Below are 54,233 nucleotides of genomic sequence, written 5' to 3' on the forward strand. Positions count from 1 at the left end.
TTCGCCCAGAACGCTTCTGAAGCAAGGCACGGAAAGCCATGACACTCAACGGATGGATACAGATCCTGGTTTATTGCGGGATCGTCGTTTTGCTGGTGAAGCCGCTCGGCGGCTACATGTACCGCGTCTTCAATGGCGATCGCACCTTTCTCTCGCCCATACTCGGGCCCGTTGAGCGCGGCCTCTACCGCATTTCGGGAACCAGCGAGCGCGAGGAGCAGCACTGGACGACCTACGCGGCAGGAATCATCTTCTTCAGCCTTGCCAGCTTCCTGGTGCTGTACTTTCTGCAACGCCTGCAGGGCGTCCTGCCTTACAATCCGGCCGGGATGGCATCGGTCGAACCCAATCTCGCCTTCAACACTGCCGTCAGCTTCGTCACCAACACCAACTGGCAGAATTACGGCGGCGAAAGCACGTTGTCCTACCTCGTGCAGATGGCCGGCCTGACCGTGCAGAACTTCATGTCGGCCGCCGTCGGCATTTCCATTGCGGTGGCGCTGATCCGCGGCTTCGCCCGCGCCTCGGCCAAATCGATCGGCAATCTCTGGGTCGATATGACCCGCTGCACGCTCTACATCCTGCTGCCGCTCAGCATCGTGCTCACCCTTGTCTATGTCTGGCTCGGCATGCCGCAGACGCTCGGGCCTTATGTCGACGCCACCACGCTGGAGGGCGCCAAGCAGACGCTCGCCCTTGGGCCGGTCGCCTCGCAGGTCGCCATCAAGATGCTCGGCACCAATGGCGGCGGCTTCTTCAACGCCAATGCCGCGCATCCTTTCGAAAACCCCGACGCCATCTCCAACATGATCCAGATGGTGACGATCTTCGCGCTGGGTGCTGCACTCACCAACCTCTTCGGCCGCATGGTCGGCAACCAGCGCCAAGGCTGGGCGATCTTGGCCACGATGGGTGTGCTGTTCATCGCCGGCGTCGTTATCTGCTACTGGGCGGAAGCCGCGGGCAATCCGCTGGTCCATGCGCTGGGCGTCGACGGCGCCAACATGGAAGGCAAGGAGAGCCGCTTCGGCATTGCCGCTTCGGCACTATTCGCCGTCATCACCACGGCTGCGAGCTGCGGTGCGGTGAACGCCATGCATGACTCGTTCACAGCACTTGGCGGCCTGATCCCGATGCTCAACATGCAGCTCGGCGAAGTCATCGTCGGCGGCGTCGGCGCCGGCTTCTACGGCATCGTCATGTTCATCGTCATCACCGTGTTCGTCGCCGGCCTGATGGTTGGCCGCACGCCCGAATATCTCGGCAAGAAGATCGAGGCCAAGGAGGTCAAGATGGCAATGCTCGCCATCCTCGCTCTGCCGTTGGTCATGCTGGTCTTCACGGCAATAGCGGTCGTACTGCCAAGCGCCGTCGCCTCGATGGCCAATGGCGGTCCGCATGGCTTCTCCGAGGTTCTTTATGCCTACACTTCGGCGGCGGCCAACAACGGCTCGGCCTTTGGCGGCCTTTCCGGCAACACGCCCTGGTACAACATCACGCTCGGCATCTCCATGTGGGTGGGTCGCTTCTTCGTCATCATTCCAGCGCTTGCCATTGCCGGCTCGCTAGCGACGAAGAAGACGGTTCCGGCTTCCGCCGGCACCTTCCCGACCGACGGCCCGCTGTTCGTCGGCCTGCTCGTCGGCGTCATCCTGATCGTCGTCGGCCTGACCTTCTTCCCGGCACTGGCGATCGGACCGATCGTCGAGCACCTGGCTGCCATCAACGGCCAGACATTCTGAGGCTTGTCATGTCCTGGTTCTACCCAAAACGCATGAAGGCCCGGCCGCGAGCCGGCCCACGAGCCGGCAATGAGGGGGAGGAAACGCCCCCTCCCTTCCCCAGCGTATCTACCTTCCTCGGCCTCGCGGCAGTCATGATCGTGATCTGGCTGCTGGCCTATGGTCCGCCGCCCCTCTTTTCGGCATCCGATCGGTCGGTGCCGGCCAACAGTTCAGATACTGGAGCCACCAAATGAGCCGGTCCAAATCCGCGAGCATCATAGATGCCCGCATCCTGTGGCCGGCCATCGGCGGCGCCTTCAGGAAACTCGACCCCCGCACGCTGGTCAGGAACCCGGTGATGTTCGTCGTCGCCATCGTCTCGCTTCTTACCACGGTCCTGTTCGTCAAGGATCTCGCCACCGGCGGCGGCGATTTCGGCTTTACGCTGCAGATCATCATCTGGCTGTGGTTCACCGTGCTGTTCGCCAACTTGGCCGAGGCCGTCGCCGAAGGCCGCGGCAAGGCGCACGCCGATTCGCTGCGCAAGGCGCGCACCGAAACCCAGGCCAAGCTGCTTGCCGGCGAAGACCGCTCCAGGTTCAAGCTGGTGCCCGGCACCAGCCTGAAGGTTGGCGACATCGTGCTGGTCGAAGCCGGCGACATTATCCCGTCCGACGGTGAAGTGATCGAAGGCGTGGCCTCGGTCAACGAGGCGGCAATCACCGGCGAGTCCGCACCCGTCATTCGCGAATCCGGCGGCGACCGTTCGGCGGTCACCGGCGGCACGCAGGTTCTGTCCGACTGGATTCGCGTGCGCATATCAGCCGCCTCCGGCCACACCTTCCTCGACCGCATGATCTCGCTGGTCGAGGGTGCCTCGCGCCAGAAGACGCCCAACGAGATCGCGCTCAACATCCTGCTCGTCGGCATGACGCTGATCTTCGTGCTGGCCACCGCCACGATCCCGAGCTTTGCCTCCTATTCCGGCGGCTATATCCCGGTGACGGTGCTGGTCGCGCTGTTCGTCACCTTGATCCCGACCACCATCGGCGCCCTGCTGTCGGCCATCGGCATTGCCGGCATGGACCGCCTGGTGCGCTTCAACGTGCTGGCCATGTCCGGCCGTGCCGTCGAAGCGGCGGGCGACGTCGATACGCTTTTGCTCGACAAGACCGGCACCATCACGCTCGGCAACCGCCAGGCCACCGAATTCCGCCCGGTCAAGGGCGTCACCGAACAGGAACTGGCCGATGCCGCGCAGCTCGCCTCGCTCGCCGACGAGACGCCTGAGGGACGCTCGATCGTCGTGCTGGCCAAGGAGAAATACGCCATCCGCGCCCGTGACATGGCAACCTTGCATGCCAGCTTCGTGCCCTTCACCGCGCAGACCCGGATGAGCGGCGTCGACATCGATGGCTCGTCGGTGCGCAAGGGCGCCGTCGATTCGGTTCTCGCCTATGTCAGCCAGTCGACATCGGCCACTCACGGCGCGCGCCCCGGCAGCGACACCGTCAAGGATCTCCAGGCGATCGCCGACGAGATCGCCAAGTCGGGCGGCACGCCGCTGGCCGTCGAGCGTGACGGCCGCCTGCTCGGCGTCGTCCACCTCAAGGACATCGTCAAGGGTGGTATCCGCGAGCGCTTTGCCGAACTGCGCAAAATGGGCATCCGCACCGTGATGATCACCGGCGACAATCCGATGACTGCGGCGGCGATCGCAGCCGAAGCCGGCGTCGACGATTTCCTCGCCCAGGCCACGCCCGAGGACAAGCTGAAGCTGATCCGCGACGAACAGGCCAAGGGCAAGCTGGTCGCCATGTGCGGTGACGGCACCAACGACGCGCCGGCCTTGGCGCAGGCCGATGTCGGCGTCGCCATGAACACCGGCACGGTTGCCGCCCGCGAGGCCGGCAACATGATCGACCTCGATAGTGACCCGACCAAGCTGATCGAGATCGTCGAGATCGGCAAGGCGCTGCTGATGACGCGCGGCTCGCTGACGACCTTCTCGATCGCCAACGACGTCGCCAAATACTTCGCCATCATCCCGGCCATGTTTGCCGTCTTCTACGTTGCGCCGGGACATACAATCGGCCCCCTGCAAGCGCTCAACATCATGCATCTGGCGACGCCGCAGAGCGCCATCCTGTCGGCCATCATCTTCAACGCGCTGATCATCATCGCTCTGATCCCGCTGTCGCTTAAAGGCGTCAAATACCGCGCCATCGGCGCCGGCGCGCTGCTCAGCCGCAACCTGCTGGTCTACGGCCTCGGCGGCATCATCGTTCCCTTCGCCGGCATCAAGGCGATCGACATGATCGTCACCGGCCTCGGCCTCGCTTAAGGAAATACGTCCATGCTCACTCAGATAAGACCCGCTGTTATCATGATCGTCTTTTTCACCGTTTTGACCGGCCTGATCTATCCCCTGGGCATGACCGGCATCGCCCAGGCGCTGTTTCCGCACCAGGCCAATGGCAGCTTGATCGAGAAAAACGGCACGGTCATCGGCTCCGAACTGATCGGCCAGGGCTTTGCCGACGACAAGTATTTCCATGGCCGCCCCTCGGCTGCCGGCGACGGATACAACGCCGCAGCGTCCAGCGGCTCCAATCTCGGTCCAACCAACCCCAAGCTGATCGACCGCATCAAGGGCGATGTTGCAAAGCTGAAGGCGGAGAACCCGAACCAGCCGGTGCCGATGGATCTGGTGACGACGTCCGGCAGCGGCCTCGACCCCGCTATCAGCCCGGACGCCGCCTATTTCCAGGTCGCTCGGGTGGCCAAGGCCAGGGGCTTCGACGAAGCCAAGGTCAAGGCGCTTGTCGACAGCCATGTCGAAGGCCGCGAACTCGGCTTCCTCGGCGAGCCGGTCGTCAATGTGCTGGCGCTCAACCTGGCACTGGACGATACCAAGCAGTGAGAGACAATCTCTGAAGCCAGGGCCGGGGATCGACACGATCCTCGGCGCCGTTCATGATCGAGCCTGATGCCGGACGCCAGAAGCAACGATACCAGACCCTCTCCGGACGCGCTGCTCGAGCATGCGGAACGGGAAGAGCGCGGCCGCCTGCGGATATTTCTGGGTGCTGCACCCGGTGTCGGCAAGACCTACGAAATGCTGATGGCCGGCCGCGCCATGCTTGCCGACGGCATCGACGTGGTCATCGGCATCGTCGAAACCCACGGCCGCAAGGAAACCCTGGCGCTGGTCGAAGGCTACGAGGTCATCCCGCGCCAGAAGGTCGACTACAAGGACCGCGTGCTGAATGAGATGGACATCGATGCCATTCTCGCCCGCCGCCCCGCGCTGGTGCTCGTCGATGAGCTCGCCCACACCAACGCACCCGGCAGCCGCCACCCCAAGCGCTATCTCGACGTCCAGGAAATCCTTGCGCGCGGCATCGACGTCTACACCACGCTCAATATCCAGCATGTCGAGAGCCTGAATGACGTCGTGGCGCAGATCACCCGCGTCAGGGTGCGCGAAACGGTCCCGGACTCCATCATCGACCAGGCCGACGACATCGAGATCATCGACCTCACGCCCGACGACCTGATCAAGCGGCTGAAAGAGGGAAAGGTCTATTTCCCCAACACTGCCCAGCGCGCAGTCGAAAACTATTTCTCGCCGGGCAATCTGACCGCGCTTCGGGAATTGGCGCTGCGCCGCACCGCCCAGCGCGTCGACGAGCAGTTGCTCAACCACATGCAGTCGCACGCCATTCCCGGCCCCTGGGCGGCGGGCGAAAGGGTGCTCGTCTGCGTCGATGCGCGTCCGGGCGGAGCGTCTCGTGTCCGCTATGCGCGCCGGCTGGCCGACCGGCTGCGCGCACCGTGGACGGCGCTGCATGTCGACACGCCGCGTTCGGCCGCCATGTCGGAGGAAGACAAGGACCAGCTGGCCACGCTCTTGCGCCTGGCCGAGCAGCTCGGCGCCGAGGTGACGACCATTCCGGGCCAGAACGTCGCCCAGGACATCGTCCGCCACGCCACGGCCAACAACTTCACCCATATCGTCGTCGGCAGGCCGACCCGCTCGCGCTGGCGCGAACTGATCGAGGGTTCGCTTACCTACGATCTGATCCGCAATGCCGGCGATATCAGCGTCCATGTCATTTCAGGAACGGAGCGCGACAACGAGGCCACGTCGAGGGTCAAGGCGGCGGCCGAGCAGACGCCATTTCAACTCTGGCCTTATCTTTTCTCGACCGTCTATGTCGCCGGCGCGCTTGCCGTCAGCGCCGTCCTCGATCAGTTCCTCGACGTTCGCAACCTTGCCAGCGTGCTTCTGCTGGCGGTGCTGACATCGGCAGTGACCTTTGGCCTGTGGCCGGCGCTGTACGCCTGTTTCCTCAGCGCCATTGCCTTCAACTTCTTCTTTCTCGAGCCGCGCTACACGATGACGATCCGCGATCCGGAGAGCATCGTTGCCTTCGCCGTCTTCCTCGTCGTTGCCGTCATCGCCAGCAATCTGACGGCGCGTGTGCAGCGTCAGGCAGCCGCCGCCCGTTCACGCGCCCGGGCCACCGAGGACATCTACCTCTTTTCAAAGAAGCTCGCCGGCGCCGGCACGCTCGACGACGTTTTGTGGGCCACAGCCTTCCAGATCGCCTCGATGCTGAAGCTGCGCGTGGTGCTGCTTTTGCCGGAAGAAGGCACGATCACCGTCAAGGCCGGTTATCCCCCCGATGACACGCTGGCCGAGGCCGACATAGCGGCTGCACGCTGGGCTTGGGAACACAACCGGGCTGCCGGCCGTGGCGCCGATACCCTGCCCGGGGCAAAACGCCTCTACCTCCCCTTGCGCACCGCACGCGCGGCCGTCGGCGTCGTCGGCCTCGACAATGACAAGCAAGGCCCGCTGCTGACGCCCGAGCAACAGCGCCTGCTCGACGCGCTGGCCGATCAGGCGGCGGTTGCCATCGAGCGCATCCAGTTGGTCGCCGATGTCGATCGCGCCAGGCTGGCGGCCGAGGCCGACCGCTTGCGCTCGGCACTGCTGACGTCGATCTCGCATGATCTGAAGACGCCGCTGGCGGCCATCATGGGCGCGGCCGGCACGCTCAGGGAATTTGCGCCGGCACTGCCCGAGAACGATCGGGCCGAGCTGCTGACCACCGTGCTCGACGAGTCCGAACGGCTGAACCGCTTCATCGCCAATCTGCTCGACATGACCAAGATTGAATCCGGCGCCATGGAGCCGAATTTTGCTCTCCACTATGTCGGCGATGTCGTCGGCTCGGCCTTGCAACGGGCGCGCAAGATCACTGCCGGGCACAAGACCGAGGTTGATGTTCCGGCCGACCTGCCGATGCTGAAGCTTGATCCCGTGCTGTTCGAACAGATGCTGTTCAATCTGCTCGACAATGCCGCGAAATACGCGCCACAGGGATCGACAATCCGGCTGCAGGGCTGGGCCGACAATGGCTCCGTCGCGCTGCAGATCATGGATGAGGGACCGGGCATTCCGCCCGCCGACCTGGAGCGCGTCTTCGACAGCTTTTACCGGGTGCGCAAGCGCGATCAGGTCCAGGCCGGCACCGGGCTCGGCCTGTCGATCTGCCGGGGCTTCATCGAGGCGATGGGCGGCACGATCATGGCGGCGAACCGCAGCGATCGCCAAGGCGCGGTCTTCACCATCCGCATGCCGAAGCCGGCACGATCGCCCGGCCTGGACGAACGGAACGCGGACGGGCAAAACTCTGGTGATCCGGCATGACAAATTCCAACGTCAGCATACTGGTCGTCGACGACGAGCCGCCGATCCGCAAACTGCTGCGCGTCGGCCTCGGCAGCCAGGGTTATGCGGTCAGCGAAGCGCCCAACGCCAACGCTGCGATCGAACTCGTCGATGCACAAAAGCCGGATCTGATCCTGCTCGACCTCGGCCTGCCCGGCATGGGTGGCCTCGATCTCCTGCGCAAATGGCGCGACGACGGCCTCGACGTGCCCGTGGTCATCCTGTCCAGCCGCACCGATGAAGCCGGCATCGTCGCGGCGCTCGAACTCGGCGCTGACGACTACATCACCAAGCCGTTCGGCATGAACGAGCTGGTCGCCCGCATCCGCGTCGCGCTGCGCCACAAATTCCAGCAGCATGGCGAAAAGCCGGTGTTCCACACCGGCGATCTCAGCGTCGACCTGGTCAAGCGCATCGTCAAGGTCGAAGGCAAGGAGATAAAGCTCTCCCCCAAGGAATACGACATATTGCGTATTATGGTGCAGCATGCCGGCAAGGTGCTGACCCACCATTTCCTTCTGAAGCAGGTGTGGGGCGATTCGACCGACGTGCAGTATCTCAGGGTCTATGTCCGCCAGCTCCGGCAGAAGATCGAAAAGTCGCCCGACCAGCCGCGCTACATCACCACCGAAACCGGGGTGGGGTACCGGCTACGCGAGGTTGAGTGACCGCGCGCTCGCTGCTCAGTCGACCGACAATTCCGCCGTCCGTGCCAGTGCGCCGCCGAAGCCGTTGAGCGGGATGGTGAAACTCACCGCTTGACCGGTGTCGGCCGCGAAGGCGTCGATCTTCAGCGTGGTGGCTGCCTTGAGCAGCGGCGTCACGCTGGCATCGAACGCCACCGGCACCAGGCAGCCGACGGCCTGGCAGGTGTTGAACGGCAAGCTGCCTTCCAGCTTCTGGTCGTCGATGGTCAGGCTGACTCCTTTGGCGAGCGCCAGGCCGAACGGCAGCGCCAGCGTTCCGGCGGCATCCTCGCCGCTCTTGCTCGACAGCTCGATCGCCAGCAGGCGCTGGTTGGACTGCTTGTTGAACTGCTGATGCGACAGGCTGCAAACCTTGGCCGTGCCGGTTACCTGGCAATTGACCGTCCAGTCGCCATGTGTCTCGGACAGCGCCGAGGCGCCGCCAGGCAATGTCGGGCCGGCAGCAGGGGCGGGCGCTGCGGCGGCAGGCGCCGCCTTGTCGGTCTTGGTTTGCGCCGCGACTGCCACCGGGCCAAGAATACAGATGCTGCCCAGTAGCGCCGCGAAATATACTTGCCTGCTTTTCATCAATATGCTCCCGATTGTGCCTCGAGTCAGCCGCGATTGAGGCCGAGATCCGCGCCCGATAGAGCGGTCAATCGATCTTTTCTGTCAAGTGCGGTCGGGCCGCTTCCTCAGGGATTTCGCCAACCCGTGGCAGATCGGCCCATGGCAGACCGGCCCATGGCAGATCGAGACGAACGCCCTATATAGAGAGGAGGTTATATCTGTACGGGAATGAACTGATGTCGACGCTTCGCCTATCGACAGTTCTCATGTCGGCAATGCTGGCGGCGGCAACGCTCGCCGGCATCATGCAATCTGCTGCGGCTCAGTCCGTCAATCCCAGCGCCAACCGGCTGATCCAGCAGAACCAGCTGCAGCAATTGCGCAACAGCCTGCAGCGGCAGCAGTTCCAGCAACAGCAGCAGCAATATCGCGAGCAGGACCGTCGGATCGTGCCGCAGCCGCGCCCCGAAGTGCCCGTCGTCCGGCAAGCTTGTCCGATTCAGATCGTCAACAACCAGATTGTGCGTGTTTGCCGTTGATATCGGTCGCTTGCGATTTACTTAGTCGACTTATTTACTAAAAATGCCTCATTGCCTCGCGGGCATATCAGGGGTTTGCAGGCGGCGTGCGGCGGTGCGCCCGCCGACCGGATTTTCAGCACATGGCGACGACCAAGAAAAAGGCGGTACGCAAGGCAAGGCGAGGCGAACGCATTCGCCAGGTCGCCGCCATTCCCTTTCGCCTGGACGTTTCAGGCAATTTCGAAGTGATGCTGGTGACGTCGCGAGCGACGAAGCGGTTCATCGTGCCCAAGGGCTGGCCGATGAAAGGAAAGAGCGGGCGCAAGGCCGCCACCATCGAGGCGCGCGAAGAAGCCGGCGTGCTCGGCAAGACCCGCAAGGCGCCGGCCGGCAGCTATTCCTACTGGAAACGGCTGGAGCACAATTTCGTGCGCGTCGACGTCGTCGTCTATCTGTTGGAGGTGTCCGAGGAACTGGCCAACTGGCAGGAGGCCAAGAGCCGCCAGCGGGCATGGCTCAAGCCGCAGGACGCGGCGTTGCTCATCGATGAGCCGGATCTCTCGACGCTGATGGCCAACCTGGCGCCGCCTCAGCCGGCAGTGCCGGACCCGGCCTGACCAACCTCACTTGCCCTCGTCCCCTTCAGCGGGACCCTCATCCCCCTCAGCGGGAAATGGCCGCAGCGGCGTGCCCGTATAGGCCCACAGCCATTCGCGCGGCAGCGGCCCTTTGTTGCGCTCGCTTTGCTGCGACTGTTCCCATGCATGCGCCAGGATGCCCACCGAGCGCGAGAGCACGAACAGGCCGCGCGTCAACGGCGGCGGAAAGCCGAGCTCGCCATAGATGACGGCGGTGGCGCCGTCGATGTTGAGCGGTATTTTCTTGCCCTTGCGCCGTGCCACCTCTGCTTCGACGGCCTCGGCGATGTCGGCGAAGCGTCCGCTGACGACGCCGCGCGCGGCAAAATCGCGCGTCACTTCGATCAGGCGCGGCGCGCGCGGATCGACCGGGTGGAAGCGATGGCCAAATCCCGGCACATAGCCTTTCTCCTCGGCGAAGAAACGGTCGAGCCGTGCGGCTACGGCTTGGTCCAGCGCAACACCCTGGTCAAGTGCCACGGCAATGTCGCCATAGAAGGACAGCGCCTGTTCGCCGGCGCCGCCATGCACGTCACCCAGCACGTTGACGGCGGACGCCATGGCGCTGTTGATGCCGACGCCGCAGGTGATGGCCATGCGGGCAATGGCGATCGACGGCGCCTGCGGCCCGTGGTCGACGGCCGCCCCCAGCGCAATGCCGAGCAGCGCCGCCTGCTCCTCGCTCGGCAATTCGCCGCGCAGCATCAGCCAGATCGTGGCCGGAAAGCTGACGCGGCCGATCAGCTCCTGGATTTCATAGCCGCGCAGCCGGATGATGCCGGGGCTCATCTCGATGATGCCGGTCTGCCACCATTCCTCGCCGCGTTCGCGGCCGGTTTTTCTCTCGCTCACGCGCTTCTCCTGGCGCGCGGCGGCAGGGTGGAAAAAACCTCGTCCATATGCTCACCCAGCACCGGTGGCGGCAGGACCGGCAAGGGTGCCGCGCCATCGACCATGAAGCCGCCGCGCACCACGGTCAGCGGCTGCGCCATGCCGGGCAGACCCTGGAAACGCGTGGTCATGTCGCGCTCGACCACCTGGCGCTCGCCAAGCACCTGCGGGATCGTCAGCACCCGGCCCGCCGGAACGCCGGCGCGGTTGAACTTTTCTTCCCAGGCAGCCGCCGAGGCGCTCGCAAGCGCTGTCTCGATCAGCCCTTTCAAGGAGGCGCGGTTCTGCTTGCGCGTCTCGCGCTCGGCAAAGCGCGGATCGTCGGCCAGTTCCGGCTGGCCGATCAGCCCGCAAAGCATGACGAACTGCTCCTGCTTGTTGGCGGCGATGTTGAGCAGGCCGTCGCCGGTGCGAAACGCGCCGGAGGGCGCAGCCGTCATGTTCTCATTGCCCATCGGCTGCGGCTCGACGCCGGCGGTCAGATAGTTGGACACCGGCCAGCCCAGCGCCGACAGCGTGCATTCGAGCATCGAGACATCGAGAAACGCGCCCTCGCCCGAGGTCTTCTGCTTGACCAGCGCCGCGGCGATTGCGAAGGCCCCGACCAGCCCGCCCAGCGTGTCGGCGACGGGATAGCCGACCCGCAAGGGTGCTGTCTCCGGCGTGCCGGTGATGCTCATGATACCGGACAGCCCCTGGATGATCTGGTCGTAGGCCGGATTGTCGCGCATCGGCCCGCTCTGGCCGAAACCGGATATGGCGCAATAGACGAGACCGGGGCGGACCGCTTTCAGCACCTCATAGCCGAGACCCAGCCGCCCCATCACGCCCGGTCGAAAATTCTCGACCAGCGCGTCGGCCGAGGCGACGAGATCGAGGAAGCGTTCGCGGTCGGCTTCGCTTTTGAGATCCAGCACCACCGATCGCTTGCCGGCATTCTGCGCCAGGAACGACGCGCCCATGCCGGCTTTGTTGAGCGCCGGCGAGGCGCCGAGCTGGCGCGCCAGATCGCCGCCTTGCGGCGTCTCGACCTTGATGACATCGGCGCCGAGCAGCGCCAGCTGATAGGCACAATAAGGGCCCGCCAGCACATTGGTCAGATCGAGGATGCGGATGCCGGCAAGCAGATCGGTCATGATGCTCCAGGTTGCTCAGGCATCGCCCGGCACATGCTCCGGTCCGCGACGGCGCCGGTGCTCGATGAAGGCCCAGATATGCGGCCCGGCTAGGCCGATGAAGGCGAGGATCAGCAGCACCAGCGACAGCTTGTGGGTGTAGAACACCGACCAGTCGCCGTTCGAGATCGTCATCGCCCGGCGGAACTGCGTTTCGGCGAGCGGCCCCAGGATCATGCCGATGATGACCGGCGCTGTCGGGAAATCGAAGCGCCGCATCAGGAAGCCGGCGGCCCCCAGGAGATAGAGGATGACGAGGTCGATCGGCGATTGCGAGATGCCGTAGGTGCCGACGGTGGCGAACACCAGGATGCCGGCATAGAGCTGCGGCGCCGGGATTTTCAACAGCCGTACCCACAGCCCGATCAGCGGCAGGTTGAGGACGACCAGGATGACGTTGGCGATGAACAGGCTGGCGATCAGGCCCCAGACCAGATCGGCCTGCGTCGTCAACAGCAGCGGTCCCGGATTGATGCCGTAGCTCTGGAAGGCCGACAGCATGATTGCGGCGGTCGCCGAGGTCGGCAGGCCAAGGGTGAGCATCGGCACCAGCACGCCGGCGGCAGACGCATTGTTGGCGGCTTCCGGTCCGGCAACGCCCTCGATGGCGCCGACCGTGCCGAACTCCTCCTTGTGCTTCGACAGCTTCTTTTCGATGGCATAGGACAGGAAGGTCGGGATCTCGGCGCCGCCGGCAGGCATGGCGCCGATCGGGAAGCCGATAAAAGCGCCGCGCAGCCATGGCTTCCACGATCGTCCCCATTCGGCCGCTGTCATGTAGAGCGATCCCTTGAGCGGCACGATCTCGTCCTTGCCGGCATAGCGGCGCGAGGCCATGTAGAGCGTCTCGCCGACGGCAAACAGGCCGACCGCGGCAATGATGACATCGACGCCATCGAGCAGTTCGTTCATGCCGAAGGTGAAGCGCGGCTGTCCCGTCTGCAGGTCGACGCCGATCATGCCGATGACGAAGCCGATGAACAGGCTGGTGAGGCCGCGCACGGAGGACGAGCCGAGCACCGCCGAAACCGTGATGAAGGCGAGCACCATCAGCGAGAAATATTCGGCCGGACCAAAGGCCAGCGCGAACTTCACCACCACCGGCGCCAGGAAGGCGACGCCCATCGTGCCGATGGTGCCGGCGACGAAGGAGCCGATCGCCGAGGTCGCCAGTGCCGCGCCGCCGCGACCCGAGCGGGCCATCCTGTTGCCTTCCAGCGCGGTGACGATGGTGGCGCTTTCGCCCGGCGTGTTGAGCAGGATCGAGGTCGTCGAGCCGCCATACATGGCGCCGTAATAGATGCCGGCAAACAGGATGAAGGACGCCTCCGGCGCCACCTGGTAGGTGATCGGCAGCAGCAGCGCGATGGTCAGCGCCGGCCCGAGGCCGGGCAGCACGCCGATGGCCGTGCCGAGCGTGGTGCCGACCAGGCACCACAGCAGGTTCATCGGCGAGAAAGCGACGGAAAATCCGTGGGCGAGATGGCCGAGCGTCTCCATGGCGTCAGCCCCTCGCAGTGGCGATGATCGCGTCGATCACCGTGTTCAGCTGGTTTTCGATGAAGCCGGCGCCAATGTTGACGCCGAGCGCCCTGGCAAAGCCGAAATAGGCGGCAAGCGCCAGGATCAGGCCGGTCAGCGCATCGCGCAGCGTGTGCTTGCTGCCGAAGCCATAACAGACGAGCACGAACATGATGACCGAGGCGGCGGTGAAGCCGAGCGGCTGGATCAGCACCAGATTGGCGACCAGGCCGGCAACGACGATGCCCATGGCCTTCCAGTCGGTCGGCGTTTCCTTTTCCTCCTGCGGCTGCCAGCCGCCGCGCAGCGCGGCGACGATGAGCAGCAGCGAAAGCACGATCATGCCGGTCATGGTGATGTAGGGAAAGACGGTCGGCCCGACCTTGGAATAGAGCGGCGAAACCGGGATCGCCAGGGTCTGCCACGCCACGGCCGCAGCACAGGCGAGAAGCCCGATGCCGATCAACAATTCGGGCATGGCAAGGCGCGGGGGCGCCGGCTGCTGGTCGCTGGTGCTCATCGATGTCCTCCCGAGATGGCCGGCATCCTCCCGCCGGCCGCATCCGCAGTTTCACTCCCAGCGCATGATATGTCCATGCCGCAGGCGAATGTCGGAAGGGGCGGCCGTGGCCGCCCCTGAAGACATCAGGCGAGGCCGAGATCCTTGAGGATCGCGGTGATGCGGGCGGTGTCGTCGACGAGGAATTTCGCATAGTCGTCGCCGGTGAGCAGGATGGGCGTCCAGTTGCGGTTCTTGCATTCGGCTGCCCAGGCATCGCTCTTGGCCATGGTCTCGATCATCGTGACCATCGCCGCCTTGTCGGCGTCGGAGACGCCTGGCGGTGCGAAGACGCCGCGCCAGTTGAACAGTTCGACGTCAATGCCGGCTTCCTTCATCGTCGGTGCGTCGATGCCGTCCTGGCGCTTGTCGGCGGAGATCGCCAACAGCCGAAGCGCGCCCGCCTTGACCTGCTCGGAGAACTCGCCGAAGCCGGAAATGCCGGCCGCCACCTGGTTGCCGAGCAGCGCCGACAGCGCCTCGCCGCCGCCGGCGAAAGGCACATAGGAGAGGTTGGTTGCCGGAACGCCGACCGTCTTGGCGATCAGCCCGAACAGGATGTGGTCGGAGCCGCCGGCCGAGCCGCCGGCCACGGGAACCTTGGTCGGATCCGCTTTGAGCGCCGCAACGAAATCGCCGGCCGTCTTGAACGGCGAATCCGCCGGCACTACCAGCGCCTCGAACTCGCCGGTGAGGCGAGCGATGGGCGTGACTTCGGAGAGGTTGTTGGCCGATTTGTTGGCGATGATGGCGCCGACCATGACCATGCCGGCCACCATCAGCGAATTGCCCTTGCCCTTCCATTGGCTGATGAACTGCGGCAGGCCGACCGTGCCGCCGGCGCCGCCGACATTGGTGATCTGCGAGCCGGAGATCAGTTTTTCACTGCGCAGCACCTGGTCCATGGTGCGCCCCGTCTGGTCCCAGCCACCGCCGGGCGCGGCCGGCACGAAGATCTGGATCTGCGGTGCATCCTGAGCGAAAGCGGGCGTCAAATGCGTTGCGACGAAACCGGCAGCGCCTGCGGCCGCGGTACTCATCAAAAATCTGCGTCTGTTCAGCATGGGATTCCTCCAAATCACGACACCTCCTCCGGTGCCTGCCAGAAACGTAGCCTGAAAACAGACCCGCTCGGCAAAAATTCATGCCGATTTCGGGACGTTCTGTCAACAGGAACGCTGTTCTACTAGACAGAACCATGGATGTGCGGCACAGTCGCTTCGGTCGGCCTTTGTCCGAGCAGGTAAACTGGGATGAAACTGTTCATGAGATGACCGAAGCGCGATCCCAGCCCTTACAGGTAGATGGCGTCGCCGCACTCGACCGTGCGATCGCCATTCTCGATGCGTTCGCGACCGCCGACCGCTCGCTCAGCCTGGCCGAGATCGCGGCGCGCACCGGGCTCTACAAAAGCACCATTTTGAGGCTGGCGAACTCGTTGCTGCGCGGGCAGTTGCTGGAGCGGCTCGACGACGGCCGCTACCGCATCGGACCTGCCACCTTCAGGCTTGGCGCGCTTTACCAGCGGTCGGTCGTGGCGGTCGACATCCTGCTGCCGATCATGCGCGATCTTGCCGAACGCAGTTGGGAAAGCGTCGCCTTCTATGTCCGCTCCGGCGACGCCCGCACCTGTCTCTACCGCGTCGAGTCCAAGCACCCGATCCGCTACACGATCCGGGAAGGCGACCTGCTGCCGTTGCTCGCCGGCTCTGGCGGCCGCGTGCTGGCAGCGTTTTCGGGCCAGCCGGGCGAACCATACGAGACCATCCGCAAGGCCTGCCACTATCTGTCGATCGGCGACCGCGACCCCGAGACGGCGGGCGTCTCGGTGCCGGTGTTCGGACCGGGCCGCGTTCTGCTCGGCGCCTTGACGCTGGCCGGCCCGTCGACACGCGTCGATACGGCGTTCCTGCGCCGCATGACACCGGACCTGCTGGAGGCCGCCGCTCGCGCCACCCGCGCCTTCGGCGAGGATGCCTCGATGCTGGAGCAGGCAAGGCGCCTAGCCGGCGCTGAAACCGTGACCGGTCTCAGTTCGCCTTGACCAGCACCACACGGCGGTTCTTGGCGCGGCCGGTTTCGCTGTCATTGCTGGCGACGGGCGCCATCATGCCGGCGCCGGCGGCGGTCAGCCGGCCGCCATCGATGCCGTATTTCGAGACCAGCGCCGCCTTCACCGACTGCGCCCGCCGCGACGACAGATCGATATTGTAGTCGAACGCGCCCTGGTTGTCGGTATGACCGACGACGATCACCGCCATGCCGGGCTCGTTGGTCAGAAGCGTCGAGATCTCCTTCAAGGTCGGTTCCGATTCCGGCTTGATGTCGGCCTTGTCGGTGTCGAAGAAGATGCCGTAGAGCGAGATGGAGCCGGTGGCCGACAGCGAATCCGCCATCTTGGCCGCTTCGACCACCACCATCTTCTTGTCGCGCGCCTTGGGCTCCAGCACCTGAACGACGGCAATGGTGCGGCCGTTGAGTTCCTTGCAGTAGAGGTCGTCGATCAGCGAATAGGCCTGAACCGTGACATAGGCGTCGCCGCCGTCCTGCGGCAGCTTGGCGGCGAAGAAGCGCTGGTCGTTGATACCGGTGGTTACCGCACAGGCGCCATTGGAAAAGGCCGCGTCCTTGACGTCGCTTTCATGGAAGAAATACATCATCAGGCTCATGTCGCCGCCGCCACCGCTCGACGACCGGTCGGCGGCGCCGCCGCACTCTTCCTTCTTGCATTCGAACAGGACTTCGCCGCCGGCGGCCGCGATCACATCCTGGTAGTTGCGCAGCACTTCGAGCGGGGAGCGCTCGGCCGGCAGCACATAGGCGATGCGGGTCAGCGCGCCTTCGACCTCAGCCTTCTTGTCCGGCGCGAACACACGGTTGTTCATCGTGTCACGGGCATCCGGATCGGCGCTCGGCTTCAGCGGCGACAGCGGCACTGTAAAATCGGTATAGGCGAATTTTTCGTAGGAGACGATGAACGACCCCTCGTAGCGCTTGGCCAGATGATTGTCGGCACCGCCCTCGATGTCGGCGGTCGGCACCGTCGCATCGGCGCCCGCCAGTTGCACGGCCGCCAGGAGCAGCAGCCCCGCCCAGAAAAGCTTCAGAAATATCGCATTGATCGCACGCATGGTCGGCTCCCCCAAAGAGCAATTCCAGGAAAAGTGTGAGCGGTTTTCCCACAGGAATTGCGTAGCTAGATTAGAATAGCCAACCCTGGCAGAACGTGGAAATTGCGTCGATGAAGCGCTTCACACCCGCCGTTCGAGCAGGATCGTCGGCCCATCGTGATAAGTGGTTTCCAGGACCTTGGTGTAGCCGCACTTTGCCGCGACGTTCAACGAGCCGGTGTTTTCCGGATCGATGATGCAGACGGTTCTCGCGCCGGCAAAGGTTTCGTCGCCCCAGGCCAGGGCCCTTCTGACGACTTCGCTGGCAAGACCCTTGCCATGCGCTTGCGGCGCCAGCGCCCAGCCGGCTTCCGGAATGCCCTCGAGCGACGGCTCGATGTCGCGCTTCAGATCATGGAATCCGGCCTCGCCGATGAAGCGACCGCTGGCCTTGTCCTCGACCGCCCAGAAGCCGTAGCCGAGCAGCGACCACAGGCCGGCATGCCGCAGGAACCGCATCCAGCTTTCCTCCCGCGTCCGCGGCTTGCCGCCGATGAAACGGGTGGTGACGGGGTCGGCCCACATGACGGCATAGTCGTCGAAATCTTCGATCCGGTGCGCCCGCATGATGGTCCGTTCCGTTTCGAGAACCGGGACGCCGGCTGTTTTTGGACTGCCCATGAAACTCTGCCTCCGTTGACGGTCAGCGCTTAGCAAACCAGCGCGCCCGGACAAGGGCCAAGCCGGATCATCATTCAGCCAGGGAAGCTTCCGAACGGCCTGGCGCGACCAGGCGGTCGAAGCGAACAGCGTCGGCTTACTTTCAGCCGTGCCAGACCATCTTCATGTAGAGCCCACCGCGCCGCAATTCGTCCAGCATCTGGTCGAGCCGCTTCTGCCTGGTGTCGCTGCGTTTGGCGCGGGCGACCCAGCCGAGATAATCGTTCTTCTGGTAGTCCGGCCGCGCCTCGTAGGCCGCTGTCAGTCCTTTTTCGGTCAGGGCGATGCGGATGTCGTCCGGCATCGGGTTCAGGGCGCGCTTCAGTCCGGTCATTTCAGAAAACCCCAGCTGTCAGGATGGCGACGCCGATGGTCCAACCCAGGTCCGCCTCTGGGAATTCTGCCGAACGATGCTACCTTTCGCAACCGGTCCGGCAAGGGCCGGTCTCGTTACCGCCAATGGGAGGAGAACGCCATGGACACCACCGATCTCGTGCTTGCCATTTTCCATCATCTGCTGGTGTTGTCGCTGGCCGGCATCATCGGCGCCGAATTTGTCCTGATCCGCGGCGACCTCTCCGCCGCCACGCTCAAGCGGCTTGCCGGCATCGACCGCCATTATGGCATCATCGCCATGCTGATCATCATCATCGGCATCTGCCGCGTCATCTACGGCCTGAAGGGCTGGGAGTTCTATGTCTACAACTGGGTGTTCTGGACCAAGATGGCGGCATTCGGCATCGTTGGCCTGCTGTCGATCATCCCGACCATCCGCTTCATCTCCTGGAACCGGCAAGCCAGTGCAAATCCCGGCTTTCAGGTGCCGGTGGCGGAACTCGCCTCGGTGAAGACCTATGTGCGCGCCGAAGCCTTCATCTTCCTGCTGATCCCGATCTTCGCGGCGGCGATGGCGCGCGGCTACGGTTATTGAAGCAACGCCAAACCCATCTTCTCCGGGCATACTCCCCACTGATCGCCATGGTTGCGCACGACTGTATTTTGCAGTTTGCGTCAGGCGACAATCTGTTAGCTTGCCTTTGTTGCACCCTCGCTGCCTGACCTGCACAGCGATCGGAGATTGATATCCTGGGAGGAGAATTACGATGAGGAAAATTGTAGCCGCCCTGGCCGCCGCCGCGGCCGTCACGCTTTATTCGTTCACCGCCAGCGCACAGACCTATCCCGAGCGCACCATCACCGTCGTCGTGCCGTTTGCGGCCGGCGGTCCGACCGACACGGTCACGCGGCTCGTCGCCGAAGCCATGTCGAAGGATCTCGGCCAGCAGATCATCGTCGAAAATGTCGGCGGCGCCGGCGGCACGCTGGGTGCCGGCCGCGTCGCCAACGCCGACCCGGATGGCTACACGCTGCTCCTACATCACATCGGCATGGCGACCAGCGCGACCCTCTACAGAAAACTCGCCTACGACACGCTGAACGCCTTCGAGTATATCGGCCTCGTCACCGAGGTGCCGATGGCGATCGTCGCCCGCAAGGATCTGGAGCCGGCCGACCTGAAAGGGCTGGTCGAATACGCCAAGACCAACAAGGACACCATCACTGTAGCCAATGCCGGCATCGGCGCTGCCTCGCATCTGTGCGGCATGCTGTTCATGAGCGCCATCGGCACGCCGCTGGTCACCGTACCCTACAAGGGCACCGGCCCGGCCATGACCGACCTTCTCGGCGGCCAGGTCGACATTATGTGCGACCAGACCACCAACACCACCAAGCAGATCCAGGGCGGCACGATCAAGGCCTATGCCGTCACCACGCCGGAACGCCTCGACGTGCTGAAGGACGTGCCGACGACCATCGAAGCCGGCCTGCCCGCGGTGCAGGTCAGCATCTGGCACGCCCTCTATGCGCCGAAGGGCACGCCGGCCGAGATCACCGGCCGACTGTCGAAATCGCTCCAGGTCGCGCTGAAGGACCCCAACGTCATCGCCCGCTTCGCCGAACTCGGCACCAAGCCGTCGTCCGAGGCCGACGCGACGCCGGCAGCGCTGAAGGCCAAGCTGGAAGGCGAGATCATGCGCTGGAAGCCGATCATCGAAGCGGCCGGCCAATACGCCGACTGAGGCTTGAACGGGGCGCTGCCAGCGCCCCGTTTTCGCTTCGACGTCCGTTTTCACATTTGCAACGGCAAGCCCGTTGCAAGGGTCAGGGGAGGACCGCCATGAAACCTTTCGCCATCGACAGGACAAACGGCCTGTGCGCCGCGCTGTTCATCTTTTTCGGCGCCTTTTTCGCGATACAATCGCTCGGCCTCGAAATCGGCACCGCCTTCCGCATGGGACCGGGCTATTTCCCGCTGGTGCTGGCGATCGTGCTGATCGTGCTCGGCGCCATCATCCTCGTCCAGGCGGTGCGCGTCGAGGGCGAGCCGATCGGCCCCATTGCGTGGCGCGGCATGCTGTTCATCCTGCCGGCGCCGATCTTCTTCGGCCTGACGGTGCGCGGCCTCGGCTTCGTCCCGTCGATCTTCCTGGCGGCGCTGATCGCCTCTTTTGCCAGCGCCCGCATGAAGCCGCTGACGGCACTTCTGCTGTCGGCCGGCCTGACGCTGTTTTCGGTGCTGGTCTTCAGCTACGCGCTCGGGCTGCCATTCCAGCGCTTCGGCCCCTGGTTGCCCCAATGGTTGGCATTGTGAGGCGGCTGAGATGGACCTCCTCAGGAACCTCGAACTCGGCTTCTCGACGGCCACCACGCCGGCAAATCTCGGTTTCTGCCTGATCGGCGTCCTGCTCGGCACGCTGATCGGCGTCCTGCCCGGCATCGGCGCCACCGCAACCATCGCCATGCTGTTGCCGATCACCTTCCAGATCGGCGACCCGGTGTCGTCCCTCATCATGCTGGCCGGCATCTACTACGGCGCCCAGTATGGCGGTTCGACCACCGCCATTCTCATCAACATGCCCGGCGAATCCTCCTCGGCCGTGACCGCGATCGACGGCTACCAGATGGCCAGGAACGGTCGCGCCGGGGCGGCTCTGGCGATCGCCGCGATCGGCTCGTTCTTCGCCGGCACGGTGTCGACCTTCCTCGTCGCCGTCTTTGCCCCGCCGCTGACGGCCATAGCCCTGCAATTCGGCGCGGCCGAATATTTTTCGCTGATGATCGTCGGCCTCGTCTCGTCCATCGCGCTCGCCCACGGCTCGATCGTCAAGGCGCTGGCGATGGTCGTGCTCGGCCTGCTGCTCGGCATTGTCGGCACCGACATCTACACCGGCACGCCGCGCTTCACGCTTGGCATCCGCGAATATGCCGACGGGCTGAACTTCGTCGCGGTGGCGGTCGGCGTCTTCGGCATCGCCGAGATCCTGCGCAATCTCGAAAATGAGCACGAGCGCTCGGTGATGATCAAGAAGGTCTCCGGCCTGATGCCGACCCGCGACGACTTCAAGGCGATGGCAGCGCCCATCGTGCGGGGCACGATCATCGGTTCGGCGCTCGGCATCCTGCCCGGCGGCGGCGCGGTGCTTGCGGCCTTTGCCTCCTACACGGTCGAAAAGCGCGTGTCGAAACACCCGGAGGAGTTCGGCAAGGGCGCCATCGCCGGCGTCGCCGGCCCGGAATCGGCCAACAATGCCGGCGCCCAGACCTCCTTCATTCCGATGCTGACGCTGGGCATTCCGGCCAATCCGGTCATGGCGCTGATGATCGGCGCCATGATCATCCAGGGCATCGTGCCCGGCCCCAATGTCGCGATCGAGCAGCCGGCGCTGTTCTGGGGCATCATCGCCTCGATGTGGATCGGCAATCTGATGCTGATCGTGCTGAACCTGCCGCTGATCGGGCTGTGGGTGAAGCTGCTGACGATCCCCTATTATGTGCTCTTCCCGATCATCATGGCGTTCTGCTCGATCGGCGTTTACAGCGTCAACACCAACGCCTTCGATCTCTACGCGGTCGCATTCTTCGGCCTGCTCGGCTACATCCTGACCAAGCTGCGCTGCGAACCCGCACCCCTGCTGCTCGGCTTCGTGCTCGGCCCGCTGCTCGAGGAAAACCTGCGCCGCGCCATGATCCTGTCGCGCGGCGACCCCTCGACCTTCGTGACGCGGCCGATCAGCGCCGGCCTGCTGCTCGTCGCACTGGCCGTGCTCGTCGTCGTCTTCCTGCCGTCGGTCAAGAAGAAGCGCGAAGAGGTGTTCGTGGAGGAAAGCTAGTTGTCGGGACGCCGGGCGCCGCGATTTCCACGAGCGGCGCCGGCACGTCTGTCGTCTTCACCTCGGCCTTGCAGAGATCGGCGATGACGCAGGCCGGGCAATCGGGCTTGCGCGCCTTGCAGACATAGCGGCCATGCAGGATCAGCCAGTGATGCGCATGGCGCATATACTCGTCCGGGATGATCCGCAGCAGCCCTTGCTCGACTTGTTCGGGCGTCTTGCCTGGCGCCAGGCCGAGGCGGTTGCCGATGCGGAAAATATGGGTGTCGACCGCCATCGTGTGCTGGCCGAACGCCATGTTGAGCACGACATTGGCGGTCTTGCGCCCGACCCCCGGCAGCTTGACCAATTCATCGCGCTCGCTGGGCACCTCGCCGCCGTAATCGCGTATCAGCGCCTCCGAGAGCGCCACGACATTCTTGGCCTTGTTGCGCCAGAGTCCGATGGTGCGGATGTACTCGCCGACCCTGGCTCCGCCCAGCGCCAGCATCTTTTCAGGTGTGTCGGCGACCTTGAACAACGCCCGCGTCGCCTTGTTGACGCCGGCATCGGTCGCCTGCGCCGACAGCACCACGGCCACCAGCAGCGTGAAGGCGTTGACGTGCTCGAGCTCGCCCTTCGGCTCGGGCCGCTGCACCGAAAACCGCCGGAAGATCTCATGCACCTCGGCGGCGCTGTAGAGCGAACGGAGCCGCGCCGGCCGCGGTCGCGGCTTGGCATTCGAGCCGTCGCGCCGCCCGGGCGGCAGTTCACTTTTGGATAGGGAAAGATTTTTGGACTTGGGGCTGGCCATTTCCCTCCTATAATATCCTGGGATGAGCGACACAAACGCCTCGTTTCAGGCCGACGAGCCATTCTTCCAGGCGCTGCTGACACCGCACCGCTCGCTGGGCCGCACCGGCTTTGCCGTGCTGATGGGCGCGCTGCTGTTCGGCTGGGTGGTGACCGGGGCGTTTTTCCTGTCGCGCGGCGCTTGGCCGGTGTTCGGCTTCTTCGGCCTCGACGTCATCGCCGTCTACATCGCCTTCCGCGCCAACTATCGTGCCGCCCGTGCCCGCGAGGAAGTGTCGGTGTCGCGCACCAGCCTCGACATCCGCAAGACGGCGCCCTCGGGAAAGTCGGAAGCGCATCGCTTCAACCCGTTCTGGGCGCGCTTTTCCGTCGCTCGCCATGCCGAGATCGGCATCACCAGGATGACGGTGGAAGCACAAGGACAGAATGTGCCGATCGGGTCATTCCTGGACCCTGACTCCCGCGAGAGTTTTGCCACTGCATTTTCACGTGCTCTGACAAAAGCCAGGACGCGTTAGAGCCGGCGCGTCAGAACCGGTAGCGTAAAATCCTGCCGACCTTGCGCAATGCGGGAATGTGTCTCCAGAGCCCGATGAACAGTTTTGCGGACCAGCTCATATGCGCTGTGCGTTCCGCGCTGTAGGCCGAGATATCGTCGACAAAGCGCAGCTTCGGAACGGCACGCTCCAGTACCTGCGGGTCGTCGATCGCCCAGTGAACCTCGGCGCCCGTCGCCCTGATGGTCGGATTGAGGCGCAGCATCTTCAGGCCGAAGTGGCTGTAGGCGTCGAACATCAGCTCGCCGCCGGCAAGATGCGCGACAAGGCGTGACAGCAGCCGTGGCCCCTCCTCTGCCGGGAGATAAGGCGTCAACCCCTCCATCACCACGACGGCCGGACGATTGCTCGGCACTTCTGCCAGCCAGTCTGGGTCGGTTACCGAAGAGCCGACGAGGTGGTAGTGGTCCCGGGACGGGTAAAGCTTGCGCCGGAGCGCGATGACATCCGGAAAATCGACATCGAACCACTCCACGCCTTCGGGTGGATCGACACGGAAAATGCGCGTATCGAGCCCGCAGCCGAGATGCAGCACGATGGCGCCGGGATTTCTGGCGATGAAGTCCTGAACGCGGACATCATACGTCTTGGCCCGGATCGCCAGGCCGATGCCGAGATTGGTGTCGACCTTGAGGCGCGAGAAATCAAAGTCGATCTTGCGCACGGCCTCGTCGGCGAAGCGATCCCCGAGCAGCGAATGCGGCAGCCGGCTTTCCAGCGCCTTGCCATAAAGCGTCATCAGCAAGGTCTCCCTTGCTCCGCTCAGATTCACCCTTTCGCCGGACATTGGCATCTCCCGGGGCGCAATCCAGTATTTATCTGGGAACAGGCGGCAACAAGGCAAGTTTCGGGTGGTTGCAAGGGGCGGAAAGACCGATATTCGCGGTCAAGGAGATATTGCCATGAACGCCCAGATGACCATGAATACGCAGATGAAACCGACAGCGATCCTGCAGCACGACATCACCCCCGAGGGCAGCGACTACGAGGTCGTGCGCCGCGCCATCGAGAAGATCAGCCTCGACTATCGCGACCGGCCCTCGCTGGAAGCCCTGGCAGCCGATGTCGGCGAGACACCCACGGGCCTGCAAAAGCTGTTCACCCGCTGGGCCGGCCTGTCGCCAAAAGCCTTCCTGCAGGCGGTCACCCTCGACCATGCCCGCAAACTGCTCGATTCCGGCATGCCGCTCCTCGAAACATCGTTCGAACTCGGCATGTCCGGCCCCGGCCGGCTGCACGATTTGTTCGTCACCCATGAAGCGATGTCGCCGGGCGACTACAAGACGCGCGGCGCTGGCCTGACCATCCGCTACGGCTACCACATCTCGCCCTTCGGCATCGCCCTGATCATGGTCACCGACCGTGGCCTTGCGGGGCTCGCCTTCAACGATCCGGGCGGCGAGCGGGCGGCTTTCGCCGACATGTCGGGCCGCTGGCCGAACGCCACCTATATCGAGGACATGAGCGCCACCCAGCCCTATGCGGCGCGCATCTTCGATCCGACATTATGGCGCGCCGACCAGCCGCTGCGCGTGGTGATGATCGGCTCCGACTTCCAGCTGCGCGTCTGGGACGCGCTGCTCAGGATCCCGATGGGCAAGGCCTGCACTTATTCTTCGATCGCCTCCAGGATCGGCGCGCCAAACGCCAGCCGGGCGGTGGGGGCGGCGGTCGGCGCCAACCCATTGTCCTTCGTCGTCCCTTGCCATCGGGCGCTGGGCAAGTCCGGCGCACTCACCGGCTACCACTGGGGCCTGACCCGCAAACGCGCCATGCTCGGTTGGGAAGCGGGCCAGACCGCGTCCTGAAGCTGCCCGCATCAAACAACACCGGCGAAATCCCTTCGCCGGTGTTGTTCTTTTTGCGAGCTCCCGGCGCAAAACATCCGCACGCTCTGGCAAGCCGCCGGCTTACAGGTTAGCTTCCCGCGCATTCCGCAGGAGGCTTTCTTGATCATCGTTGTCGGCTCGATCAACCTCGACCTTATCGCCAATGTCGACCGCCTGCCTTCGCCGGGCGAGACGGTCCGCGGCTCCGGCTTCGCCACCGCGCCCGGCGGCAAGGGCGCCAACCAGGCGCTGGCTGCGGCGCGCGCCGGCGCCAAGGTGCGCATGGTCGGCGCCGTCGGCAAGGACAATTTCGCAACCGAAGCCCTCGCTTTGCTCGTGGCCGGCAAGGTCGATCTCTCCGGCGTCGGCCAGAGCTTCGCCTCCACCGGCACGGCGCTGATCCTCGTCGGTGCCGACGGCGAGAATGTCATCGCCGTCGTGCCGGGCGCCAATGATTCGGTGCTGCCCGGCGATCTCGCCAAGGCTTTCCTTGCGAAGGGCGACGTCGTCCTGCTGCAGCACGAGATCCCGCTGCAGACCGTCGATGCAGCGCTTGACGCCGCACGCGCCGCCGGCGCCGTCACCGTGCTCAACACCGCGCCGTTCCGTAGCGAGGCGGCAGCGTTGCTCGGCAAGGCCGACTACGCCGTCGCCAACGAAACCGAATTCGACCTTTACGGCGAGGCGCTGTCGCTGAAAGGCCGCGACCGCCCGGCGCGCATGCGCGACTTCGCCGGCAAAACCGGCCGCACCATCGTCGTCACGCTCGGCGGCGACGGCGTGCTGGCGGCGACCCCGGAGGATTTCCTGACCGTGCCGGCGCTGAAAATCACGCCGGTCGACACGGTCGGGGCCGGCGATACTTTTTGCGGTTATCTCGCTGCCGGGCTGGCGTCCAACCTGCCGCTGGAGCAGGCTCTCACCCGCGCCGCAGCCGCCGGCTCACTCGCCTGCCTGAAGCCCGGCGCCCAGCCGGCCATCCCGCTGGCCGCGGATGTGGACACCGCCCTGCGCAACAACGCCGGATGACTGCCCTGCGCCCTACAACGAAGCACGCCGTGCCCCCCGCCGGCGACATCTGCCGGATGTCCGCTGTCGACCTGGCCGAGGCGATCCGGCTGCGCCGCCTGTCCGTGCGCGAGTTGGTCGCCGCATTCCTCGACCGCATCGACGCGGTAAACCCGCTGGTCAACGCCATCGTCTCGTTGCGCGAGCGCTCCGACATCCTGCGCGAGGCCGACGCGGCGGACGCGCATCTAGCGCAAGGCGGGCCGGCCGGCTCGCTGTTTGGCCTGCCGATGGCGATAAAAGACCTCGCCATGACGCGCGGCTTGAGGACCAGTTTCGGCTCGCCGATCTTTGCCGATTTCGTGCCGCAGGAGGACGATTTCTTCGTCGAGCGCATCCGCAAGGCCGGCGCCATCATCATCGGCAAGACCAATGTTCCCGAATTCGGGCTGGGATCCAACACCTACAACAACGTGTTCGGCCCGACGCTGAACGCCTTCGATCCGGCGCTCACCGCAGGCGGGTCGAGCGGCGGCGCTGCGGTCGCCCTTGCACTCGACATGGTTCCGGTCGCCGACGGCAGCGATTTCGGCGGCTCGCTGCGCAATCCGGCGGCGTGGAACAATGTCTATGGCTTCCGCCCGTCGCAGGGCCTTGTCCCCGGCGGGCCGGATCTTGAAGTCTTTCATGCCCAGATGGGCATAGACGGACCGATGGGCCGCAGCATCAGCGACATGGCGCTGCTGCTCGATGTGCAGGCGGGCTACCATCCGCATGCGCCCTTGTCCTGGGAAAAGCCTGGTTCGTTCCTCGAAGGGCTGGCAACGCCGGCAAGCGGCGGCCGCGTCGGCTGGCTCGGTGATCTCGGCGGTCACCTGCCGGTAGAGCCTGGCATCCTCGACCTGTGCGAGGCCGCACTCGGCCGCTTCGCGGAGGCATCCTTCCTGACCGAGCCCTTGCTGCCGGATTTCGATTTCGAGGCACTGTGGCAAGCCTTCGTGACGCTGCGGCAGGCGAGCAGCGGCTCGGCGCTGAAAGTCCATTATGACGACCCACACAAGCGCGCCCTGCTGAAGCCGGAAGCCGTCTGGGAGGTGGAGAACGCCATGCGACTGACGGCGCCGCAGATCCGCGCGGCCTCGGTCATCCGCACCTCCTGGCACCGGACGCTGCTGTCGCTGTTCGAGCACTTCGATCTCATCGCGCTGCCGACGGCGCAGGTGTTTCCTTTCGAAGTCGGCACGCATTGGCCAAGTGAGGTCGCCGGACGGACGATGGACAGCTACCATCGCTGGATGCAGGTTTCGGCCTTCGCCACGCTCGGCGGCTGTCCGGCGCTCAACGTGCCCGTCGGCTTCGACGACAAAGGCCGCCCCTTGGGCATGCAGCTGATCGGCCGGCCGCGCGGCGACCTCGCCGTGCTCAGGGCCGGAGCGGCCTATGAGGCGACCTTGCCTTGGCAGGCTGGGGCGTCCTGACGCGAGGGGCGGCACGGTCTGCGACCGGCTTGCACCAGCCCCCGCCGCCATGCATTGATTGCAGCCAGCCGCCTAAGCGCATCCTCGAGGAAATCCCCATGTCGCTGGAACTCTACGCTGCCTATGTCCTTGCCTGCATCGTCATCATCCTGGTGCCCGGTCCGACTGTCACGCTGATCATCGCCAACAGCATCCGCCATGGCTACCGCGCCGGCCTTGCCAATGTCGCCGGCACGCAGGCTGGGCTCGCCGTGATGATCGCCATTGTCGGCATCGGCCTCAACACGCTGATATCGGGCATGGGCCACTGGTTCGAATGGGTACGCCTGATCGGCGCCGCCTATCTGATCTGGATGGGGGTGCAGATGTTCCGTTCCAAGGGCGCGCTGAATGCCGACGGCACCGCGAGAAAGCCGCGCGGCGGCTTCTTCCTGCAGGGCCTGCTCGTGGCGCTGAGCAACCCCAAGACCCTGGTGTTCTTCGGCGCCTTCTTCCCGCAATTCATCGCCCCGCAGGGCAATTACACCCTGCAGATCGTCGTCATGGGCCTTACCGCCATGATCTTTGCCGCCGTCTCGGACTCGACCTACGCGCTCGCCGCCAGCCGCGCCGGCCGCCTGCTCTCGGCCAGCCGCATCAAGCTGATGTCCAGGATCAGCGGCAGCTTTCTGGTCGGCGGCGGCCTGTGGCTGGCGTTTTCCAAGGCGAAGTGACGACCGCCAACGGTCGTTCCCAACGGGGCCGGTACGTGAAGGCTGATTGAAAGTCAATCTTCACGCCACCACATGAATCGGCGTGGGGGGATTCACGTCGATGTCATGGACTTACGCTGGCATAAAAAGGGACGCGCCCGGCGTGATCCTGATCGTCGTCCTGTTTGCGGTGATGGTTCCTTCGGCTCTCTACAAATGGACGAATGATGCCAGCCCCATCCGGTCGGTCGAGCCAATCGACGCAACGGTCAAAAGTACCCATTCAGACAACGGCCGAACGCTTTATCTGGTTGCACTCGAAACCGGTTCGTCCATTCTTGTCGAAGACGACCTCCCGCATCTGATCGGCGCGCCGGCAAGATTGGAGCGCGTCACGCGCGAGAATGGATCGACCTTCTACAGGTTCGCAAATTGAACGACCGCCGGTCACGATACCAATGAAACGCAGCGTCCTTGCTGTCAGGTGATACGCATGGCCAAGGCTCGGCATTCCCTTGCCTGGATGACCCTGCAGGAGAACCTCAGGGGCATCCTCATCACCATCCTCGTCGTGGGCGTTTGCGGCCTTGCAATTGGCATCCCGATTGCGAGGCAAAGCAGCCCCATCGCCAATGTCGAACGCCTGACCGGTACAGTGGTCAACGTTCTCAACGCTCCTGCAAGTCCCGAGGTCGCGATCGGCAGCGGGTTCCGTTACTTGTATGGAATTCGCCTCGATGAAAATGACGGCCTGGTGTTTGCATATGACAACACGACAGTGCCGAGAGCCATTGGCTCCAAGGTTTCGATCGAGCGGCAGCGTCGCCGCAACGATACCGAAACATACCGCCTGCTTCGCGAATAAGTGCACAGGTATCGCCCAGAAGCGCTAAGCCCCTGGGCGAACGATCTGTATCAAGGCAGGCTTAAAGCCGCGCCAACCTCTCAACCAGCAGCGCGAAAAACGCGTCATGGTCGATGTCGCGCATCACCATGGCGTTCTTCGGCCGCTTGGTCACGCCCCACCAGTCGATCACGGTCATGCCCATGGTGAGTTCGGAGGTGGTTTCGACGGTGACGTTGCAGTTGCGGCCCTTGAACAGCTCCGGCTTCAACAGATAGGCGATGACGCAGGGGTCGTGCAGCGGGCCGCCATCGGTGCCGTATTTCTCCTCGTCGAAGCGCTCGAAGAACTCCAGCATCTCAGCCGTCGCGGTGCCGACCCGGGTGCCGAGCTGGCGGATGGCCTGCGTGCGCTTGGCCGTGGTCAGCGCCTTGTGGGTGACGTCGAGCGGCATCATGACGATCGGAATGCCGGATTTGAACACCAGGTCGGCGGCTTGCGGATCGACATAGATGTTGAATTCTGCGGTCGGCGTGACATTGCCGCCTTCGAAGAAACCGCCGCCCATCAGTACGATTTCCTTGATGCGCGGCGCGATCTTCGGCTCACGGATCAGCGCCAGCGCGACATTGGTGAGCGGGCCGAGCGCGCACAGGGTGATCGTACCGGCCTCTTCCTTCATCAGGGTCTCGACGATGAAGTCGACCGCATACTGGCCCTGCAGCTTCATCTTCGGATCTGGCAGTTGCGGGCCGTTGAGGCCGGTCTTGCCATGCACTTCCTCGGCGGTGACCAGTTCGCGCGCCAACGGGCGGATGGCGCCTGCATAGACCTTGATATCGGGCCGTCCGGCCAGTTCGCAGATTTTCCTGGCGTTCTTTTCGGTCAATTTCAGCGGCACGTTACCGGCAACAGCAGAGATGCCGACGATCTCCAGCTCGGCACTGCCGAGCGCCAGCAATATGGCGACGGCATCGTCCTGGCCGGGATCCGTGTCGATGATGATCTTGCGGGTCTGGGGCATTTCATTTCCTTATGCGGGGGAGTCTTTTTGGCGGGGGTGTTCGGCGGCTTGAACTTGGCCGCGGCGCGGACCATATCAAGACCATCGGGAAAAATGCCATCCGGGTTTTTCCAGTTTATGTCGCTCCAAAGAGGACAGTGTAACATGAGCCGAATGACGCCCTTCTCCAGCCCGCTTCTCCTTGGTTTCGATGCCATGGAAAAGACCCTGGAACGACTGGCGAAATCCGGTGACAGTTATCCTCCCTACAACATCGAGCGCCTCAGCGGTGCTGACGGCAAGGCCGAAAGGCTGCGCATTACGCTGGCTGTCGCGGGTTTCGCCGAAAGCGATCTCGATGTCACCACGGAGGAAAACCAGTTGGTCGTGCGCGGCCGTCAAACCGACGACACCGAGCGCGAATTCCTCCACCGCGGCATCGCCGCGCGCCAGTTCCAGCGCTGTTTCGTGCTGGCCGACGGCATGCGGGTGATCGCAGCGGAACTGAAGAACGGCCTTTTGTCGATCGATCTCGATCGGCCGGATACCGAACGGCTGGTACGGAAAATAAATATATCGGTGAAAGACTGATCTTTACCGATGGCTCTCATGCGGGATGGCCTTGAGCGGCGTCCTCGCGCCAAGGAGGCTTGAAATGACCAGAACTGACGAAACCATCACCATGACCAGCGGCGAATTCGCCCATCTCGGCGAAGGCTCGGTCGCTTATCTCCGCAAGGTCTCGAGCGACGAGCTGCTCGGGCGCTTCCCCAACCTCGGCGAACTAGCGCCTGGTATGGTCCTGTGGGCCCTGTTTGCCGCCAACGGCCAGCCGATCCTGCTTTCGGATGCGAAAGACCGGGCTTTGGCCGGCGCCATGGAAAACGACCTGACCACTGTCGCCATTCACTAAGGCGACTGCTGGCGGTTGAAATGGAGAGGGCCGCCTTCGGCGGCCCCTGGAAGACTTAAATCCGAAGAACTTCAGGCGGCGTGCGAGGCCTGCGTGTCCGAAAGCAGTGCGTGGATGGCGACCGCGTCGCGCGTGCCTCTGATCTTGGCCACCGTGTCGGCGTCGCGCAAAACCCTGGCGATGCGCGACAGTGCCTTGAGGTGATCGGCGCCGGCGCCTTCCGGGGCCAGCAGCAAAAACACCAGATCGACCGGCTGGTCATCCAAGGCCTCGAAATCGACCGGCGTCTCCAGCCGGGCAAAGACGCCGGCGATGCGCTTCACCCCGGCGAGCTTGCCGTGCGGAATGGCGATGCCGTTGCCGACGCCGGTGGAGCCCAGCCGTTCGCGCTGCAGGATGGTGTCGAACACTTCGCGCTCCGGAATGCCGGAAATCGCCGCCGCTCTCTCGGACAGCAACTGCAGAAGCTGCTTTTTGGAGTTCGCCTTCAACGCCGGCAAGATCGCCGGAACGTTGAGAAGATCGCTCAGATCCATATTTGAAATCCCTTATTCGCCTGCCGTCACCAGTCCTCGCCCCTCGCGCGGCTGGCTATCATCTCTGTGCGACCATTGTCGTCACCTGTGCGACCATTGTCGTTGTCGTCACGCCTGTGCGACTTTGGTCGTCGACGGGTCGATCCAGCCGATATTTCCGTCCGGCCGCCGATAGACGATGTTGAGGTGGTCGTTTCCGGCGTTGCGGAAGACGAAAACCGGGCTGTCCTTGGTGTCGAGTTCGATGACCGCCGACGCGACCGACATGGTCTGCAGCGTCATGGTTGATTCGGCGACGATGGCCGGGGCGTAGTCCTCCGGAATGTCCTCATCGTCATCAGTCAGCGGCGCCATTACCGTATAGGCGATGTCGGTGATTTCGCCATTTCCATTGCCTGAATTGTGCGATTTCAGACGGCGTTTGTAGCGCCGCAGCCTGGTTTCGAGGCGGTCCGCGGCCGCCTCGAAGGCAAGTGTCGGATCTTGGGAATCGCCGGTTGCCTGCAGCGAAGCGCCGGAATCCAGCCTGATCATGCAATCGGCCGAGTAACGCGACCCCGATTTGATGACCGTGACGTGCCCTGAAAAACCGCGATCGAAATATTTTCCAATCGCCTCGCCGACACGATCGGTAATGCGCGTACGCAACGCATCGCCGATATCCATGTGTTTACCCGATATGCGCAATTTCATCTGAAAACTGACCTTCCTTGCTCAGGCTTCAAACTGGCCAGAGTTTATACTCGTGATCCGTGCGCACAAGCTTTGCGGCGTCAACTCGCGCCGATTTTAGATCCGAACTTTCCGGTTGATCACAATCCGCCTTCTTGGCCGTCCCGTGGCCTTCATCGTGACGGACCATCCGCATGCGGGCCGCGAGCCCGTCTCATGCGGGCGGGCTTCTAGACACTTCATTGCAGCTTGTCAATTAATGCATGTCGCCCAGAAGTGCGCTGCGGTTCTGGGACAACGACATGCATCAAAACAAAGACTTAAAGCGCGTCGTATGAATCCGTTTCAGCGCGGTGCGCTTTAAGGTCGGAAAGTTGTGGAATCCAGCCATAGCAAAAGCCTTGCCGGGCAAGCAGACCTAGCGCCCCGCGCTCGCCAGAGCGCGCTTTTCACGCCGCCGCTGCACCGACGAGGGAATATTCATACCCTCCCGGTACTTGGCCACCGTGCGCCGGGCAATATCGACGCCGCTTTCCTTCAACATATCGACGATTGCGTCATCGGACAGCACATCGGCGGGCTTTTCCTCGTCGATCAGCTGCTTGATGCGGTCGCGCACCGCTTCCGAGGAATGCGCATCACCGCCGCCCGACGCCGCGATCGAAGCCGTGAAGAAATAACGCAGCTCGAACACGCCACGCGGCGTCAGCATGTATTTGTTGGCCGTCACCCGGCTGACGGTCGATTCATGCATGCCGATGGCATCGGCCACCGTGCGCAGGTTGAGCGGCCTGAGCTGACGCACGCCATGGACGAGAAAAGCGTCCTGCTGGCGCACGATTTCCGACGCCACTTTCAGGATCGTCTTTGCCCGCTGGTCGAGACTGCGCGTCAGCCAGTTGGCATTCTGCAGGCATTCGGCCAGGAAATCCTTCTCCGCCTGATTCTTCGCATGCGGCGAGACCTGGGCGAAATAGATGTGATCGACAAGCACGCGCGGCAGCGTCTCGGCATTGAGCTCGACCGTCCAGCTGCCGTCATTGGCGGCGCGGACTTCGACATCGGCGACGATGGCGTCGCTGGCGCCGCCCGAAAACGCCATGCCCGGGCGCGGGTCGAGCGCGCGGATTTCAGCCAGCATGTCGAGGAGATCCTCCTCGTCAACCCCGCAAAGCCGCTTCAGCGTCTGGAAATCGCGCCGCGCCAGGAGTTCTAGGTTGCCGATCAGCGTCTTCATCGCCGGATCGAGACGATCGCGCATGGCAAGCTGCAGCGACAGGCATTCGGCAAGGTCGCGCGCAAACAGGCCGACCGGCTCGAATGTGTGGCAGGCTGCCAGCACATTGGCCACCATCGCCTGATCGGCGCCGAGCCGTTTGGCGATCTCGGCGGGATCGGCGCGCAGATAGCCGGCCTCGTCCAGGCCGTCGGCCAGTTCGGCTGCGATCAGCCTTGCGGCCGGATCGGCAAAGGCAAGCGCGATCTGCTCGCCGACATGCTGGCGCAGCGTGATCGCCGCGGCTGCCATGTCGCCGACGTCGAAGCCTTCGGAAGAACCGGACGAACTATTGCCGGTGGCCGACTTCCACTGCGCCGTCAGGTCCGGGCCGAGCCGCTCGCTGGTGCCGGGATCGTCGGGGAACAGATTTTCCAGCGAGCTGTCGAGCTTGTCGGAGATCGCTTCGGCGCTCCACGCCGTCTCGTTTTCGAACCAGTCGCCATCGGCGGCAGGCTCAGGAGCGGCATCGCCCTTCTGCACCTGGTCGCTTGCGGCGTCATCCTGGGGCTCGGCGCGCTCCAGCAGCGGATTGCGCTCGATCTCGTCGTCGATGAAGTGGTCGAGCTCGACATGGGTGAGCTGCAACAGCCTGATCGACTGCATCAGCTGCGGCGTCATCACCAGCGACTGGGATTGTCGTAGCTGTAGTTTCGCCGCCAACGCCATGGTTCGGTTTCAAACGCCCTTCTGCACCCGGAAGCCTACACATCAGAAGCTGCCGGAAAATGAATTTTTCCGACCTTCCATAGAAACTGGCCCGGCTTTTGCTTGTCAAGGCGAACGATGGCAAAAGGCCCCTACCGAAGCATTATCTCACGCAAAATCGGAGAAAAAAGCCCGGCGGGGCGGCAAAAATCACGTCAGGAAACAAATTTCACGCTCAGAGCGTGAAACCTTCGCCGAGGTAGAGCCGGCGCACATCGGGGTTCGCCACCACCTCGTCGGCACGGCCATGAGTCAGCACCTGGCCGGCATGGATGATGTAGGCGCGGTCGATGAGGCCGAGCGTTTCGCGCACATTGTGGTCGGTAATCAGCACGCCGATGCCGCGCGCCGTTAGATGACGAACCAGCTGCTGGATGTCGGCGACGGCAATCGGGTCGATGCCGGCGAACGGCTCGTCGAGCAGCATGTAGGCCGGGCGCGTCGCCAAAGCTCGGGCGATCTCAAGACGCCGCCGCTCGCCACCCGACAGCGACATGGACGGCGACTTCCGCAGATGGCTGATGTGAAATTCCTCGAGCAGTTCGTCGAGATTGCGCTCGCGCACCTTGCGGTCCTTCTCAACCACTTCGAGCACGGCGCGGATGTTCTGCTCGACATTCAGGCCGCGGAAGATCGAGGCTTCCTGCGGCAAATAGCCGATGCCGAGGCGGGCGCGGCGGTACATCGGCATCGAGGTGACGTCGAAACCGTCGATCTCGATCGTGCCCTCATCGACCGGTACCAAGCCGGTGACCATGTAGAAACAGGTGGTCTTGCCGGCGCCGTTCGGCCCGAGCAGCCCGACAGCCTCGCCGGCGCGCACGCCGATGGTGACACCGCTGACCACCTTGCGGCCCTTGTAGCTCTTGGTCAGACCCTTGGCGATCAGGGTGCCCTTGAACTTCGAGGAATCAACGGTGACTGTGGCCGGTGCTGCAAGTTTACTGGCCGCCCGTCCCGGAAGGCGGGTCAGCAGCGAAGACACGCCAGTCATTCGGGCTTCGGGGCCTCGGATTTCGGTGGCGGCGTCATCGACATGATGACGCGCCCGCCGCAGCCATCGACCTGAGCAAGGCCGCTTTTCATCTGCACGGTGAGCTTGCAGCCCTTGAGGACGTTGGGTCCTTGGGACAAGACGACCTCCTTGCCCGACAGAACAAGCACCTGCGTCTTCATGTCGAACGTGGCGTTGTCGCCGGTGGCGATCTGGTCATTCGACTTGATGTAGACTTTGTTCTTGACCACCAGATGGTCGATATTGGCCGAACCGGTCATCGCCGAAGCGCCGGCGGCAGCACCTTTGGCGGCGTTGGGGTCCTTGACGTAGTAGACCTCCATGCTGCCGGCCTTGAGCAGCGTTGGCCCTTGCGTGACGGTGACGTTGCCGCTGAACAGCGCCATGCTGTCGGCCTGGCGGACCTCAAGTTTGTCGCTCTCGATCTGGATCGGCTGGTCGCCCGACAGTTTGAGCCCGGACTGGCTGCTGGCGCTGGACTGAGCCCAGGACGGCGCCATACCCAGCAACAGCAAGGCCGAAGCTGCGGCGACAAGCCGTGCCGAATTACTGGGACGCATTCGTTTCTCCGCTCTTTGCCTCTGCCGCCTTCATAGTGGCCGGATCGATGTGAACGCTTACCTTTTTCTCGAAAACGATGACCTTGCCATTGTCTTCGACCGACATTGAACCCGCGGTGATCCGCGAGCCGTTACGGCTGACATCGACCGCATCACCTGTCTTCATAGAGCCTTTGCCCATATCGAGGAAGACCGATTTGAAGATGGCAGCGACGCCGTCGGTGGTGGTGACGGTAACGTCGCTGGTCATGTCCATCGTGTTGGCGTTTCTGTTGTAGATCCCGCGCTTGGCGTCGACGGTCGCCACATTGTCGGCCGTCAGCGGCAATTTGGCATGGATGCCTTCGAGTTCGATGATGTCCTGCTTGCCGACATCCTGGATGGCGCGCAAGGCCGTCAGCGAATAGGGCAGCTTGTCCTTGGTGAAGCCGTTGAGCTTCGGATTGGCCATCACCAGCTTGCCATCCGCGAAAGCGGTGCCGTCTGCCTGTATCGAAATGTTGATCGGCGCCGCCAGATAGGAATAGACCGGAAACGCAACCGCGATCCCGGCGGCAAGCACCGGCACGGCAAACTTAAGCACGCGCACGCGGCGCGAGTGGCGCTGGGCGCGGTCGAAGGCGTCGCCGCGCGTGCCCGCTGGCGCCGTGGGCGCCAAGGCCGCATCGGCATTGGTCGGTTCGTTCGATCGCGCAAGCATGACTGACTTCTAATAAACCCTTGTCCGCCAAAACACCTGCTATAGGTGGGTTGCCGGCCCCCGCAAGCAAGCACAAGCGGAGGAAAACCGCAAAAATGTGACGGCCGCTGTTTTACAGACGGAACTCAGGCGACACAATTTCGTCACTTCATAGCAGAAACGAACGCGCCGCGTCATTTTTTCCTGAAATGCCTCCGTCGTGAAGGTCGCTTCGTCGCAGGCTCTTGAGGAAGAGGTAGCCGGGCGCGGACGCTTGCTTTAAAAGCATCGCTTCCCACCGACTGTGAGGCAGACCATGGCACTGAGAGCCGACGACCTGATCGACCGCCGCCGCTTGCGGCGCAAGCTGACCTTCTGGCGCGGTGCCGCCATTGCCATCGTGGCCCTTGGGGTGATTGCGCTTGCAAGCTGGTTCTATGGGGGCGACCTCGGCGGTTCTTCCGTCGACCACATCGCCAAGGTCAGGATCGAAGGCACCATCACCGAGGACGAGGAACTGATCAAGCGGCTGGAAACCATCCGCACATCCTCGCAGGTCAAGGGCGTCATCCTGGCGATCGATTCGCCCGGCGGCACCACGGTCGGCGGCGAATCGATCTACGAGGAGGTGCGCAAGCTTGCCGCCGACAAGCCGGTGGTGGCCGAGGTCGGCACGCTGGCCGCATCGGCCGGCTACATGATCGCCAGTGCCAGCGACCATATCGTTGCCCGCAAGACGTCGATCGTCGGCTCGATCGGTGTGCTCATCCAGTATCCCGATGTCAGCGGTCTGATGGACAAGGTCGGCATCAAGCTCGAGGAAGTGAAATCCTCGCCGCTGAAGGCATCGCCCTCGCCCTTCAAGCCGACCAATGAAGACGAGCGAGCCATGGTCCGCAAGCTCATCCTCGACAGCTATGACTGGTTCGTCGGCATCGTCGCCGAGCGCCGCAAAATGACCCGCGATCAGGCACTGGCCCTTGCCGACGGCTCGATCTTCACCGGCCGCCAGGGCCTTGCCAACGGTCTGATCGACGCTGTCGGCGGCGAGAGCGTGGCGATCGACTGGCTGGCGACCAAGGGTGTCGACGCCAAGCTCAAGGTGGTGGAATGGAAGGACACCGAGCGGCGTGGCGGCTTCCTGTTCTCGAAAGCAATAGCGCGCAGCGTCGGCAGCGCGCTCGGCATGTCGGAGGCCGGCGGCGACGTGCTTCACGAAATTGGCGCGGATCGCTTGTTTCTTGACGGTCTCGTTTCCGTCTGGCACCCTTGATCTGCCGGTTGGGGCGAGTAAAAAAGCAAATAAAATCATCCTGATAATTTGACCGCAGCGCTTTCACGGGGACCTTTCTGATGATCAAATCCGAGCTTGTGCAGATCATTGCCACGCGCAACCCGCATCTTTTCCTGCGCGACGTCGAAAACATCGTGGGAGCGATCTTCGACGAGATCACCGATGCCCTAGCGGAAGGCAATCGGGTCGAGTTGCGCGGCTTCGGCGCTTTTTCGGTGAAGAATCGCCCTGCCCGCACCGGCCGCAACCCGCGCACCGGCGAATCCGTCGAGGTCGAGGAGAAGTGGGTGCCGTTCTTCAAGACCGGAAAGGAATTGCGTGAAAGGCTGAATGGCGGCAAGTAGGCGCGGACCACGCGCCGACCTTATCAAGGCCTGCCTTCTCCAGGGAATTTCTATGTTGAACCGCTTCATACTTATCGTGGTCTTCGTGCCGCTCGCCGTCATCCTGATTGCGCTGGCCGTCGCCAACCGCGAGCTGGTCGCCTTCACGCTCGACCCGTTCAACCCCGGCAATCCGAAACTGACGCTGACCTTGCCGCTGTTCATCTTCCTGTTCGTGGCGCTCGCCATCGGCATGGTCGTCGGCAGCCTGGCGACCTGGGTCAAGCAGGGCCGCTACCGCAAGCTGGCGCGCCAGCGCGGGGTCGAGGCCGAGAATTTGCGCCAGGCGGTCAGCCGGGTACCCGCCGCACCGCAAGGCTCGGGCCAGGGTCCGGCGCTGCCGAAGCCAACGGCCTGAAGCCGAAGCTTTTGTCTTCGCGGAGTTTTGCATGCTGACCATTTCGGCCGACGCTGTCGACCAGGCGCTGACCTTTCCCGGGCTGGTCGAGACATTGCGCGCGGCCTTCCGCGAGGGTGCTGTGCAACCCGTCCGCCATCATCACGGAGTCGAACGGCCCGACGGTGCCACTTCCACGCTGCTGTTGATGCCGGCGTGGACCGACTTCCATGCGGCCGGCACGTCGGTCGGCGGTCATATCGGCGTCAAGATCGTCACCGTATCGCCCGACAACAACGCCATCGGCAAACCGGCGGTGATGGGGCTCTATCTCCTGCTCAACGGCGCCACCGGTGAGCCCGAAGCGCTGATCGACGGCCAACGGCTGACACAGTGGCGCACCGCTTGCGCCTCGGCGCTGGCCGTCTCCTATCTCGCCCGCGAGGACGCATCGCGGCTTCTGGTGGTCGGCGCCGGCGCGCTGTCGCCGTTCCTCGCCAAGGCGCACTCCGCGGTGCGGCCGATCAAGACCATCCGCATCTGGAACCGCACGCCCGCCAATGCCGAAAAGGTCGCGGCTGATTTGCGCGCGGACGGTTTCAACGCCGAGGCCGCAAGCGATCTCGACGCCGAACTCGCCGAGGCCGACATCGTCTCATCGGCGACGATCACGACGACGCCGCTGGTCAAGGGTGCGCTGCTCAAGCCGGGCGCGCATGTCGATCTGGTCGGCGGCTTCACGCCGACCATGCGCGAAAGCGATGACGACGCGATCGCGCGCGCCCGCGTCTATGTCGACACCCGCGCCGGCGCCACAAAGGAAGCCGGCGACATCGTCCAGCCGCTCGCCTCCGGCGTGCTGAAGCCGGAAGCCATCGTCGCCGATCTGCATGAGCTGGCGCGCGGGGAAAAACAGGGCCGGCAGAGCCCCACTGAGGTCACGCTGTTCAAGTCGGTCGGCGCCGCGCTTGAGGACCTTGCCGCCGGCATTGCCGTCTACAACGCGCTCAAGCAGTAGCGTCTGCGCCGGTTCTGCGATCGAACTTCCTGATCGCTTCCGCGCCGACCGGGGTGAAGAAGTTCACCAGATTGCCATCGGGATCGCGCAGCAGCAGCGACCGGTTACCCCATGGCATCGTCGTCGGCGTCTGTACGAAATCGCCGATAATTTTCGCCAGCCTGCTGTACTCAGCATCAACATCGGCGACGCGAAACTCGATGATCGCTGAGCGATTGGCGGCCGGCTGCGCCACATCAGTTCCGAACAGGGCCAGCGTGCGGGTGCTGCCGATCGCCAGTGTGCAGGACGGCGTTGCCAGTTCGGCGAAATCGTCTGTGAACCAGGTTGCGGTAAGCCCGGTGATCGTGTCGTAGAATGCCACCAAGGGCTTGATCTGATCGGTAATGATGCGGATCGAGACGAAGTCCATCTTATTCTCCTGGGGCAAGCGCGACGCTATCTGAAGACAATCGCTTGTCGCACAAGGCTGCTGACAACTTGGTGTCAGCAGCCTTGTCACGGTGCCTTGCCGATCCGGCGGCTGGATGCTTCAGCCTGCCTTCATGGCAGCGCCCATCGCCTCGGCGATCAGCGCGAAATCATGCGCCGTAATTTCGAACAGGCCAAAGCGCAGTTGATAACCCCAGTTCGATTTGCCCGCGGTGAAGTCGAGCTGCTCGAGCAGCGGCTTGATCGGCGCCTCCTCGGCCTTGGCCCATTCGACATCCCTGCGGAACGGCGTGAAGCCACCGCCCATGTCGCCCTGGTAAGGCTCGCCTTCGCGCACGGTGCCGATTGCCGTGAAGGCCTGCAGGCCGTCCTTCTCGCGCAGAATTGTGGTCGGCGAGTAGTAGATGATGCCGTCGCCGGGCTTGATGCGGCGCAAAGGTGCCGCCTTGCCGTGGTTGACCTGCATGAAGCCGGCCTCGCGGCCGCGCCGGACATGTTCGGCGGAAGCGACCGCGATCCAGTGCGCACTCACTTCTGTTCTCCATTGGCCTGTTCCCCATTGGCCTGTTCTCCGTCGTTCAGCCAGTAGACGCGCAGCCGGTGCTTGTCGGGATCGAGCGCAACGAAGGTGCGGCCGAAGTCCATGTCGGTCGGCGTCTGCAGAACGGTCAAGCCGCGTCCTGCCCAGTCCGTGTAGGCGGCGTCCACCGCATCAGGCCGGTCCAACGCGAAGACGAGCTCCGCACCGCCGCCCGCGGCCGCGGCCGACGGCTCCACCGTGTGGCGCGACCACAGGCCGAGCTTGAAGCCATTGTCGAGCACGAACAGCACGAAGGTCGGCGACGTCTCCACCGGCTGGCGTCCCAGCAGCGCACCGTAGAAGGCGCCGCTCCGCTCCGGGCTGTCGACATAAAGGATGACGAAATTGGGGGTGTTCATGTCTGCTCTCCAGGGTTTCGATTGGAGGAGCATAGGTGACCCCACTGTCAGATTCTGGCAGCAGCGTCTTGTGGGCGCGTGGAAAGGAGCATTAAGCGCCAGGCTGGCGCTTCGGTGCGTCCAGCGTCGCGCGCCATTCCTTCAGCAGCGCCTGCCGACGACGCGGATAGCGGATATACGTGGTGTTGAGCCCCGACATCCGGTCGGCGCGAAAATGTCTGAAATCCTGCCGCGTCTCGCACCAGGCCACCACCACCCGCACCTTGTCGAAAAAGCCGAGCGCGAATGGCCAGATCAAGCGCTCGGAGGCGGCGCCGCCGGCATCGCGGTAAAGAAAGCCGAGTTTTCTCTCGTTGCGGATCGCCTGGCGCACCAGGCCAAGGTCGATGCTTTCGACAGCATCGCCGTGCGGCCCGACCAAAAGCGCGGTCGCATCGAGGTCCTCGCGCAGATCATCCGGCAGCACAGCGGCGATCTTGGCCAGCGCGTCGGTGGCGGCGGCCGACAGCCGCTTGTCCGGTTGTCTGGCAACCCAACGCGATCCCAGAACGATGGCCTCGATCTCCTCGTCGGTGAACATCAGTGGCGGCAGCATGAAGCCGGGTTTCAGCACATAGCCCAGCCCAGCCTCGCCCTCGATCGGCGCGCCTTGCCCCTGCAGCGTGGCAATGTCGCGGTAGAGCGTTCGGATCGAAACGTCCATCTCGCCGGCAAGCGTGCGACCGCTCACCGGCCGGCGATGCCGGCGCAGGATCTGGATCAGGTCGAGCAGGCGTTCGGAACGGGACATGATTCGAGATTTGCCTGTTTCCTCAGCGAGGTCCACCACCTCAGACATTCGACGCTGGACCATTTTGTTTGCGCAGCCGGTGACCCTATGCCAAAAGCGGCCTGCCGCCTCCGGAGACGCTCCTGCTTGAAGTCTTTTCGCGACAAACGCCGCGACAACCGTCCGCCCGCAAAGGGCAGGACCGAACATGCGCGGCCGCAGCCGGAGACCGTACCAGTCCGACCCGAAGCCAGACAGCCACGCCACGAAACAAAACCGGACGACCGGTCTGATCCGAAGCCCGCCCCCCGTATCCTGGCGCGTCGCGAAGGCATCCTGCCCACTGAGCGCCTGCCGGTGATCCTCGAAGTGGCGCCCAATCAGGATTATGCACTGCTCGACAGCGGCGCCGGCGAAAAGCTCGAACAATACGGCCCCTACCGCATCGTGCGGCCCGAGGGACAGGCGATCTGGCAAAAGGCCTTACCGGCCAGGGACTGGGACCGCGCCGACGCCATCTTCACCGGCGACACCGACGAGGAAGGCATCGGCCGCTGGCGGTTCCCGAAGGTACCGCTGGGCGAGACCTGGCCGATGAAGCATGACGGCATCGACTATCTCGGCCGCTTCACCTCGTTTCGCCATGTCGGCGTCTTCCCCGAGCAGGCTTCGCACTGGGACCATATGGCCAGCCTGATCGCGGCGGCCAAGCGCCCGGTCAAGGTGCTGAACCTGTTCGGCTATACCGGGCTCGCGTCTCTCGTAGCCGCCCGCGCCGGCGCCGAGGTCACCCATGTCGATGCCTCCAAGAAGGCGGTCGGCTGGGCGCGCGAAAACCAGGAAATGGCTGGTCTCGGCAGCAAGCCGATCCGCTGGATCGTTGACGATGCAGTGAAATTCGCCGAGCGCGAAGAGCGCCGCGGCAGCCGCTACGACATCATCCTGTTCGACCCGCCCGCCTATGGCCGCGGCCCCAAGGGCGAGGTCTGGCAGTTGTTCGAGGACCTGCCCGGCCTGACCGATCTTTGCCGCGCGATCCTGACGCCGAAACCGCTCACCGTGGTGCTGACCGCCTATTCCATCCGCGCCTCCTTCTTCGCCATCCATGCCTTGATGCGCGACACTTTTGCCGGCATGGGCGGCACGGTTGAATCAGGCGAACTGATCATCCGCGAGCAGTCCGCCGGGCGGGCGCTGTCGACATCGCTGTTTTCGCGCTGGGTAGCCTGAATGCCCCGGAGACCTGAATGCCCGGGAGTCCCGAATGAATGAGCGGCACGCCGGCGCGCCCGGGCAGGTCAAGGAAGTCACCAGCCTTGCCAATCCGCTGATCAAGGACATCAAGGCGCTCGCCCAGAAGAAATTCCGCGACCAGCAGAACGCCTTCATGGCCGAAGGGCTGAAGCTGGTCATCGACGCCCTCGACCTCGGCTGGTCGATCAGGACGCTGGTCTTCGCCAAGGCCGGACGCGGCAATGCGGCGGTCGAAAAGGTGGCGGCGCGCACGGTTGCCGCCGGCGGCACCGTGCTCGAAGTGTCCGAAAAAGTGCTGGTCGCCATAACCCGCCGCGACAATCCGCAAATGGTGGTCGGCGTCTTCCGGCAGAAACTGCTGCCGTTAAGAGACATCCGCGCTCACGACGGCGATGTCTGGGTGGCGCTCGACCGGGTGCGCGATCCCGGCAATCTCGGCACCGTCATCCGCACCGTCGATGCCGTCGGCGCCAAGGGCGTCATCCTGGTCGGCGAGACTACCGATCCTTTTTCGGTCGAGACCGTGCGCGCCACCATGGGCTCGATCTTCGCCGTGCCGGTGACCAAGGCGACGCCGGAAGCATTTCTGGCTTGGCGAAACAGCTTCTCGGGCCTGGTGGTCGGCACCCATCTGAAGGGTGCGGTCGACTACCGCTCGGTCGATTTCTCCCGAGGACCGGTGCTCTTGATGATGGGCAATGAGCAGCAGGGCCTGCCCGACAATCTGGCGGAAAGCTGCGACCGGCTGCTGCGGATTCCGCAGGCCGGCCGCGCCGATTCACTCAATTTGGCGGTCGCCACCGGAATCATGCTGTTCGAGATCCGGCGCGGCGCGCTGAAACTTGCCCCCGAGGACGCCACATCGTGAAATCATGGTCTCCCTATGCGCTGCTGGTGATGGTGGCAATCGCGCTCGACCAGTGGATAAAGCATCTGATCGAGACCGGCCTCGTCTTCCAGGAAAAGCTCGACCTGGTGCCATTCCTGGCGCTGTTTCGCACCTACAATACCGGCATCGCCTTCTCGATGTTCTCGTCCTTCGGCGACACCGGCCTGGTCGTCATCGCGGTCGTCGTCGTCGCCTTCGTGCTTTATCTGGCAACGCGTACGCCATCCGGCCATGTGCTGGCCCGCATCGGCTTTGCCCTGATCATCGGTGGCGCGATCGGCAATCTGATCGACCGCGCCGTCTACGGCCACGTCATCGACTATATATTGTTCCACACGCCGGTATGGTCCTTCGCCGTCTTCAACCTCGCCGATGCCTTCATTTCGGTCGGCGCGGCGCTGGTCGTCTTCGACGAATTCATCGGCTGGCGGCGCGAGGCCAAGCCGCAAGGCCCAGAAGCCTGACGGCCCGACTCTTTTGACCAATTGACCTCGCCGGACGGTCGCCGCACAGTTCGGCCAGAGCCAGCCAATGCCGACCGCCAGCCTTTGCGAAGCCGAGGAGAAGAGATGCCTGAAACCTTCAAAGCCATCCTCGTTTCGCGCGACGCCGAAAAGAAGCAGTCGGTCGAGATCGTCGATTTCAGCGAAGCCGATTTGATGGAAGGTGATGTCACCGTCGCGGTCAAGGCGACGACCGTCAACTACAAGGACGGGCTGGCCATCACAGGCAAGGCGCCGGTGATCCGCCGCTGGCCGCTGGTGCCGGGCATCGATTTCGCCGGCACGGTGATTTCTTCCTCGCATGCCGACTGGCGCAAGGGTGATCAGGTGATCCTCAACGGCTGGGGTGTCGGCGAAACGCATTTCGGCGCCTATGCCGGGCGCGCCCGCGTCAACGGCGACTGGCTGGTGCCGTTGCCCGACGGCATCAGCGCCCACGATGCGATGGCGGTCGGCACCGCCGGCTATACGGCGATGCTGTGCGTCATGGCGCTGGAGCGGCACGGCATCCTGCCCGATCGCGGCCCGGTGGTGGTGACGGGTGCCGCCGGCGGCGTCGGTTCGGTCGCGGTCTCGCTCCTGTCCAGCCTCGGCTACCACGTCATTGCCTCGACCGGCCGCAGCGCCGAAAGCTCCTATCTGATCGACCTCGGTGCCGCCGAAGTGATTTCGCGCGAGGAACTCTCCCAGCCGGCCAAGCCGCTGGCCAAGGAGCGCTGGGCCGGCGGCATCGATGCCGTCGGCAGCCACACGCTGGCCAATGTGCTGTCGATGACCGCCTATGGCGGCGCGGTCGCCGCCTGCGGCCTGGCGGGTGGCATGGATCTGCCGTCGAGCGTCGCCCCGTTCATCCTGCGCGGCGTCTCGCTGCTCGGCATCGATTCAGTGATGGCGCCAAAGGCTGTGCGGCTGGAAGCCTGGCGCCGCATCGGCAGCGATCTTGATCTCAAGAAGCTCGCCGGCCTGTCGACGACCATCGGCTTCGACGGCATCATCACCGCCGCCCATGACATCGTCGAGGGCAAGATCAGGGGCCGCGTGGTTGTCGATATGTGAGGCTCCCGAAGCATGATCCCGAAAGGGAATCAGGTTTCGGAAAAGATCAGGCGATGCGGAAAACCGCCAAAAATGCATGACCGCTAAAATTCGAACGATCCGCCGCGCTTTTCCATAATCTCTATCTGCAAGGAGTTCCGCATGATCGCGGAGTCCGCCAGGAAAGAGAAGAGCCGTGCCGAAAGCGTCGACGGGCCGAGTCCGGCGACGGCGAAGCGGCAGCGTGTCGCGCCGCCGCCTCTGGCGCCGGATTTGCCGCGCGCCACGTCCGAGGGCCTGCCGTTCCTGACGGTGGTCGCCAGTGTCGTGCTGGCGGGCCTCTCCCACCTCACCGGTGCGCCGATCTTCATCACCCTCGGCCTGCTGGCGACAGGCCTTGCCGGCGTCGCCATGCACCTGCGCAGCCGCCGCACCGTCCGCCGCGCGGCGGCCTTGCTCGACGAAACCGCGGCCCGTAGCCGCGCCGAAATCGAGACGCTGGCCGACCGTATGTGGGAGATGCAGGAGAGCGAGGAGCGTTTTCGCGGGCTGATCGATGCGCTCGGCGATCTCGTCGTCCACCGCGACCGCGATGGCCACATCGTCTACGCCAACAAGGTTTTCGCCAGCCTCGTCGGAACCGACCAACGCGACCTTGCCGGCAGGACCCTCGCCGAACACGGCATTGATGTCGGCATCGTCCCCGACGCCGCCTTTTCCGATCATGAATGCCTGAGTTCCACCGACGTCTCCATACGCACCCCGAACGGTCCGCGCTGGTTCTCATGGATCGAACTGTCGGTACGCGACAAGGATAGCGGCGCCGTCTCGCACCGGGCGATTGCCCGCGACATCACCGCGCGCAAACGCGCCGAATCCTCGCTGATCACCGCGCGCGAGCGCGCCGAATATGCCAGCCAGGCCAAGTCGCGCTTCCTCGCCACCGTCAGCCATGAGATCCGCACGCCGATGAACGGCATCATGGGCATGGCCAAGCTTCTGGCTGACACCAATCTGTCGCCCGAGCAGCGCACCTATGTCGGCGCTGTCTCGACCTCGGCCAGCGCCCTTTTGGCGCTCATCGAGGATTTGCTCGACTATTCCAAGATAGAGGCCGGCCGTTTCGACCCGGAGCCGCAGCCGACATCGCTGCGCGAAATCGCCGACAACATCGTCGAACTGATGGCAGCGAAAGCCTTCGCCAAGAAAATCGGCCTCGGCTGTCATGTCGAGCCCGACGTGCCGCAGATGATCATGGCCGATCCCGGCAGGGTCAGGCAGGTGCTGCTCAACCTGATCGGCAATGCGATCAAGTTCACCGACACCGGCGGCGTGCTGGTCTCGATTGCGCGCGCCCGCACCGATACCAGCGACCGCATCTGCTTCACCGTTACCGACACCGGCCCCGGCCTGCGCGAAGACGACATGGAGCGCATCTTCGAGGAATTCGAACAGTCCGACGGCACCTCGACCCGCACCCATGGCGGCGCCGGCCTCGGTCTGGCCATATCGAGGCGCCTGGTCGCCGCCATGGGCGGTGCCATTTCGGTGTCGAGCCGACTTGGCGAGGGATCGGAATTCGTCTTCGAGATCCCGGCCGCAGGAGCAACCGAAGCACCGCAGAACCGGCAGAACATCCTGGCCGGCCGGCGCGCCGTGATCGTGTCGAAGAACGCCGTCGAGGCGGACGCCATCGCCCGCACCATCCGCGCCCATGGCGGCGCCGTCGACGTCGCCGCAACCGCTTCCCAGGCGACGCCCTTCGCCGAACATTGCGATGTGCTGTTGATCGACGCGGCCCTGGAGGACGGCGACGGCAGACTGCTCAAGCGCCTGCGCCAGAGTGGCTTTGCCGATTGCGAGGCGATCACGCTGATCGCGCCGACCGACCGCGGCATGCTTGGCGAATTCCGCACCAGCGGCTACGCCACCTTCTTGGCGAGGCCGGTGCGCGGCGAAACCCTGCTGCGCGTGCTGCTGACCAGTCATGCCCCTGCCTTGCCGCCGCCCAAGCCGGAAAAGACCGGCGCGTCCTCTCTTCGTGCCCATGGCGCACGCCAGCAGGGCTTGTCGGTGCTGATCGCCGAAGATAACGACATCAACGCCATGCTTGCCCGCGCCACGCTTTTGAAGGCGGGACATCGCGTGAAAGTGGTCGGCAATGGCAAGGCCGCGGTCGAGGCGGTCACCGAGGCCGGGCTGAAAAATCGCTTCGATGTGGTGCTGATGGATTTGCACATGCCGGTGATGGACGGGCTGGACGCGATCGCCGCCATCCGCCGCCACGAGGAGGAAATGGCTGTGCCGCCGGTACCAATCATGGTGCTTTCGGCCGACAGCCAGGAAAAGACCCGCCACACCGTGCTCGCCCATGGCGCCAGCGGCTTCGTCACCAAGCCGCTCGATCCCGACGCGCTGGTCCATGCCGTCGAGGGCCAGGTGGCCGCCTGAATTCATGTCGCTCGAAAATGGCCCCGGTTTTGAGAAGACGACATGCACAAAACAAAGACTTGAAGCGCGTCGCGTGAATCGTCCCAGCGCGACGCGCTTCATGGCGACGCTGGCGCAATCCTCGCGTCACGTAGGTAGCCGAATGAGGGTTTTCGCCAGCCGACGAAGTATTGCCCGTCGCGCCGTATCACGGTACTGTCACAATCCTGTTGCACCTACACCGTATCCCCGTGCCAAGAGGGATGGCTCGAAGGAGAATCACTCGTGCATACAGTTATGCCGGAATGTGACACTCGGCCCAGCGCAGGCGGCGCTTTGCTCGCCGCGCGGAACGCCGATGCCGTCGCAACAGGCGCACCGCTGGGCCGTATCGGCAATCTCGAAGTGCGGCTTGCCCGCAATGAGGCCGAGATCGCCGCCGCGCAGGAAGTGCGCTACCGGGTGTTTTATGACGAGCTTGGCGCCAGGAAGGACCTGTTCCAGGCGCAGGACCGGCGCGACGCCGACCGCTTCGACCCGCTGTGCGACCATCTCCTCGTGCTGGACACTTCGATCTCCGGCCCCGAGCATCGCCGCATCGTCGGCACTTACCGCCTGCTGCGGCAAGAGATTGCCGCGACCGCCGGCGGCTTCTATTCCGAAGGCGAGTTCGAACTGACCAAGCTGATCGCCCGCCATCCTGGCCAGCGCTTCCTTGAGCTCGGCCGCTCCTGCGTGCTGCCGGAATACCGCTCGAAGCGCACCATCGAGGCGCTGTGGCAAGGCATCTGGGCCTACATCAACCACTATGAGATCGGCGTGATGACCGGTTGTGCCTCGTTCCCTGGCACGGTGCCGGCTGCGCATGCCGAGGCGCTCACCTACCTTGCCCATCACTGCCGGACCAACTCCGCCTGGGATGTGCGGGCGGTCTCCGGGCGCTATTGCTCGATGGACCTGATGCCGATCGAGGCGGTCAACGCCAAGGCGGCGATTGCGGCCATGCCGCCGTTGGTCAAGGGCTATCTGCGCGTCGGCGCCCGCATCGGCGACGGCTGCGTCATCGACCGTGAGTTCTCCACCGTCGATGTGTTCGTGGTGATGCCGGTCAAGGAAATCGGCGCCCGCTACGTCAACTATTATGGCGGGGAAGCGCAGCGCTTTGCGGCGTGAGGTAGTAGGCAGTAGTGAAGGCTGCCGCGAATTGCTGACTACCGACTATTCCCTATTCCCTAATCCCTCTCCCTACGGAATATCCTCCGGTCGCCGTCCCGGGCGGCTCTTGTAGGACGGAAAGGTCCAGCCGAATTTCAGCGCGCCGCCGCGCACCAGGAAAGCCGCGACGAAGCCGGCGATATCCGAGGCGAGCGGCGGCAGGCCGGCAAGATCGCCAAGTGTGTAGAGGCCGGCGCCCGCGAGTGCGGCGGTGACGTAGATTTCGGGCCTGAGCAGCACCGATGGCTCGCCGGCCAGCAGATCGCGCAGGATGCCGCCAAATGTGGCGGTCAACACGCCCATAACAACGGAGACGACCGGCGAGCCGGTGATGGCCAGCCCCTTGGCCGCGCCCATTACGGAAAAGGCCGCCAATCCGATGGCGTCGAGCCAGAGCAGCCATTTCCAGCGGGATTCGACGCGGTGGGCGATGAAGAAGACCAGCACCGCAACCGCCGCGCAAACCAGCACATAGCCGGAGTTGGCGACCCAAAAGACGGGCAGGTTGAGGATGACGTCGCGAAGCGTGCCGCCGCCAATGCCGGTGACGCTGGCCAGAAACAGGAAGCCGATAATGTCGAGCTGCTTGCGCGAAGCCGCCAACGCCCCGGTCGCGGCAAAGACGGCGACGCCGGCATAGTCGAGGAGGTCGATGGGCGTCAGGGACATGAGGCAGTAGGGATTGGGAATTAGGGAAAGTATGAATAACACGAAGCCGCGCGATTGATACGCCTGCCTATTCCCTATTCCCTATTCCCTATTCCCTATTCCCTATTCCCTATTCCCTATTCCCTACTGCCTACCCTACTCACGCATCCTTCTCGGCCTGCTCGTTCACCGGCCCCGGCTCAACCGGCGCTTCGGTGGCCGCGATCTTGGGGCCGCCCTTGGCGACCCCGACCATGGCCGGCCGCAGCACGCGCTCGCCGATCGAATAGCCCGGCTGCACGACCTGGACGACGGTGTTGGCCGGCACATCGGGATTGGGCACTTCGAACATCGCCTGGTGGAAATTCGGGTCGAACTTCTCACCTTCTGGCTCAAGCTTCTTCACCCCATGCCGTTCCAGCGTCGACAGCATGGCGCGCTCGGTGATCTCGACGCCGTCGATCAGCGCCTTGAAGCCGGCATCTCCGGCCGCTTTCGCCTCGGCGGGGATAGCATCGAGCGCGCGGCGCAGATTGTCCGACACCGACAGCATGTCGCGGGCGAAATTGGCCACCGCATAGGCGCGCGCATCATGCACGTCGCGGGCGGTGCGGCGGCGCAGATTCTCCATCTCGGCCGCGACGCGCAGCGCGCGGTCCTTCAGCTCCTCGTTTTCCTTCAGCAGCCGCACCAGCGCTTCATAGTCGCCGTCGATGCCGCCGTGCGTGCGCTCGGCCTCGGCCGTTTCGATATCCTCGGGCGCGCGTTCGTCTTTTGTCTGGTCGCTCATCGCCATTTCCCGTCATTCGAATGGTTTGGATTTGCGCCCGATATCGAGGTTTGGCGGCCAAAAATCAAGGGGGAAGCCCAGGAGGACGCCCAACAGCAGGCAATGTTGCGGGCTGCCCGTCGGACTTGGTGCGGGACGCAAAGACGTTCAAAATTAATTCAAACTTTACCGTAACGGCAGCCTTTGCTTGCCAATACCCCGCTATGGGGAACCATTCAAAGCTTGGAGGAGTTTTGAAACCGACACAGGATTTGAGACAATGGACCGCAATACTGGCAACAGAAGCGAAGAGCTCGCCGCCGACATCAGGCGCCAGTTCGGCACCGAGGCGACGACGCGCTTCTTGCGCACCTTGCCGGCCTTCCGCACCGAGGCCGACATTCCCGCCCGTTTCCGGGACCTGCTCGACCGGCTGGACGGCATAGAAGCCAGCATGGCCGGCGGCCGACGCCGTCAATAGCGATGCTATCGCGCGACAATTACGCGCAGTAATTTTGCGTGAGCTTTTCCTTGCGGCAGCGGGACGCCCCGCCTATGCTTCCTGATGAACATGATTTCCCCCGAGACGGCCGCCAACAGCAAGCGCGCCTGGTTGAAGATCCTGGCGCGCTACAAGAAGCCCGACCGGCGACGCAGCACTCTTGAACTCGCCATCACCCTTATTCCTTTCGTTACGCTGTGGGCGCTGTCTTCGGCAGCCTATTCCTATGGCCACTGGTGGGGCTTGATCCTGATCCTTCCCGCCGCCGGTTTTCTGGTGCGGATCTTCATGATCCAGCACGATTGCGGCCACGGCTCCTTCTTCGCCAACCGCACTGCCGACGACTGGATCGGCCGCGCGCTCGGCGTGCTGACGCTGACCCCTTACGATTGCTGGCGGCGCGCGCACGCCACCCATCACGCCAGCGCCGGCAATCTTGACGAGCGCGGCATGGGCGATATCAGGACGTTGACGGTTGCTGAATACCGGCAGCTGTCTTGGCGGGGACGCCTTGCCTATCGTCTCTACCGCCATCCCCTGGTGATGTTCGGCCTTGGCCCGATCTGGCTGTTCATCTTCGAGCAGAGGCTGCCCGTCGGCATGATGCGCGGCGGCCTGACGCCCTGGGTGTCGTCGATGACCACCAATCTCGGCATCGCGGTCGCGGCAGCGCTGCTTATCTGGCTGGTCGGCCCCGGCGCTTTCCTGATCGTCCATTTGCCGATCGTGATCCTGGCCGGATCGGCCGGAATCTGGCTGTTCTACGTCCAGCACCAGTTCGAGGAGACGGAATGGGCGAAGGACGAAGAGTGGGAATTCCAGCGTGCCGCCCTGCACGGCTCGTCCTATTACGATTTGCCGCCGGTGCTGAACTGGTTCACCGGCAATATCGGCGTCCATCACGTGCACCATCTCTCCGCCAAGGTGCCGGGCTACCGGCTGCAGGAAGTGCTGCGCGACTATCCGGAACTGCGCGGCATCGGCCGCGTCACGCTTCTCGACAGCCTGCGCTGCGTCAAGCTGGCGCTATGGGACGAGAATCGCCGCAAGCTGGTCTCGTTTCGCGAAGCGCGGGCTTTGGCCTGAAAGCATTCCAGCAAAGTGAAGCGGTTTCCCGGGAAGACCGCGCAGCGCTTTCCCTCGGGATCGCATAAAACAAAAAATAAACCGCCGCACCAAAGGCGCGGCTGCATCTCCCAGAAGATCTGCTCAGGTGGCCTTGCGCTCCTCGCGCATCAGGACCTTGCAGCCCTGATCACGTCAGCCGCCTTTTCGGCGATCATGATGGTCGCTGCATTGGTGTTGCCGCCGATCAGCGCGGCTTCCTGCCTGGCGGATACTTCCGTCCGGACAGCCAACAGATCACAGTCTTTGTAAAGACAGGCGAAATTACCGCTGCGTCAGCTGTTGCGAACGCGCCGCCAGGAGTATTTCGGCCCCTTCGGCTCCGACGCTTCGGTCGGCTGATAGTAAAGGCCCAGCCCTCCTGTGCGGCCTTCTTCGAGGCGCTTCAGCAGAACCGGGTTGGATATTTCGAACTCGTCGAAGCCGAGGCGCAGCATATGCGGCAGCTGGTCGACGAGCACCTGGCCAGTGGCGCGGACCGCGCCCTCGAAATGGTAGCGGCTGCGCAGCAATTCGCCCTTGGAAAACGAGCGGCCGTCGCTGAAGGCCGGGAAGGCCAGCGCCACCAGCGACAGCTGGTCGAGCAGATCCACAATCTTTTCCAGCTGGTCGCCGGGCTGCAGCGCGACGCCAAGCCGCTCCTTGGCCGAGCGCCGCACTTCGGCATCGAGGCCGAGAAATGCCTGCAACGGCAGGATGAAGCGGCCATTGCCCGCCAGTGCATCCGCACTTTCGGCATGTGTCCACTCGTCCTCGCGAAAACCCGTCCGGGTCCAGAGGCGGGTCTCCGCTGTCGTCGGTTCAGTCATCGAAAATTCCTAAAAGCCCCAAAATCGAAGTCCGCGAAAGCCGGTCCACACGAAACCGGCGGCCTCCGGGCGGAAGCCGCCGTTGCAGGCCAACCTCACCTGAATATCACCATAGCTTAAAGGGATGCGTCGGTCAGCGACACTTCCAGTCCCGACAGATGGATGCCGCACTCGGTCTTGGCATGACCGGCCCAGCGTCCGCTGCGCGCATCTTCGCCCGGCTGCACCGGCTGCGTGCATGGGAAGCAGCCGATCGACAGATAGCCGTACGCAACCAGCGGATTTTCGCGCAGCGCATGCGCGCGCATGTAGTCGGCCTGATCGGATGTCGTCCAGTGCGCCAGCGGATTGATGCGTACGCGCGGGCCGACCGCCTCGAACACCGGCAGCGCGGCTCGCGTCGCCGCCTGGAAGCGCTTGCGGCCGGTCAGCCAGGCCCGGAAGGGGGCGACGCCGCGCGCCAGCGGCTCGACCTTGCGCACGTCGCAGCAGGCATCGGTGTTGCTCTGGTGCAGATTGCCGGTCGGATCGACCCGTTCGAGCGCCGCGTCTTCGGGCTTGATCACCCTGATGTTGGTCAGCCCGAAATCGGCGACCAGCGCATCGCGATAGCCCAGCGTCTCCTCGAAATGCTTGCCGGTGTCCAGGAAGATGACCGGCAGCGTGCGGTCGACCTTGGCGATCATATGCAGCAGGACGGCGGAATCCGCGCCGAAGGACGACACGGCGGCGATCTCGTCATGAAACAATTCGCTCGCCGCGCGTTCGATGATGTCGAGCGGGCTCAGATGTCCATACAGCGCGTCGAAGCCCGCCGCTTTGGCGGCGATGCTGTCGTCGACGTCGAGGATGCGGTCAAGCGGCCTTGGTTTCGCCAGCATAGAGCGCCTCCTTGAACGGCGCGGGACCGACACGGCGGTAGGCGTCGATAAAACGTTCACTGGGACCGAGCCGAAGGCCGAGATAGGTGTCGACGATCTGCTCGATGGCGTCCGTGATCTCTTCCGAAGAGAAGCCGCGGCCGATGATTTCGCCAACCGAGGTGTTCTCGTCGGCCGATCCGCCAAGCGTCACCTGGTACAGTTCGGAGCCTTTCTTCTCGACGCCGAGGATACCGATATGGCCGACATGGTGATGGCCGCAGGCATTGATGCAGCCGGAAATCTTGAGCTTCAATTCGCCGATCTCGCGCTGCCGCTCGAGCGAGGCGAAGCGAAGCGAAATCTCCTGCGCGATCGGGATCGAGCGCGCCGTCGCCAGCGCGCAATAGTCGAGGCCAGGGCACGCGAT

62 protein-coding genes (2 of these 62 running past the window's edge) are annotated in these 54,233 nt (G+C 64.0%); 34 read left to right on the forward strand and 28 right to left on the reverse strand.

Going from position 1 to position 54,233, the window contains the following annotated elements; translation table 11 throughout:
- The 6 genes from ACYG9Z_RS09215 to ACYG9Z_RS09240 form a co-directional block, all read left to right on the forward strand.
- A protein-coding gene (locus ACYG9Z_RS09215) for a K(+)-transporting ATPase subunit F (RefSeq protein ID WP_023669708.1) crosses the window boundary here: on the forward strand, positions 1-20 show its 3' end. 70 nt of this gene lie to the left of the window's left edge; the window shows 20 of its 90 coding nt (coding positions 71-90); the start codon falls outside the window, past its left edge; it ends in the stop codon at positions 18-20.
- A gap of 18 nt (positions 21-38) precedes the next feature.
- A complete protein-coding gene (kdpA, locus tag ACYG9Z_RS09220) occupies positions 39-1,742 on the forward strand; it encodes a potassium-transporting ATPase subunit KdpA (protein WP_023751397.1) in 1,704 nt (567 codons plus the stop codon).
- A gap of 232 nt (positions 1,743-1,974) precedes the next feature.
- Positions 1,975-4,068: a potassium-transporting ATPase subunit KdpB gene (gene kdpB, locus ACYG9Z_RS09225; protein WP_460222892.1), complete on the forward strand. Its 2,094-nt coding sequence runs from the start codon at positions 1,975-1,977 to the stop codon at positions 4,066-4,068.
- Positions 4,069-4,080: 12 nt separating this feature from the next.
- Positions 4,081-4,647, forward strand: coding sequence for a potassium-transporting ATPase subunit KdpC (gene kdpC, locus ACYG9Z_RS09230; protein WP_023744101.1), 567 nt, complete (start codon positions 4,081-4,083; stop codon positions 4,645-4,647).
- Positions 4,648-4,713: 66 nt separating this feature from the next.
- Positions 4,714-7,446: a DUF4118 domain-containing protein gene (locus tag ACYG9Z_RS09235; protein WP_460222893.1), complete on the forward strand. Its 2,733-nt coding sequence runs from the start codon at positions 4,714-4,716 to the stop codon at positions 7,444-7,446.
- Positions 7,443-8,135, forward strand: a complete 693-nt coding sequence (locus ACYG9Z_RS09240; protein WP_023683092.1) for a response regulator transcription factor — start codon at positions 7,443-7,445, stop codon at positions 8,133-8,135. The genes ACYG9Z_RS09235 and ACYG9Z_RS09240 overlap by 4 nt, the downstream gene beginning before the upstream one ends.
- 15 nt (positions 8,136-8,150) lie before the next feature.
- Here the strand turns inward: ACYG9Z_RS09240 and ACYG9Z_RS09245 are convergent, their stop codons facing one another.
- A complete protein-coding gene (locus tag ACYG9Z_RS09245) occupies positions 8,151-8,741 on the reverse strand; it encodes an invasion associated locus B family protein (protein WP_031243995.1) in 591 nt (196 codons plus the stop codon).
- 218 nt (positions 8,742-8,959) lie between these two features.
- Here ACYG9Z_RS09245 and ACYG9Z_RS09250 point away from each other — a divergent pair, with 218 nt between their 5' ends.
- Positions 8,960-9,262: a hypothetical protein gene (locus tag ACYG9Z_RS09250; RefSeq protein WP_023683090.1), complete on the forward strand. Its 303-nt coding sequence runs from the start codon at positions 8,960-8,962 to the stop codon at positions 9,260-9,262.
- A 122-nt stretch (positions 9,263-9,384) separates the two neighbouring features.
- On the forward strand, positions 9,385-9,861 hold the full coding sequence (locus tag ACYG9Z_RS09255; RefSeq protein WP_023669717.1) for an NUDIX hydrolase: 477 nt from the start codon (positions 9,385-9,387) through the stop codon (positions 9,859-9,861).
- 6 nt (positions 9,862-9,867) lie between these two features.
- Here ACYG9Z_RS09255 and ACYG9Z_RS09260 read toward each other — a convergent pair whose 3' ends face one another.
- From ACYG9Z_RS09260 to ACYG9Z_RS09280, 5 genes are all read right to left on the reverse strand, one after another.
- Complete coding sequence (locus ACYG9Z_RS09260; RefSeq protein ID WP_031197621.1) at positions 9,868-10,734, reverse strand: citryl-CoA lyase; 867 nt, start codon at positions 10,732-10,734, stop codon at positions 9,868-9,870.
- The gene (locus ACYG9Z_RS09265) at positions 10,731-11,909 is read right to left on the reverse strand and encodes a CaiB/BaiF CoA transferase family protein (protein WP_031243996.1); all 1,179 of its coding nucleotides are present in this window, start codon (positions 11,907-11,909) and stop codon (positions 10,731-10,733) included. Before ACYG9Z_RS09265 ends, ACYG9Z_RS09260 begins: the two co-directional genes overlap by 4 nt.
- 15 nt (positions 11,910-11,924) lie before the next feature.
- Positions 11,925-13,448, reverse strand: coding sequence for a tripartite tricarboxylate transporter permease (locus tag ACYG9Z_RS09270; RefSeq protein ID WP_023686551.1), 1,524 nt, complete (start codon positions 13,446-13,448; stop codon positions 11,925-11,927).
- A gap of 4 nt (positions 13,449-13,452) precedes the next feature.
- Entirely contained in the window at positions 13,453-13,989 is a 537-nt protein-coding gene (locus ACYG9Z_RS09275) for a tripartite tricarboxylate transporter TctB family protein (protein ID WP_023683087.1), read from the reverse strand.
- A gap of 125 nt (positions 13,990-14,114) precedes the next feature.
- Complete coding sequence (locus ACYG9Z_RS09280; RefSeq protein ID WP_023751398.1) at positions 14,115-15,092, reverse strand: Bug family tripartite tricarboxylate transporter substrate binding protein; 978 nt, start codon at positions 15,090-15,092, stop codon at positions 14,115-14,117.
- Positions 15,093-15,298: 206 nt separating this feature from the next.
- Here ACYG9Z_RS09280 and ACYG9Z_RS09285 point away from each other — a divergent pair, with 206 nt between their 5' ends.
- Positions 15,299-16,072: an IclR family transcriptional regulator gene (locus ACYG9Z_RS09285; RefSeq protein WP_023751399.1), complete on the forward strand. Its 774-nt coding sequence runs from the start codon at positions 15,299-15,301 to the stop codon at positions 16,070-16,072.
- Here the strand turns inward: ACYG9Z_RS09285 and ACYG9Z_RS09290 are convergent.
- From ACYG9Z_RS09290 to ACYG9Z_RS09300, 3 genes are all read right to left on the reverse strand, one after another.
- A complete protein-coding gene (locus ACYG9Z_RS09290) occupies positions 16,059-17,159 on the reverse strand; it encodes an OmpA family protein (protein WP_023751400.1) in 1,101 nt (366 codons plus the stop codon). The two genes, ACYG9Z_RS09285 and ACYG9Z_RS09290, sit on opposite strands and share 14 nt — an antisense overlap.
- Positions 17,160-17,279: 120 nt before the next feature.
- The gene (locus ACYG9Z_RS09295) at positions 17,280-17,819 is read right to left on the reverse strand and encodes a GNAT family N-acetyltransferase (protein ID WP_023700089.1); all 540 of its coding nucleotides are present in this window, start codon (positions 17,817-17,819) and stop codon (positions 17,280-17,282) included.
- Between the two features lie 142 nt (positions 17,820-17,961).
- Positions 17,962-18,192 (reverse strand): YdeI/OmpD-associated family protein, encoded by a 231-nt coding sequence (locus ACYG9Z_RS09300; RefSeq protein ID WP_023683083.1) that lies wholly within the window; start codon positions 18,190-18,192, stop codon positions 17,962-17,964.
- Positions 18,193-18,333: 141 nt separating this feature from the next.
- On the opposite strand from ACYG9Z_RS09300, the gene ACYG9Z_RS09305 reads away from it, so the two are divergent.
- The 4 genes from ACYG9Z_RS09305 to ACYG9Z_RS09320 all read left to right on the forward strand — a co-directional run bounded on the left by ACYG9Z_RS09305 (position 18,334) and on the right by ACYG9Z_RS09320 (position 22,030).
- Entirely contained in the window at positions 18,334-18,789 is a 456-nt protein-coding gene (locus ACYG9Z_RS09305; RefSeq protein ID WP_023751401.1) for a DUF2214 family protein, read from the forward strand.
- 172 nt (positions 18,790-18,961) lie between these two features.
- Complete coding sequence (locus ACYG9Z_RS09310) at positions 18,962-19,939, forward strand: tripartite tricarboxylate transporter substrate-binding protein (protein ID WP_023751402.1); 978 nt, start codon at positions 18,962-18,964, stop codon at positions 19,937-19,939.
- A gap of 98 nt (positions 19,940-20,037) precedes the next feature.
- Complete coding sequence (locus ACYG9Z_RS09315) at positions 20,038-20,511, forward strand: tripartite tricarboxylate transporter TctB family protein (RefSeq protein ID WP_023751403.1); 474 nt, start codon at positions 20,038-20,040, stop codon at positions 20,509-20,511.
- 10 nt (positions 20,512-20,521) lie between these two features.
- A complete protein-coding gene (locus tag ACYG9Z_RS09320; protein WP_023751404.1) occupies positions 20,522-22,030 on the forward strand; it encodes a tripartite tricarboxylate transporter permease in 1,509 nt (502 codons plus the stop codon).
- Here the strand turns inward: ACYG9Z_RS09320 and nth are convergent.
- Positions 21,990-22,823 (reverse strand): endonuclease III, encoded by an 834-nt coding sequence (nth, locus tag ACYG9Z_RS09325; RefSeq protein ID WP_023683078.1) that lies wholly within the window; start codon positions 22,821-22,823, stop codon positions 21,990-21,992. The two genes, ACYG9Z_RS09320 and nth, sit on opposite strands and share 41 nt — an antisense overlap.
- Before the next feature lie 22 nt (positions 22,824-22,845).
- Between nth and ACYG9Z_RS09330 the strand changes: the two genes are divergently transcribed.
- Positions 22,846-23,340, forward strand: coding sequence for a DUF2244 domain-containing protein (locus ACYG9Z_RS09330; RefSeq protein WP_023669732.1), 495 nt, complete (start codon positions 22,846-22,848; stop codon positions 23,338-23,340).
- A 10-nt stretch (positions 23,341-23,350) separates the two neighbouring features.
- On the opposite strand, the gene ACYG9Z_RS09335 is transcribed toward ACYG9Z_RS09330, so the two are convergent.
- Positions 23,351-24,166 (reverse strand): class I SAM-dependent methyltransferase, encoded by an 816-nt coding sequence (locus ACYG9Z_RS09335; protein WP_023751405.1) that lies wholly within the window; start codon positions 24,164-24,166, stop codon positions 23,351-23,353.
- 115 nt (positions 24,167-24,281) lie between these two features.
- Here ACYG9Z_RS09335 and ACYG9Z_RS09340 point away from each other — a divergent pair, with 115 nt between their 5' ends.
- The 6 genes from ACYG9Z_RS09340 (at position 24,282) to ACYG9Z_RS09365 (ending at position 29,251) form a co-directional block, all read left to right on the forward strand.
- On the forward strand, positions 24,282-25,187 hold the full coding sequence (locus ACYG9Z_RS09340; protein WP_031243997.1) for a methylated-DNA--[protein]-cysteine S-methyltransferase: 906 nt from the start codon (positions 24,282-24,284) through the stop codon (positions 25,185-25,187).
- A gap of 141 nt (positions 25,188-25,328) precedes the next feature.
- Entirely contained in the window at positions 25,329-26,237 is a 909-nt protein-coding gene (locus ACYG9Z_RS09345; protein WP_023726465.1) for a ribokinase, read from the forward strand.
- The gene (locus tag ACYG9Z_RS09350; protein ID WP_031243998.1) at positions 26,234-27,694 is read left to right on the forward strand and encodes an amidase; all 1,461 of its coding nucleotides are present in this window, start codon (positions 26,234-26,236) and stop codon (positions 27,692-27,694) included. The genes ACYG9Z_RS09345 and ACYG9Z_RS09350 overlap by 4 nt, the downstream gene beginning before the upstream one ends.
- Before the next feature lie 98 nt (positions 27,695-27,792).
- A complete protein-coding gene (locus tag ACYG9Z_RS09355) occupies positions 27,793-28,407 on the forward strand; it encodes a LysE family translocator (protein ID WP_023669737.1) in 615 nt (204 codons plus the stop codon).
- A gap of 142 nt (positions 28,408-28,549) precedes the next feature.
- Positions 28,550-28,822, forward strand: a complete 273-nt coding sequence (locus ACYG9Z_RS09360; protein WP_023712342.1) for a hypothetical protein — start codon at positions 28,550-28,552, stop codon at positions 28,820-28,822.
- A 57-nt stretch (positions 28,823-28,879) separates the two neighbouring features.
- Complete coding sequence (locus ACYG9Z_RS09365; protein ID WP_023733586.1) at positions 28,880-29,251, forward strand: hypothetical protein; 372 nt, start codon at positions 28,880-28,882, stop codon at positions 29,249-29,251.
- A 61-nt stretch (positions 29,252-29,312) separates the two neighbouring features.
- Here the strand turns inward: ACYG9Z_RS09365 and ACYG9Z_RS09370 are convergent, their stop codons facing one another.
- Positions 29,313-30,254, reverse strand: a complete 942-nt coding sequence (locus tag ACYG9Z_RS09370) for a nucleoside hydrolase (RefSeq protein WP_023698210.1) — start codon at positions 30,252-30,254, stop codon at positions 29,313-29,315.
- A 144-nt stretch (positions 30,255-30,398) separates the two neighbouring features.
- Here ACYG9Z_RS09370 and ACYG9Z_RS09375 point away from each other — a divergent pair, with 144 nt between their 5' ends.
- Together ACYG9Z_RS09375 and ACYG9Z_RS09380 are read left to right on the forward strand one after the other, a co-directional pair.
- Complete coding sequence (locus ACYG9Z_RS09375; RefSeq protein ID WP_023669741.1) at positions 30,399-30,824, forward strand: Hsp20 family protein; 426 nt, start codon at positions 30,399-30,401, stop codon at positions 30,822-30,824.
- Between the two features lie 64 nt (positions 30,825-30,888).
- Positions 30,889-31,146: a BQ00720 family protein gene (locus tag ACYG9Z_RS09380; protein ID WP_023751407.1), complete on the forward strand. Its 258-nt coding sequence runs from the start codon at positions 30,889-30,891 to the stop codon at positions 31,144-31,146.
- Positions 31,147-31,217: 71 nt separating this feature from the next.
- Here ACYG9Z_RS09380 and ptsN read toward each other — a convergent pair whose 3' ends face one another.
- The 6 genes from ptsN to lptC form a co-directional block, all read right to left on the reverse strand.
- Entirely contained in the window at positions 31,218-31,682 is a 465-nt protein-coding gene (gene ptsN, locus ACYG9Z_RS09385; RefSeq protein ID WP_023669743.1) for a PTS IIA-like nitrogen regulatory protein PtsN, read from the reverse strand.
- A 108-nt stretch (positions 31,683-31,790) separates the two neighbouring features.
- Positions 31,791-32,375 (reverse strand): ribosome hibernation-promoting factor, HPF/YfiA family, encoded by a 585-nt coding sequence (gene hpf / locus ACYG9Z_RS09390; RefSeq protein WP_023751408.1) that lies wholly within the window; start codon positions 32,373-32,375, stop codon positions 31,791-31,793.
- A 397-nt stretch (positions 32,376-32,772) separates the two neighbouring features.
- Positions 32,773-34,299 carry an RNA polymerase factor sigma-54 gene (gene rpoN / locus ACYG9Z_RS09395; RefSeq protein WP_023683070.1) on the reverse strand — a complete coding sequence of 509 codons (1,527 nt, stop codon included), beginning with the start codon at positions 34,297-34,299 and terminating at the stop codon, positions 32,773-32,775.
- A 214-nt stretch (positions 34,300-34,513) separates the two neighbouring features.
- Positions 34,514-35,332, reverse strand: a complete 819-nt coding sequence (gene lptB / locus ACYG9Z_RS09400; RefSeq protein ID WP_023669746.1) for an LPS export ABC transporter ATP-binding protein — start codon at positions 35,330-35,332, stop codon at positions 34,514-34,516.
- A complete protein-coding gene (locus tag ACYG9Z_RS09405) occupies positions 35,329-35,913 on the reverse strand; it encodes an LptA/OstA family protein (protein ID WP_023683069.1) in 585 nt (194 codons plus the stop codon). The genes lptB and ACYG9Z_RS09405 overlap by 4 nt, the downstream gene beginning before the upstream one ends.
- Entirely contained in the window at positions 35,900-36,613 is a 714-nt protein-coding gene (gene lptC / locus ACYG9Z_RS09410) for an LPS export ABC transporter periplasmic protein LptC (RefSeq protein ID WP_023751409.1), read from the reverse strand. The genes ACYG9Z_RS09405 and lptC overlap by 14 nt, the downstream gene beginning before the upstream one ends.
- Before the next feature lie 295 nt (positions 36,614-36,908).
- On the opposite strand from lptC, the gene sppA reads away from it, so the two are divergent.
- From sppA to lhpI, 4 genes are all read left to right on the forward strand, one after another.
- Positions 36,909-37,865 (forward strand): signal peptide peptidase SppA, encoded by a 957-nt coding sequence (gene sppA / locus ACYG9Z_RS09415; protein ID WP_023747044.1) that lies wholly within the window; start codon positions 36,909-36,911, stop codon positions 37,863-37,865.
- Between the two features lie 80 nt (positions 37,866-37,945).
- Complete coding sequence (locus ACYG9Z_RS09420) at positions 37,946-38,230, forward strand: integration host factor subunit beta (RefSeq protein ID WP_006200394.1); 285 nt, start codon at positions 37,946-37,948, stop codon at positions 38,228-38,230.
- Positions 38,231-38,282: 52 nt separating this feature from the next.
- Positions 38,283-38,627, forward strand: coding sequence for a lipopolysaccharide assembly protein LapA domain-containing protein (locus ACYG9Z_RS09425; RefSeq protein WP_023698203.1), 345 nt, complete (start codon positions 38,283-38,285; stop codon positions 38,625-38,627).
- 31 nt (positions 38,628-38,658) lie between these two features.
- Positions 38,659-39,624 carry a bifunctional Delta(1)-pyrroline-2-carboxylate/Delta(1)-piperideine-2-carboxylate reductase gene (gene lhpI, locus ACYG9Z_RS09430; protein ID WP_023751410.1) on the forward strand — a complete coding sequence of 322 codons (966 nt, stop codon included), beginning with the start codon at positions 38,659-38,661 and terminating at the stop codon, positions 39,622-39,624.
- On the opposite strand, the gene ACYG9Z_RS09435 is transcribed toward lhpI, so the two are convergent.
- The 4 genes from ACYG9Z_RS09435 to ACYG9Z_RS09450 all read right to left on the reverse strand — a co-directional run bounded on the left by ACYG9Z_RS09435 (position 39,614) and on the right by ACYG9Z_RS09450 (position 41,785).
- On the reverse strand, positions 39,614-40,036 hold the full coding sequence (locus ACYG9Z_RS09435) for a VOC family protein (RefSeq protein ID WP_023751411.1): 423 nt from the start codon (positions 40,034-40,036) through the stop codon (positions 39,614-39,616). The genes lhpI and ACYG9Z_RS09435 overlap by 11 nt on opposite strands.
- A 120-nt stretch (positions 40,037-40,156) precedes the next feature.
- Positions 40,157-40,588 (reverse strand): EVE domain-containing protein, encoded by a 432-nt coding sequence (locus ACYG9Z_RS09440; RefSeq protein WP_023714121.1) that lies wholly within the window; start codon positions 40,586-40,588, stop codon positions 40,157-40,159.
- Positions 40,585-40,995, reverse strand: a complete 411-nt coding sequence (locus ACYG9Z_RS09445; RefSeq protein WP_023683064.1) for a VOC family protein — start codon at positions 40,993-40,995, stop codon at positions 40,585-40,587. The genes ACYG9Z_RS09440 and ACYG9Z_RS09445 overlap by 4 nt, the downstream gene beginning before the upstream one ends.
- Before the next feature lie 91 nt (positions 40,996-41,086).
- Positions 41,087-41,785 (reverse strand): helix-turn-helix transcriptional regulator, encoded by a 699-nt coding sequence (locus ACYG9Z_RS09450; protein WP_023683063.1) that lies wholly within the window; start codon positions 41,783-41,785, stop codon positions 41,087-41,089.
- A gap of 126 nt (positions 41,786-41,911) precedes the next feature.
- Between ACYG9Z_RS09450 and ACYG9Z_RS09455 the strand changes: the two genes are divergently transcribed.
- The 6 genes from ACYG9Z_RS09455 (at position 41,912) to olsB (ending at position 49,048) form a co-directional block, all read left to right on the forward strand.
- Complete coding sequence (locus ACYG9Z_RS09455) at positions 41,912-42,994, forward strand: class I SAM-dependent rRNA methyltransferase (RefSeq protein ID WP_023683062.1); 1,083 nt, start codon at positions 41,912-41,914, stop codon at positions 42,992-42,994.
- 34 nt (positions 42,995-43,028) lie between these two features.
- Positions 43,029-43,886, forward strand: coding sequence for a TrmH family RNA methyltransferase (locus ACYG9Z_RS09460; RefSeq protein ID WP_023683061.1), 858 nt, complete (start codon positions 43,029-43,031; stop codon positions 43,884-43,886).
- A complete protein-coding gene (gene lspA / locus ACYG9Z_RS09465) occupies positions 43,883-44,371 on the forward strand; it encodes a signal peptidase II (protein WP_023683060.1) in 489 nt (162 codons plus the stop codon). Before ACYG9Z_RS09460 ends, lspA begins: the two co-directional genes overlap by 4 nt.
- Before the next feature lie 105 nt (positions 44,372-44,476).
- The gene (acuI, locus tag ACYG9Z_RS09470) at positions 44,477-45,466 is read left to right on the forward strand and encodes an acrylyl-CoA reductase (NADPH) (protein ID WP_023683059.1); all 990 of its coding nucleotides are present in this window, start codon (positions 44,477-44,479) and stop codon (positions 45,464-45,466) included.
- Between the two features lie 141 nt (positions 45,467-45,607).
- Positions 45,608-47,896, forward strand: coding sequence for a response regulator (locus tag ACYG9Z_RS09475; protein ID WP_023683058.1), 2,289 nt, complete (start codon positions 45,608-45,610; stop codon positions 47,894-47,896).
- A 276-nt stretch (positions 47,897-48,172) separates the two neighbouring features.
- On the forward strand, positions 48,173-49,048 hold the full coding sequence (gene olsB / locus ACYG9Z_RS09480; protein WP_023683057.1) for a l-ornithine N(alpha)-acyltransferase: 876 nt from the start codon (positions 48,173-48,175) through the stop codon (positions 49,046-49,048).
- A gap of 72 nt (positions 49,049-49,120) precedes the next feature.
- Here the strand turns inward: olsB and ACYG9Z_RS09485 are convergent, their stop codons facing one another.
- Both ACYG9Z_RS09485 and grpE read right to left on the reverse strand, forming a co-directional pair.
- Positions 49,121-49,753 carry a trimeric intracellular cation channel family protein gene (locus ACYG9Z_RS09485; protein WP_023683056.1) on the reverse strand — a complete coding sequence of 211 codons (633 nt, stop codon included), beginning with the start codon at positions 49,751-49,753 and terminating at the stop codon, positions 49,121-49,123.
- 145 nt (positions 49,754-49,898) lie between these two features.
- Positions 49,899-50,528 (reverse strand): nucleotide exchange factor GrpE, encoded by a 630-nt coding sequence (gene grpE / locus ACYG9Z_RS09490; protein ID WP_023683055.1) that lies wholly within the window; start codon positions 50,526-50,528, stop codon positions 49,899-49,901.
- A gap of 259 nt (positions 50,529-50,787) precedes the next feature.
- Here grpE and ACYG9Z_RS09495 point away from each other — a divergent pair, with 259 nt between their 5' ends.
- Together ACYG9Z_RS09495 and ACYG9Z_RS09500 are read left to right on the forward strand one after the other, a co-directional pair.
- Positions 50,788-50,988: a hypothetical protein gene (locus tag ACYG9Z_RS09495; protein WP_023683054.1), complete on the forward strand. Its 201-nt coding sequence runs from the start codon at positions 50,788-50,790 to the stop codon at positions 50,986-50,988.
- A gap of 84 nt (positions 50,989-51,072) precedes the next feature.
- Complete coding sequence (locus ACYG9Z_RS09500; RefSeq protein ID WP_023669767.1) at positions 51,073-52,095, forward strand: fatty acid desaturase; 1,023 nt, start codon at positions 51,073-51,075, stop codon at positions 52,093-52,095.
- A 149-nt stretch (positions 52,096-52,244) separates the two neighbouring features.
- On the opposite strand, the gene ACYG9Z_RS09505 is transcribed toward ACYG9Z_RS09500, so the two are convergent.
- The 4 genes from ACYG9Z_RS09505 to ACYG9Z_RS09520 all read right to left on the reverse strand — a co-directional run.
- Positions 52,245-52,367 carry a hypothetical protein gene (locus ACYG9Z_RS09505; RefSeq protein ID WP_023683053.1) on the reverse strand — a complete coding sequence of 41 codons (123 nt, stop codon included), beginning with the start codon at positions 52,365-52,367 and terminating at the stop codon, positions 52,245-52,247.
- 42 nt (positions 52,368-52,409) lie between these two features.
- Positions 52,410-52,943: a DUF934 domain-containing protein gene (locus tag ACYG9Z_RS09510; RefSeq protein WP_023686582.1), complete on the reverse strand. Its 534-nt coding sequence runs from the start codon at positions 52,941-52,943 to the stop codon at positions 52,410-52,412.
- A 116-nt stretch (positions 52,944-53,059) separates the two neighbouring features.
- The gene (locus tag ACYG9Z_RS09515; protein WP_023691979.1) at positions 53,060-53,824 is read right to left on the reverse strand and encodes a phosphoadenylyl-sulfate reductase; all 765 of its coding nucleotides are present in this window, start codon (positions 53,822-53,824) and stop codon (positions 53,060-53,062) included.
- Positions 53,799-54,233 carry the final stretch of a nitrite/sulfite reductase gene (locus tag ACYG9Z_RS09520; protein WP_023683051.1) on the reverse strand. Its footprint extends 1,236 nt past the window's final position, so 435 of the gene's 1,671 nt are visible here — the last part of the coding sequence; the start codon falls outside the window, past its right edge — the gene reads right to left on this strand; its stop codon occupies positions 53,799-53,801. The genes ACYG9Z_RS09515 and ACYG9Z_RS09520 overlap by 26 nt, the downstream gene beginning before the upstream one ends.

The sequence above is a fragment of the Mesorhizobium sp. RSR380A genome (assembly GCF_054719385.1).

Coding starts and splice junctions, on each gene's coding strand:
- kdpB (WP_460222892.1), top strand. CDS start 1,975: ATGAGCCGGTCCAAATCCGCGAGCATCATAGATGCCCGCATCCTGTGG.
- ACYG9Z_RS09245 (WP_031243995.1), bottom strand. CDS start 8,741: ATGAAAAGCAGGCAAGTATATTTCGCGGCGCTACTGGGCAGCATCTGT.
- ACYG9Z_RS09460 (WP_023683061.1), top strand. CDS start 43,029: ATGAATGAGCGGCACGCCGGCGCGCCCGGGCAGGTCAAGGAAGTCACC.
- ACYG9Z_RS09255 (WP_023669717.1), top strand. CDS start 9,385: ATGGCGACGACCAAGAAAAAGGCGGTACGCAAGGCAAGGCGAGGCGAA.
- ACYG9Z_RS09295 (WP_023700089.1), bottom strand. CDS start 17,819: ATGGGCAGTCCAAAAACAGCCGGCGTCCCGGTTCTCGAAACGGAACGG.
- ACYG9Z_RS09425 (WP_023698203.1), top strand. CDS start 38,283: ATGTTGAACCGCTTCATACTTATCGTGGTCTTCGTGCCGCTCGCCGTC.
- ACYG9Z_RS09235 (WP_460222893.1), top strand. CDS start 4,714: ATGCCGGACGCCAGAAGCAACGATACCAGACCCTCTCCGGACGCGCTG.
- ACYG9Z_RS09290 (WP_023751400.1), bottom strand. CDS start 17,159: ATGCGTGCGATCAATGCGATATTTCTGAAGCTTTTCTGGGCGGGGCTG.
- ACYG9Z_RS09370 (WP_023698210.1), bottom strand. CDS start 30,254: ATGCCCCAGACCCGCAAGATCATCATCGACACGGATCCCGGCCAGGAC.
- lhpI (WP_023751410.1), top strand. CDS start 38,659: ATGCTGACCATTTCGGCCGACGCTGTCGACCAGGCGCTGACCTTTCCC.
- ACYG9Z_RS09375 (WP_023669741.1), top strand. CDS start 30,399: ATGAGCCGAATGACGCCCTTCTCCAGCCCGCTTCTCCTTGGTTTCGAT.
- ptsN (WP_023669743.1), bottom strand. CDS start 31,682: ATGGATCTGAGCGATCTTCTCAACGTTCCGGCGATCTTGCCGGCGTTG.
- lptB (WP_023669746.1), bottom strand. CDS start 35,332: ATGACTGGCGTGTCTTCGCTGCTGACCCGCCTTCCGGGACGGGCGGCC.
- ACYG9Z_RS09355 (WP_023669737.1), top strand. CDS start 27,793: ATGTCGCTGGAACTCTACGCTGCCTATGTCCTTGCCTGCATCGTCATC.
- ACYG9Z_RS09285 (WP_023751399.1), top strand. CDS start 15,299: ATGACCGAAGCGCGATCCCAGCCCTTACAGGTAGATGGCGTCGCCGCA.
- sppA (WP_023747044.1), top strand. CDS start 36,909: ATGGCACTGAGAGCCGACGACCTGATCGACCGCCGCCGCTTGCGGCGC.
- ACYG9Z_RS09510 (WP_023686582.1), bottom strand. CDS start 52,943: ATGACTGAACCGACGACAGCGGAGACCCGCCTCTGGACCCGGACGGGT.
- rpoN (WP_023683070.1), bottom strand. CDS start 34,299: ATGGCGTTGGCGGCGAAACTACAGCTACGACAATCCCAGTCGCTGGTG.
- ACYG9Z_RS09495 (WP_023683054.1), top strand. CDS start 50,788: ATGGACCGCAATACTGGCAACAGAAGCGAAGAGCTCGCCGCCGACATC.
- ACYG9Z_RS09450 (WP_023683063.1), bottom strand. CDS start 41,785: ATGTCCCGTTCCGAACGCCTGCTCGACCTGATCCAGATCCTGCGCCGG.
- lptC (WP_023751409.1), bottom strand. CDS start 36,613: ATGCTTGCGCGATCGAACGAACCGACCAATGCCGATGCGGCCTTGGCG.
- ACYG9Z_RS09300 (WP_023683083.1), bottom strand. CDS start 18,192: ATGACCGGACTGAAGCGCGCCCTGAACCCGATGCCGGACGACATCCGC.
- hpf (WP_023751408.1), bottom strand. CDS start 32,375: ATGAAATTGCGCATATCGGGTAAACACATGGATATCGGCGATGCGTTG.
- kdpA (WP_023751397.1), top strand. CDS start 39: ATGACACTCAACGGATGGATACAGATCCTGGTTTATTGCGGGATCGTC.
- ACYG9Z_RS09330 (WP_023669732.1), top strand. CDS start 22,846: ATGAGCGACACAAACGCCTCGTTTCAGGCCGACGAGCCATTCTTCCAG.
- ACYG9Z_RS09320 (WP_023751404.1), top strand. CDS start 20,522: ATGGACCTCCTCAGGAACCTCGAACTCGGCTTCTCGACGGCCACCACG.
- ACYG9Z_RS09435 (WP_023751411.1), bottom strand. CDS start 40,036: ATGGACTTCGTCTCGATCCGCATCATTACCGATCAGATCAAGCCCTTG.
- ACYG9Z_RS09445 (WP_023683064.1), bottom strand. CDS start 40,995: ATGAACACCCCCAATTTCGTCATCCTTTATGTCGACAGCCCGGAGCGG.
- ACYG9Z_RS09265 (WP_031243996.1), bottom strand. CDS start 11,909: ATGACCGATCTGCTTGCCGGCATCCGCATCCTCGATCTGACCAATGTG.
- ACYG9Z_RS09280 (WP_023751398.1), bottom strand. CDS start 15,092: ATGCTGAACAGACGCAGATTTTTGATGAGTACCGCGGCCGCAGGCGCT.
- ACYG9Z_RS09275 (WP_023683087.1), bottom strand. CDS start 13,989: ATGAGCACCAGCGACCAGCAGCCGGCGCCCCCGCGCCTTGCCATGCCC.
- ACYG9Z_RS09335 (WP_023751405.1), bottom strand. CDS start 24,166: ATGTCCGGCGAAAGGGTGAATCTGAGCGGAGCAAGGGAGACCTTGCTG.
- ACYG9Z_RS09270 (WP_023686551.1), bottom strand. CDS start 13,448: ATGGAGACGCTCGGCCATCTCGCCCACGGATTTTCCGTCGCTTTCTCG.
- ACYG9Z_RS09240 (WP_023683092.1), top strand. CDS start 7,443: ATGACAAATTCCAACGTCAGCATACTGGTCGTCGACGACGAGCCGCCG.
- ACYG9Z_RS09350 (WP_031243998.1), top strand. CDS start 26,234: ATGACTGCCCTGCGCCCTACAACGAAGCACGCCGTGCCCCCCGCCGGC.
- kdpC (WP_023744101.1), top strand. CDS start 4,081: ATGCTCACTCAGATAAGACCCGCTGTTATCATGATCGTCTTTTTCACC.
- ACYG9Z_RS09365 (WP_023733586.1), top strand. CDS start 28,880: ATGGCCAAGGCTCGGCATTCCCTTGCCTGGATGACCCTGCAGGAGAAC.
- grpE (WP_023683055.1), bottom strand. CDS start 50,528: ATGAGCGACCAGACAAAAGACGAACGCGCGCCCGAGGATATCGAAACG.
- ACYG9Z_RS09305 (WP_023751401.1), top strand. CDS start 18,334: ATGGACACCACCGATCTCGTGCTTGCCATTTTCCATCATCTGCTGGTG.
- ACYG9Z_RS09380 (WP_023751407.1), top strand. CDS start 30,889: ATGACCAGAACTGACGAAACCATCACCATGACCAGCGGCGAATTCGCC.
- ACYG9Z_RS09310 (WP_023751402.1), top strand. CDS start 18,962: ATGAGGAAAATTGTAGCCGCCCTGGCCGCCGCCGCGGCCGTCACGCTT.
- nth (WP_023683078.1), bottom strand. CDS start 22,823: ATGGCCAGCCCCAAGTCCAAAAATCTTTCCCTATCCAAAAGTGAACTG.
- ACYG9Z_RS09405 (WP_023683069.1), bottom strand. CDS start 35,913: ATGCGTCCCAGTAATTCGGCACGGCTTGTCGCCGCAGCTTCGGCCTTG.
- ACYG9Z_RS09475 (WP_023683058.1), top strand. CDS start 45,608: ATGATCGCGGAGTCCGCCAGGAAAGAGAAGAGCCGTGCCGAAAGCGTC.
- olsB (WP_023683057.1), top strand. CDS start 48,173: ATGCCGGAATGTGACACTCGGCCCAGCGCAGGCGGCGCTTTGCTCGCC.
- acuI (WP_023683059.1), top strand. CDS start 44,477: ATGCCTGAAACCTTCAAAGCCATCCTCGTTTCGCGCGACGCCGAAAAG.
- ACYG9Z_RS09250 (WP_023683090.1), top strand. CDS start 8,960: ATGTCGACGCTTCGCCTATCGACAGTTCTCATGTCGGCAATGCTGGCG.
- ACYG9Z_RS09500 (WP_023669767.1), top strand. CDS start 51,073: ATGAACATGATTTCCCCCGAGACGGCCGCCAACAGCAAGCGCGCCTGG.
- ACYG9Z_RS09315 (WP_023751403.1), top strand. CDS start 20,038: ATGAAACCTTTCGCCATCGACAGGACAAACGGCCTGTGCGCCGCGCTG.
- ACYG9Z_RS09420 (WP_006200394.1), top strand. CDS start 37,946: ATGATCAAATCCGAGCTTGTGCAGATCATTGCCACGCGCAACCCGCAT.
- ACYG9Z_RS09515 (WP_023691979.1), bottom strand. CDS start 53,824: ATGCTGGCGAAACCAAGGCCGCTTGACCGCATCCTCGACGTCGACGAC.
- ACYG9Z_RS09340 (WP_031243997.1), top strand. CDS start 24,282: ATGAACGCCCAGATGACCATGAATACGCAGATGAAACCGACAGCGATC.